The following is a 55,900-nucleotide window of genomic DNA, read 5'->3' as shown; positions in this document are numbered from 1 at the left end:
CACCTCACGCATCGCCCCGGCCCACTCCCCCGTCGTCACGCCGGCCTTCGCGCACACGATCGAGGCCTCCATCAGGTTGGCGTCGGTCTTGGCCGCCTCACGCAGCCCGGCCAGCGCCGCCTCGACCGCGGTGTTGTCCCGCTCGGCGCGCCACCGCCGGACCGCCTCGATCGCGGCGGCCTCCACCTGCGGGTCGACGGTTTCGATCGCCCGCGTGCCCTCGGCCTGCAGCGGGCTGGGCTCGGTCGTCTCGAACCTGTTGACCCCGACGACGACATCCTCACCGGACTCGATCCGCCGCCGCCGCTCGGCCAGCGACGACACCAGCTCGCCCTTCATATAGCCCGACTCGATCGCCGCGACCGCGCCGCCCATCTCCTGGACCCGATCGATCTCGGCGCGGGCGGCGTCGATGAGCTCCGCGACCTTCGCCTCGACGACGCGTGAGCCCTCGAAGAGGTCCTCGTACTCGAGCAGGTCGGTCTCGTAGGCCAGCACCTGCTGCATCCGCAGCGCCCACTGCTGGTCCCAGGGCCGCGGCAGGCCCAGCGCCTCGTTCCATGCGGGTAGCTGAATGGCGCGGGCTCGAGCGTCACGGGACAACGTCACCGCGAGCATCTCCAGCACGATCCGCTGCACGTTGTTCTCCGGCTGGGCCTCGGTGAGCCCCAGCGAGTTGACCTGCACGCCGTAGCGCAACCGACGCTGCTTGGGATCGGTCACGCCGTAGCGCTCGGCCGTGATCTCGTCCCAGAGCCGCCCGAGGGCGCGCATCTTGCACATCTCCTCGACGAAGCGCAGGCCGGCGTTGACGAAGAAGGAGATCCGACCGACGACGTCGCCGAACTTCGCAGGCGGGACCTGCCCCGAATCACGCACCGAGTCGAGCACCGCGATCGCGGTGGACAGCGAGTAGGCCAGCTCCTGCGCGGGCGTGGCGCCCGCCTCCTGCAGGTGGTAGCTGCAGATGTTGATCGGGTTCCACCGCGGCATGTTCGTGACCGACCAGGCGATCATGTCGGTGATCAGCCGCATGCTCGGCCCGGGCGGGAAGACGTAGGTCCCGCGGGACAGGTACTCCTTGACGATGTCGTTCTGTGTGGTGCCGGCCAGCTTGGCCCGGTCGGCCCCGTGCTCGTCGGCAACGGCCACGTAGAGCGCGAGCAGCCACATCGCCGGCGCATTGATCGTCATCGAGGTGTTCGCCTCGGCCATCGGGATGCCGTCGAACAGCGCGCGCATGTCACCGAGATGCGCCACCGGGACCCCGACCTTGCCGACCTCACCCTTCGCGAGGTGATCGTCGGGGTCGTAACCGGTCTGGGTGGGCAGATCGAACGCCACCGACAGGCCGGTCTGTCCCTTGGCGAGGTTGCGCCGGTAGAGGGCGTTCGAGCGCTCCGCCGAGGAATGCCCGGCATAGGTCCGGATCACCCAGGGTCGGTCACGCTCACGGTCGGTCGGGTACGGCACCGGACACCTCCGCCATCAAGGATCGACTGATCGTACTGGCCGGTAGCCACGGCTGCCGCGACGATCGTGCGAGTGGAAAAGTACGCACCTTACTCGGGAAAGTATGCGACGGACCGATCCAGAAGGAAGCCCGGTCCGCGCCGATTGGCTCACAATTGTCCGATGGTCCCGCTCGGCCTGTACGAGTTCCTCGCCACCCTGGTCGGGATCGGCCTACTCGTCGTCGTGCTGCGCTGGGCATACGGCACGAGCGGGTCACTGCCCGACCCGCCCCACCACGATCCGGACGACCCCACCGGCCACGGCCTGCTTCAGGAGGTCTCCCGGGTGCCGACGGAGTCGGCGGCGCAGCTGCTGCGGTCCCGCCTGAACGGCGCTGGGATCCGTTCCACCATCGGCTTCGGCGGCACCGAGGAGGGCTACCGGCTGCTGGTATTCCCCGCCGATGTCGTCGACGCCAAGGTGGTGCTCAGCCGGGGCCCTCGGGAGTAGCCGGTTCCCCGGCTTCGGCCGGGCTCGACGGCGAGGCAGCCGGACATCAGGTACACATCCGCGGCTTCCTCCCGCAGGACACCTACCGGTCGGGCTCGGTGCTCAACCGCTCGATATCCGCGCCCAGCGCGCGCAGGTTCTCCACGAACCGTGGATAGCCACGGTCGATGTGCTCGATGTCCCAGATCTCGGTCTCGCCGTCGGCGCAGAGCCCGGCAAGGACCAGCCCCGCCCCGGCCCGAATGTCGCTGGCCCACACCGGCGCGCTGGAGAGCCGTTCGACGCCGCGGAGAACCGCGTGATGGCCGTCGGTCCGGGCGTCCGCGCCGAGACGCACCATCTCGTCGACGAACCGGAAGCGTGCCTCGAACACGTTCTCGGTGATCATGGAGGTGCCGTCGGCGACCGCCGAGAGGGCGATCGCCATCGGCTGCAGATCGGTGGCAAAGCCCGGGTAGGGCAGCGTGACGAAGTCGACGGCCCGCGGCCTGTTCTCCATCGCCACGGTGAACCCGTCGACCCGGATCTCGGTGTGGGCGCCGGCGCTGCGCAGCTTGTCCAGCACCAGATCGAGGTGGTGTGGGTCGACGCCGCGCACCTCGACCTCGCCTCGGGTCATGGCCGCGGCGAACGCCCAGGTGGCTCCGACGATGCGGTCACCGATGACGCGATGCTCGGTCGGCTGCAAGCCGGAGACGCCGTACACGGTCAACGTCGAGGAACCAGCGCCTTCGATCTTGGCCCCCATGCGCTGCAGCATCGTGCAGAGGTCGACGATCTCGGGCTCGCGCGCGGCGTTGTCGATGACGGTCACGCCGTCGGCGAGAACCGCGGCCATGAGGATGTTCTCGGTCGCCCCGACGCTGGGGAAGTCGAGCCAGATCTGCGCGCCGCGCAGATGCTCGGCCTGCGCGACCACCCGACCGTGCTCGATCTCGGTGGTCGCACCGAGTTTGCGCAGCCCGGAGGCGTGCATGTCCAACGGCCGGGAGCCGATGGCGTCCCCGCCGGGCAACGGCACCACCGCACGCCGGCAACGGGCGACGAGCGGCCCGAGGACGCAGACCGAGGCCCGCAGCTTGGACACCGGACGGTAGTCCGCCTGCGCGCTGAGCACGGCCGGAACGTCGATGGTGACGGTGCCGCCCTCGACCCGGACGTCGCAGCCGAGGCTCCGCAGCACGTCGGCCATCAGCGGAACGTCGAGGATCTCGGGGCAGTTGGTGATCGTCGTCGTCCCCTCCGCGAGCAACGCGGCCGCCATCAGCTTCAGCACGCTGTTCTTCGCCCCGACGACGTCGACCGAACCCACGAGCCGAACGCCACCGCGGACCGCGAAATGCTCCACCACAGAAGCCGACGGTATCGGGCCCGCCACCCGTCACTCCCCACCCCTCCCCGCGAGTCGCGGTATTTCCGAGCGCGAGTCGGGGTATTTCCGAGCGCGAGTCGCGGTGTGTCGCGAGTCTCGGCGTCTCTTGACCGCCGAGCGCCCGCGCTACCGTCATGCCATGGCCGTGCACCTGACCAGGATTTACACCAAGACCGGTGACGACGGGACGACCGCGCTCGGCGACTTCAGCCGGGTGCGCAAGACCGATCCGCGGCTCGCCGCCTACGCCGACACCGATGAAGCCAATGCCGCCGTCGGCGTCGCGGTCACCGTGGGGCAGCTCGCCGAGGCCATCCTCGTGCCGTTGCGGCAGGTGCAGAACGACCTGTTCGACGTCGGTGCCGACCTGTGCACGCCGATCGTCGAGAATCCGCAGTATCCACCGCTGCGCGTCACCGAGGGCTACGTGGAGCGTCTGGAGGGCTGGTGTGACCAGTTCAACGCCGACCTGCCCAAGCTGACGTCGTTCATCCTGCCCGGCGGCACGCCGGGCGCCGCCCATCTGCACGTCGCGCGCACGGTCACCCGGCGGGCGGAGCGCTCGGTGTGGACCCTGCTCGAGGTCGATCCCGAACACACCAACCCGCTGACCGCGAAGTACCTCAACCGGCTCTCGGACCTGCTGTTCATCCTCGGCCGGGTCGCCAACCCCGACGGCGACGTCCTGTGGCAGCCGGGCGGGTCCACGTAGCCGGAGGGAACCGGACGGCGGGCTCGCGAACGGGCGTTGCCGTTCCTGCCGGCCCCGACTCGGTCGCGGAAATACCCCGACTCGCGGGGAAGGGTCAGGAGGCTTGGCGGTAGCCGGTGGTGCGGCCCGGGGGGCTGGCCTCCAACCAGGACAGGAAGCCGGTGAGCACCCCGGGTGTCATCGCGAGGTCCATCTCCTCGCCGTCGGTACGGCAGCGCAGCACCGTCGACGACGGGGGAATCGCGTAGTGCTCCTCAGCCGTGGGGGCCCGCCGATCGACGATCTCCAGTCCGGTGCGGTCGATGCGCACCGTCGGACCGAGGCGGAAGCTGGTGAGCCGGTACCAGGCGAACTCGTCGCCACGGTAGCGGCCCACCCCGAAGTGCCAGCCGGCGAGGCTGTCACGGGAAACAGCGGGGCGGCGGCGCAGACACACGTCCACACCGCCGCCCCGCATGAGCCGGACCCGCCGGATGGCGAGCCAACACAGCAGCAGACAGGCGAGCAGCAGCAGGATCTCGACGATGATCGCGAGGGATCCCACTGCGCGCTCCCGCTAAGCCGAAGCCGCTTCGGCAGCCCTCAGCCGCGTCTCGGCCCTCGCCCGGGCCGCCGCGCCCTCGGGCGCGGACGTGTCGGCCTTGTCCAGCGCCGCACGCGCCCGCGCCACATCGATCTCGTCGGCGAACTCGGCGTACTCGGCCAGAATCGTCACCTGGTCAGGGGTGATCGAAATGAACCCGCCGTGTACCGCCATGGTGATCGATCTGGCGTCGATCGTGTCGATGCGCACCACACCGGCGTGCTCGAGCTGCGCGAGCAGCGGCTCGTGGCCGGGCAGTACACCCACCTCGCCCTCGGTGGTGCGGGCGAAGACGAAGTTCGCCTCGCCCGACCAGAGGCGCCGCTCGACCGCGACGACCTCGACCGTTATCTCCGCCATGATGCCCAGAATCCCGTCAACTCAGCCCAGCAGCTTCTTACGGTTCTTCTCGAGGTCGTCGAGGCCACCGCAGAGGAAGAACGCCTGCTCGGGGACGTCGTCGAACTCACCCTTGGCGATCTTGTCAAAGGCCTCGAGCGTCTCCTTGAGCGGGACCGTCGAACCCGGCTGACCGGTGAACTGCTCGGCGACCAGCAGGTTCTGCGACAGGAACCGCTCGATGCGGCGGGCCCGGCCGACGAGCTGCTTGTCCTCCTCGGACAGCTCGTCGATACCGAGGATCGCGATGATGTCCTGCAGGTCGGCGTAGCGCTGCAGAATCCGCTTGACCTCGTTCGCGACCCGGAAGTGCTCGTCGCCGATGTACTGCGGGTCGAGGATGCGCGAGGTGGAGCTCAGCGGGTCCACGGCCGGGTAGATCCCCTTCTGGGAGATCGGCCGGGAGAGCTCGGTGGTCGCGTCCAGGTGCGCGAACGTGGTGGCAGGCGCCGGGTCGGTGTAGTCGTCCGCGGGCACGTAGATCGCCTGCATCGAGGTGATCGACCGGCCCCGGGTCGAGGTGATCCGCTCCTGCAGCTCGCCCATCTCGTCGGCCAGCGTGGGCTGGTAACCCACCGCGGACGGCATCCGGCCCAGCAGCGTGGAGACCTCGGAGCCGGCCTGGGTGAACCGGAAGATGTTGTCGATGAACAGCAGCACGTCCTGGTTCTGCTCGTCCCGGAAGTACTCCGCCATCGTCAGCGCGGACAGCGCGACCCGCATACGGGTGCCCGGCGGCTCGTCCATCTGACCGAACACCAGGGCGGTGTCGTTGATGACGCCGGACTCGGTCATCTCCGTGATGAGGTCGTTGCCCTCACGGGTGCGCTCACCGACACCGGCGAACACCGACGTACCACCGAAGTTCTTGGCGACACGGGTGATCATCTCCTGGATGAGCACCGTCTTACCCACACCCGCACCACCGAACAGGCCGATCTTGCCACCCTGCACGTACGGGGTGAGCAGGTCGATGACCTTGATGCCGGTCTCCAGCATCTCGGTCTTGCCCTCGAGCTGGTCGAAGCTGGGCGCCGTGCGGTGGATGCCCCACAGCTCGCCGGTGAACTTCAGGTCGGGCTGGTCGAGGCAGTTCCCGAGGGCGTTGAACACGTGCCCCTTGACCTGGTCGCCCACCGGCACCGAGATCGGACGGCCGAGATCGGTGACCGACTGGCCACGCACGAGGCCGTCGGTCGGCTGCATCGAGATCGCCCGCACCAGGTTGTCCCCCAGGTGCAGGGCGACCTCCAGGGTCAGCGTCCTGGCCAGGTCGGCGAAGGTCACCTCGACCGTGAGCGCGTTGTACAGCTCGGGAACCTGGTCGCGCGGGAACTCGACGTCGACGACCGGGCCGGTGACCCGAACGACCCGGCCCGTCCCCGTCTGGGTATCAGTGTTGTCTACGGCGGCGGCCATCTAGTTCTCACTTCCTGCGCTCACGAGAGCGTCGGCGCCACCGACGATCTCACTGATCTCCTGGGTGATCTGGGCCTGGCGGGCCTGGTTGGCCTCGAGAGTCAGGGTACGAATCAGTTCGTTCGCGTTGTCCGTCGCGGCCTTCATGGCCCGCTGCCGGTTCGCCGACTCCGACGCCGCCGACTCGAGCAGCGCCGCGAACAGGCGGGCTCCGATGTACTTGGGCAGCAGCGCGTCGAACAACACATCAGCGCTGGGCTCGAAATCGTACAGCGGTCGCGGCGCGATGTGCCCCGCCCGCTGCTCGGCCTCCGAGACGCCCGACGCGCCGCCGGTGGCGGTCTCCGAGGCGATTCCGCCTCCCTCGGTCTCGGCGTACTCGACCTCCATGGGCGCCATCCGCCGCGCCTGCGGCGTCTGCGTGACCATGTTCTTGAACTGCGTGTACACCAGGTGCAGCTCGTCGACGCCCTCGACACCATCGGGACCGGCCGAGCCGTCCGCGTCGTCCTGCCCCGCCATGAAGGCGGTGACGAGCGTGCGTGCGGCAACCGCCGCATCGGCGTAGGTGGGCTGCTCGGAGAACCCGGTCCAGGACGCCGCCACCGGGCGGCGCCGGAACCGGTAGTAGGCCACACCCTTGCGCCCGATCACGTAGAGCACGGGCTGCTTGCCCTGCTCACGCAGCAGTTGCTGGAGCTGCTCGGCCTCCTTGAGCACGTTGGCGTTGTAGCCTCCGCACTGACCACGGTCGCTGGTGACGACCAGCACCGCGGCCCGCTTGGCGTTCTCCCGCTCGACCAGCAATGGGTGGTCGAGGGCCGCGTGAGTCGCCAGCTCGGTGAGGACTCGGGTCATCTCCTCGGCGTAGGGCTTGGCTTCCTGCACCCGTGCCCGCGCCTTCGCGATCCGCGAGGTCGCGATGAGCTCCATCGCCCTCGTGATCTTCTTGATGGACTGCGTCGACCGGATCCGCCGCCGCAGCACCCGGATCTGTGCCGCCATCGGTTGTTATCCGTTCAGCTCGCGGTCGGGGCAGGCTTGTGGACCTTGACGGTCTCCTGCTCGACCTCGTCGGAGTCCAGCGCCTCGGCCTGAGCTTCCTTCGGCACCACGGAGCTGCCGTCGGACGCCGTGAACTGGCGCTTGAAGTCACCCGCCACACCCTGCAGCCGCTCGACGAGCTCGTCGGAGAGCTTCCCGGTGTCGCGGATCTCACCGAGGATACCCTCGTGGTTGCGGCGCACGTGGTCGAGGAACTCCTGCTCGAAGCGGCGGATGTCGGCCACCGGGACCGTGTCGAGTTGGCCCGCGGTGCCCAGCCAGATCGACACGACCTGCTCCTGCACCGGCACCGGCGAGTACTGCGGCTGCTTGAGCAGCTCGACCAGACGCTCGCCGCGGCCCAGTGCGGCGGCCGACGCGGCGTCCAGGTCGGAGCCGAACGCGGCGAACGCCTCCAGCTCGCGGTACTGCGACAGGTCCAGCCGCAGCGATCCGGAGACCTGCTTCATGGCCTTGATCTGCGCGGATCCACCGACCCGCGACACCGAGATTCCGACGTTGATCGCCGGCCGGACGCCCTGGTTGAACAGGTCGGACTCGAGGAAGACCTGGCCGTCGGTGATGGAGATGACGTTGGTCGGGATGTAGGCCGACACGTCGTTGGCCTTGGTCTCGATGATCGGCAGCCCGGTCATCGATCCCCCGCCCAGGTCGTCGGAGAGCTTGGCGCAGCGCTCCAGCAGCCGGGAGTGCAGGTAGAACACGTCACCGGGGTAGGCCTCGCGGCCCGGCGGGCGGCGCAGCAGCAGCGAGATCGCACGGTAGGCCTCGGCCTGCTTGGACAGGTCGTCGAAGACGATCAGGACGTGGTTGCCCTGGTACATCCAGTGCTGCCCGATGGCCGAGCCGGTGTAGGGGGCGAGCCACTTGAAGCCGGCCGGGTCGGAGGCGGGGGCGGCGACGATGGTGGTGTACTCCAACGCGCCCGCGTCCTCCAGCGACTGCCGGACGCCGGCGATCGTGGAGCCCTTCTGGCCGACCGCGACGTAGATGCAGCGGACCTGCTTCTTCGGGTCGCCGCTCTCCCAGTTCTGCTTCTGGTTGATGATCGTGTCGACGCAGACCGCGGTCTTACCGGTCTTGCGGTCACCGATGACCAGCTGGCGCTGGCCGCGGCCGATCGGCGTCATCGCGTCGATGGCCTTGATACCGGTCTGCAGCGGCTCGGAGACGCTCTGGCGCTGCATCACCGTGGCGGCCTGCAGCTCCAGCACCCGCCGGGTCTCGGCCTTGATCTCGCCGAGGCCGTCGATCGGGGCGCCCAGCGGGTCGATGACCCGGCCGAGGAAGGCATCCCCGACGGGCACCGAGAGGACCTCGCCGGTCCTGCGGACCTGCTGGCCCTCCTCGATGCCGCCGTACTGGCCGAGGATGACCGCACCGATCTCGCGCTGGTCCAGGTTCAGCGCGACGCCCTGGACGCCGCCCTCGAACTCCAGCAGCTCGTTGGTCATCGTCGAAGGCAGGCCCTCGACGTGGGCGATGCCGTCACCGGTGTCGGAGACGGTGCCCACCTCCTCGCGGGAGGTCTCGGTCTCCAGCGACGAGACGTAGCTGGAGATCGCACTCCGGATCTCCTCCGGGGAGATCGTCAGCTCTGTCATGGCGATCGTCGTTCCTTCTTCTCGATCAGTCAGTTACGTCTCGTCGCGGAGCCCAGGTCAGCTCGGCAGCGTACGGCGGGCCGCGGCCAGTCGTCCGGCCACACTTCCGTCGATGACCTCGCCGCCCACGGTGACCACAAGACCACCCAGCAGGCCCTCGTCGAGCTCGATCTGCAGCGAGATCGGCCGCCCGTAGAGCCGGGTGAGCGAGGCGGTCAGGCGCTGCTCCTGGTCCGGCGCCAGCCGGGCCGACGCGCGCACCCGGGCGATCGAACGCTCCCGGCGGGCCGCCGCGAGCTCGGCGAGCTCCTCGGCCGCGAGGTCGAGGTGCCTGCCGCGCGGTGTCAGTACCGTCTGGCGCAGCAGGGCCGCGGTGACCACGGAGGCTTTCCCGGCGAGCAGGCGCTCGAGCAGCGCCGCCCGGCCCTGGGCGGGCGCCCCCTCGTCGGCCAGCAGCGCAGTCAGCTCGGGCTCCCGGTTGAGGATGCGGCCGAAGCGGAACAGCTCATCCTCGACATCGTCGAGGCCGCCGACCTTCTCCGCGACCGCGAGGACGGCCTGGCGGGCCAGCAGTTCGAGCGCCTCCACCAGGTCGATCGACCGGGACCAGCGGACCGCCGCGGCGGCCGTGACCAGATCGAGCGCCTGCGGACAGATCCGCTCGCCCAGCAGGTCGCGCACCAGGCCGGTGCGGGCCCACTCCGGCGCCCCGGGGTCGGAGAGGTTGCGGCGCAACGACCGCTGGGCGACCAGCAGCCGGGTCACGGCGAACAGGTCCTCACCGAGTCGGTCGAGGTCCGCCGCGCCCGCGTGGTCGGTGTAGGCGTCCAGCCGAGCCCGAAGACCGGCCAGCGACTCCCGGCTGGTCGCCTGGAGCACGAGGGCCATCAGCCTGCCCCGCCCGCCGCCGGGGTCGTCTCCCGGCGCTCGGCGAGCTCATCGAGCTCGGCAAGGAAGGCATCGATGGTCTCGGCCCGGCGGGTCTCGGCGGACAGCTCGCGACCGACCAGGCGCTCGGCGAGCTGGACGGCGATGCCGCCGATCTCGGCGCGGAGCTGGCGGGCGACCTGCTCACGAGCCGCGGCGATCTGCTCGGCGCCGCGCTGACGGATGCGCTCGGCCTCCTCCTCCGCCTGGGCCCGTAGCTCGGCCTTGATCAGCTGGCCCTCGGCGCGGGCGTCGTCGCGGATCCGAGCCGCCTCGGCTCGCAGACCGGCCAGCTGGTCCTCGTACTGCTGGCGCAGCGCGTAGGCCTCTTCCTGAGCCTCCTCGGCCCGCTTGATGCCACCCTCGATCTTGTCGACGCGCTCGGCATAGACCTTTTCGAACTGCGGGAAGACGGTGCGCTTGAGCACCCAGAGCAGCAGCAGGAACGCGATCAGCCCGACAACGATCTCGATGGGATGCGGCGCGAGCGGGCTCGGTGTCTCCGCGGCCAGAAGTGTGGTCGTCATATGTGTGTGCTCCTCCGCCTCGGACCGGCGTCCGGCGTGATCAACCCCCCAGCGCGAACGCGAGCACCAGGCCCAGAATGGCCAGCGCCTCGGACAGCGCGAAGCCGATGAACGCGATGCCCTGCAACTGGCCGCGGGCCTCCGGCTGACGGGCCACGCCATTGATGAAGGCGGCGAACACGATGCCCACACCGATACCGGGGCCGATGGCCGACAGGCCGTAGCCGATGACGTTGAGGTTGCCGCTGATGTTCACGGTGTTGCTTTTCCTTTCGATCCGGTCCGCGGCGCCCGCGGCTCCGAGAGGTCTGAAGTGGTCGGGCTACTAATGGTGGTCAACGAGCGACGCACCGATGTACGACGCCGTGAGCATGACGAAGATGTAGGCCTGCACCACCTGGACGAAGGCCTCGAAGAAGGTGAAGACGATGCCCATCCCGAAGGCGAAGGGGGCCATCACCTTCAGGGTGATCGAGTCGGCGACGAACAGCATGTACTCGCCACCGAGGATGAACAACAGCAGCAGCAGGTGCCCGGCAAACATGTTGCCGAAGAGCCGCAGCGAAAGCGTCACCGGACGCAGCAGGATGTTCGAGATGAACTCGATCGGCGTGAGGATGATCCGCACCCACCACGGAACGTCCGGCGGCCACGTCGAGAGCCGCATGTACCCGACGAATCCGTGATGCTTGATCCCGACGAAGTTGTAGATCAGCCACACCAGGCCGGCGAGCGCATAGGGAACGCCGGGGTGGGAGAACGTCGGGAACTGAAGCAGCGGAACGATCCCGAACAGGTTGTTCACCAGGAGGAACGCGAACAGCGTGGTCAGGAAGGGGACGTACCTGAGGTACTCCGGCCCGATCATGTCCCGGGCGATCGAGTTGCGGACGATCCCGTGGAAGGACTCGCCGAGAAACTGTGCCTTGCCCGGCACCAGAGCCGGCTTGCGCACCGTGAAGCGGAACGCCACGAAAATGATGATCGCGGCGAGCACAAGCAGCAGGACCGGCTTCGTGACCTGGCCAAAAACGGGCGGCAGGTTGAAGTCCGCGACACCCGGGGGCTCGAACCCCGGTGCGGGGGCGGTGGCCGTCGTGGTCACCTAGTGCTCCTTCCGGTTCCGCCGACCGGCGGAAACCGGACCGACAGAATCGCGATGATCAAGACTTGACGTACCTGAGGTAGATCAGGTACAGCGAGGCAACCCCGCCGGCCAGTAGCCCGACCACGGTGAAGACCCGCATGTCCAGCAGCTTGTCCAGCCCCCAGCCGATTCCCCCGAAAAGCAGAAATCCGGACAGGAGATGGGACAGAGCAGTCCAAGCCTCACCGGGCGGAGGTGGCGGCTGCCCCCCACCGCCACGCGGCTGGTCCGGCTCCATCAGGGGGGACGATAGCAGGCACGTTAATCGGCACTTACCTGGGAGGACCTCGAACGACGTCCGCGTGGGCCAGAACCGGGGTCGTTCGAGGCACTGCGACCGGCCAACGTCCCTCTATCGCGTGTAGAAGGCCGGAAATCGAGTGAGCCAGATCGCAGAGAGATCGTCATCACGGTATTTTTCCGACGACCACCGTCACCATCCGGCACCGCCCCTGGCAACGGTCACAGATCGACTGCGGGGACCTTAGCGCGAACGAATCCGATCACTTCACCGGCAATCCAGGCGGCCGTCACCGCCAGTAGGGTGAACGCGAACGTCCGGCTGTCGAACAACGTCGTCCCGCGAAAGATCAGCAGGAATACCAGCAGCAGGACGAACTTCCCGGCGAACGCCGTCAGCGCGCCGATCATCACCCCCGCCGGGGTGGCCGCGGCCGTGCGGCGCATGACCACGATGCCGACCGCGCCGATGGCCAGCCCGATCACCGCCCCGATGACGGATCCGACCGCGCCGCCCGATCCGCGCAGCACCGCCGCCACCACGATCGCCACCACGCTGACCACGCCCCCGAGCAGCACGGCGTAGCGCTGCATGAAACCGGCCAGTCGCAGCACGGTCTTGACGTGCGGCGCCCGGTCGGGCGGGGTCTGCACAGGACCTCCGTCAGTGCTCATCTCGGCCTCATTTCTGGGGCATCCTCGCCCTCGGGATGGCGGACGCGAGCACGGCCACGACGAGCCCCGCCCCGACCGCCCACAACACGACGAACGGATCGTCGATCAGCGCCAGCGCCACCGCACCGAAGGCCAGCACGCCCGCCCACAGATAGATCAGCAACACCGCACGCCGGTGACTGTGCCCGATCTCGAGCAGTCGATGGTGCAGATGCATCTTGTCGGGCGAGAACGGACTCGTCCCCGCCCTGGTTCTCCGGACGACGGCCATCAGCAGGTCCAGCAGCGGCACGAACGCGACTGCCGCCAGCACGATCAACGGCGCGAACAGCGCCAGGATATCCGTTGCGTCGGTGGTGACGCTGATCGGAATCCGGCCCGACGCGCCCGTCGTGGCCGCCGCGAGCAGCAACCCGATCAGCATCGAGCCGGAGTCGCCCATGAAGATCCGCGCAGGGTTGAAGTTGTGCGGCAGAAAGCCGAGGCAGGCACCGGCCAGCACGGCCGCGAGCAGGGCGGGCGAGTACGCCCACGGGTCGTTCCCGTTCTGGCGCACCAGGCCGATCGCGAACAGCCCGGTGGCCGTAGCGGCGATCAGCCCGATCCCGGCGGCGAGCCCGTCGAGACCGTCGACGAAGTTCATCGCGTTGACCAGGGCCACGGTGAGCACGACGGTCAGCAGCACGCCCTGGAGCTGGCCGAGGGTGAGCAGCGAGCCGGAGATCCCGGTGCCGCCGCCGCCCCACGGCACCCAGATGACCGCCCACTGCACCCCGAACAACACGAGCACCCCGGCCGCCGTGACCTGCCCGGCCAGCTTGGTGAGGGCGTCGAGCTCGAAGCGGTCGTCGAGCGCACCGACTGTCACCACCAGCAGGGCGGCCAGCACCACGCCGAGCACGTCGTCGGAGTAGGCGAACGCCAGCCGCAGGGCGGGTAGCTGCAGCGCGAGCCCGATCCCCGCGAGCACCCCGCCGAGCATGGCCAGCCCACCCCAGCGCGGGGTGGGCATCACGTGCACGTCGCGCCCTCGCGGCCAGGCGACCGCGCCCAGCTTGACCGCGAGCACCCGGACGAGGCCGGTCAGCAGGAACGTCACCACCGCGGCCGTCAACCCGGTGAGCAGGTACTCCCGGATCGGTAGCCCCAGCCCGACGGACGCCTGGATCGGCACCGCGGCGGCACTCCCCGGCCGGTCAGCCGCGCGGGTAGGCCGGTGCGCGGGCGACGAGCGCGGACACCGCCGCGGCGACCTCGCGCAGCTCGGCGTCCCCGGCCGGCGTGCCCAGCTCGGCCTTGACGGCCCGGGAGAGCAGGGACCCGATCTCGGCCATGTCCGACTCGACCATGCCCTGGGTGGTGACGCTCGGCGAGCCGATGCGGATTCCGGAGGGCTTCATCGGCGGGGCCGGGTCGTAGGGGATCGAGTTCTTGTTCAGGGTGATCCGCGCGGCATCGCACCGGGCCTCGGCCTCGCTGCCGGTGACGCCGATCGGGCGCAGGTCGATCAGCGCGAGGTGGGTGTCGGTGCCGCCGGACACCGCGCGCATACCCTCGGCCTCCAGGCTCTTGGCCAGCGCCTGCGCATTGGCGATGACCTGGTTGGCGTACGCCTGGTACTCCGGCTGCGCCGCCTCCCGCAACGCGACGGCCTTGGCCGCGACGGCATGCATGAGCGGCCCACCCTGGGAGAACGGGAAGACCGCCTTGTCGATGGCCTTGGCGTGCTCCGCTCGGCACAGCACCATGCCGCCGCGCGGACCACGCAGCACCTTGTGGGTGGTCGCGGTGACCACGTCGGCATACGGCACGGGCGACGGGATGGCCTTGCCGGCGACCAGGCCGATGAAATGCGCCGCGTCGACCATGAGCTTCGCGCCGACCTCGTCGGCGATCTCGCGGAACGCCGCGAAGTCGATCAGCCGCGGGTACGCGGTCGCGCCGGTGATAATGATCTTCGGACGGTGCCGCCGAGCCAGGTCGCGGACCTGGTCGTAGTCGATGAGCTCGGAGTCCTCGCGGACCGTGTAGGACACCGGGTTGAACCACTGACCGGAGAAGTTGACCTTGCTGCCGTGGGTGAGATGCCCGCCCTGCTTGAGGTCCATCGCCAGTACGGTGTCGCCGGGCTTGGCGAACGCCGCGTACGCGGCGAGGTTGGCCGACGCGCCCGAGTGGGGCTGGAGGTTCGCGTGCTCGGCGCCGAAGAGCTCCTTGGCGCGCGCGATGCCGATGTCCTCGGCCCGGTCGACCACCTGGCAACCGCCGTAGTAGCGCCGGGCCGGGTAACCCTCGGCGTACTTGTTCGACAGCGTGGAGCCGAGTGCGGCGAGCACCGCGGGGCTGGTCAGGTTCTCGCTGGCGATGAGCTGCAGACCGGTGCGAAGGCGGTCGAGCTCATCGAGCACCACTCCGGCGATCTCGGGATCCTGCCGCTGGAGTGCGGCGAAATCCGGACCCCAGAAGGTTTGCTCACTGCGACGTTCGATGGTTCGCTCGCTCCGCTCGCTCACGGCGTTCACGGTACCCCGCTGGTCAGGACGTTCAGGCCGCGGCCCGCTGTCGGCGCTGCCAGAACTCGACGTGCGCGGCGAGCCCCTCCTCGAAGGGCGTCGGGGCCAGACCGAATGCCTCCTGGGCTGCGGCCGAGTCGAGCACGAACGGCCGGGTGAACTGGTGACGGACCTCCTCGAATTCCCGGATGAACGGCACCGCGAGCCCCATCGCGCGCAGCGCCCAGTGCGGCAGGACGAGGATCTCCCCGGCCGGCACCCCGGCCAGGCGCGCGGCCTGTGCCGCGATCGTGCGCAGCGGCACCGGCCGGTCGGTCGGGACGTGCCAGGCCCGGCCCCAGGCCCGCTCGTCGGCCGCGAGGGCGACCAGGGTGCGCGCGACGTCCGGGACGTAGGTCCATGAATGCGGCGCGTCGAGATCGCCCTGGATGATCCACGGACGCTTGCCGGCGAGCAGGCGCGGCATGAAGTACTCCCCCAGATGGCTGGTGCCGACGGGGCCGGGGCCGAAGAAGTCCGAGGCGCGGGCCTCGGTGACGCGCGCGCGGCCCGCCTCGTGCGCGGCCAGCATGTCCGCCCACATCCGGTTGCGGATGCGCCCCTTGAGCCCGGTCGCCGCGAGCGGGGTGTCCTCGGTCATCGGCGCGTCCACCGGGCCGTAGCCGTAGAGGTTGTTCAGGGTGACGAGCACCGCACCGGTGCGCTCCGCGGCGCCGAGCAGGGCGGCCGCGACCGGCGGCCAGTCGGTGGCCCAGCGGTGGTAGGGCGGGTTGGCGCAGTTGTAGAGCGTCTGCGCGCCGCGGGTGAGCGCGGTGAGGCGCTCGGCATCGGCCGCGTCGGTCGCGACCTTCTCGACGCCCTCGGGGCCGGACCCGCTGCGGGTGATCACCCGGACGTCGCACCCCTGGTCGCGCAGCAGACGGGCGGTGGCGGTGCCGACCGCACCGGCGCCGACGATGACGTGAAGCGACATGAGCAGTCATCCAATCCGTGATCAATGCTCTCGGTTCGCCTCACTGTCCACCAGAGCGCTCGCCGAGTCAAGAGCACTGCTCTCTATTCGCCCTGCTGCTCTAGACTGGCCGCATGACCGCAACCGGGGTGCGGGCCCGCGTCCGGGCCGAACTGACCCGCGAGATCGCCGAGGCGGCCCGCCGCCAGCTCGCCACCGAGGGCTCGGCCGCGCTGTCGCTGCGCGCGGTGGCCCGGGAGCTGGGAATGGCCTCCTCGGCCGTCTACCGCTACTTCCCGAGCCGCGACGAGCTGCTCACCAGGCTGGTCCTCGATGCCTACGACGCGCTGGGCACCGCGGTCGAGCAGGCCGAGGCCGCGGTGCCGCGGGCGGATCTGCGGGCCCGGTTCCGGGCGGCCTGCCGGGCCGTGCGGACCTGGGCGTTGGCGCATCCGCACGAGTACGCACTGGTCTACGGCTCGCCGGTGCCCGGCTACACCGCCCCGCAGACCACGATCGGACCGGCGTCGCGGGTCGGCGAGGTGCTGTGCCGGATCCTGGCCGACGGCCTCGCCGGCGACGTCCTCGAGCCGGGCGGACCACAGCGGACACTGGAACCGGGGATCGCCGAGCGGATGGGCCTGCCCGAGGGCGCCACCCTGAACACCCACGCGATCATGGTGTGGACCTCGCTGTTCGGGCTGGTGAGCTTCGAGCTGTTCGGGCACACCCGCGGCGTCGTCGCACGGCACGAGGCGTTCTTCGACTCCGCCGTCGAGCAGTGGGCCGACCTGGTCGGCGTCCCCTGAGCGGGCCGATCCCGCGCTATCCGGCGACGATCTCGCGACCGAGGACCTCGGAGATCTCCGCCGACGACACCGCCCCCGCACGCAGGATCCGCGGCTCGTCCGCGGTGAGATCGACGATCGTCGACGCCACGGACGCACCCGAGGGGCCGCCGTCGAGGTACACCGCGACCTGGTCGCCGAACTGGGTGGTCGCCTCGGCCGCGTCGGCGGCGGGCGGGGCGCCGGACTTGTTCGCGCTCGACACCGCCATCGGCCCGACGTCGCGCAGCAGCTCAAGAGCCACCGGATGCAGCGGCATCCGCAGCATCACCGTCCCCTTGGTCAGGCCGAGGTCCCAGTTCAGCGACGGCGCGTGCGGCAGGACCAGCGACAGCCCACCGGGCCAGAACGCCTCGATCAACGTCCGTGCCGCGGCGGGGACGCCGAGGACGAGCCCGTCGATCGTCGACCACGACCCGACGAGCACCGGAACCGGCATGTCCGGACCGCGGTTCTTCGCGGCGAGCAGCGAACGCACCGCGGCGGCCGAGAACGCATCGCAGCCCAACCCGTAGACCGTGTCGGTCGGCAGCACGACGAGCTGACCGGCGCGTACGGCGCGGGCGGCCGCCGCGAGACCGTCGGCCCGGGCGTCCGGATCGGCACAGTCGAAGGTGGAACTCACGGCCCCGAGCCTACGACCAGAGCGGACCTATCCCTGTGGCGGGCGCCGCCGCGCGGTGGCGAACCGCGGGCGACCGGCGAGGTCGGTGTGCTCCTCGACGTCGGTGAGCACCCTGCGCCTGCCGAGCAGCTCCGGGACGGCCGTGCCATGGCTGTCGTCGTGCTCGATCCCGAGCCAGCCGCCGTACCGCAGCAACCCGGCAGCCGTCCCGATGACCGCGCGGATGATCTCCAGACCGTCGGGGCCGCCGAACACCGCACCCGGCGGATCCCAGTCGGCGACCTCCGGGGGCAGGGGGGTGCCGTCGGGCACGTACGGGGGGTTGCAGACCACCAGGTCGACCCGTGCCTCGAGCTCGACGAGCAGATCGGGCCAGCGGACGTCGGCCGCATACAGCGTGACCGGTGTCCCGCCCGCCTCGACGTGCGCGGAGATGTTGACCTGCGCCCAGCTCAGCGCTCGCGGATCGGCCTCCACGGCGTGCACCTGCGCCTTCGGGTGGCTCGCCGCGATGGCCAGCGCCAGCGCCCCGGAACCGGTGCACAGGTCCACGACCAGCGGCTGCTCGATCTCGGCGATCCGGGCCAGCCCCCATTCCAGCAGCAGCTCGGTCTCCGGGCGTGGGGTGAACACGCCGGGCCCGACCGCCACCGTCACCGGACCGAGCACCGCGCTGCCCAGCAGATGCTGCAGCGGTTCACGGGCGGCCCGGCGCGTCACCAGCCTGCGGTAGTCCTCGACGACGTCCCGGTCGACCAGCGGCACCATCATCAGCCGACCCCGATCCACGCCGAGGACGTGCGCGGCGAGCAGCTCGGCGTCGACCCGCGGGCTCTCGACCCCGGCCTGGGTCAGCATCCGCTCGGCCTCGAGCACGGCCAGCCGCAGCGGCTGGCGGGTCATCGGCCCGGCCCGCCCGCCACCGCCTCCGCGCGGTCCGCGGCGGCCAGCGCGGCGAGCACATCGTCGAGATCACCGTCCAGGACGGCCGAGAGGTTGTGCGCCTTGTACCCGACGCGGTGGTCGGAGATCCGGTTCTCCGGGAAGTTGTAGGTGCGGATCCGCTCGGACCGGTCGACGGTGCGGACCTGCGAGCGGCGCTGGTCCGACGCCTTGGCCGCGGCCTCCTCCTCCGCCAGAGCCTGCAGCCGTGCCCGCAGCACCTCCATCGCCCGAGCCCGGTTCTGCAGCTGGGAACGTTCGTTCTGGCAGCTCACGACGATGCCGGTGGGCAGATGGGTGATCCGGACCGCGGAGTCGGTGGTGTTGACGCTCTGTCCGCCGTGCCCTGAGGAGCGGAACACGTCGATCCGCAGGTCGTTCTCGTCGATCGGGTCGGCGGCCTCGTCCGAACCGGTGTCCGGATAGACCAGCACGCCGGCCGCCGAGGTGTGAATGCGGCCCTGCGACTCCGTGACCGGGACCCGCTGCACCCGGTGCACCCCGCCCTCGTACTTCAGCGCCGACCACACACCGTCCGCGGTCGGGGTGCGGGAGCGGACCAGCAAGGTGACGTTCTTGTAGCCGCCCAGATCGGATTCGACGGCGTCGAGCACCTCCGTCGTCCAGCCACGGCGCTCGGCGTACCGCAGGTACATCCGCACCAGGTCCCCGGCGAACAGGGCCGACTCCTCGCCGCCCTCCCCCGATTTGACCTCCATGACGATGTCATCGCCGTCGTGCGGGTCGCGCGGGACGAGCAGCTCCGCCAGCTTCCGCTCGAGCACCTCGATCCGGGCGGCCAGCTCATCGGCCTCGGCGGCGAAGGCAGGGTCCTCATCGGAGAGCTCCCGCGCGGCGGCGTGGTCCGCGCGGGCGGCTGCCAACTCCCGGGCGGCGGCGACGACGGGGCCGATCTGCGCGTAGCGGCGGCCCAGCTTGCGGGACCTCGCCGGGTCGGCGTGAACGGCCGGGTCGGAGAGCGCGCGCTCCAACTCCGTGTGCTCGGCCAGCAGCGCGTCGAGCGACTGCGGGGCGGTCGACGCGGTCACGGGCTTCTCCATTCCGACGACGGGTCCAGACACGACGACGGCGCCCACCGAATGCAGTGGGCGCCGTCGGTGACGCTACTTGCCGGCGCGCGCGCCGCGCTTGCCGTAGCGCGCCTCGAACCGCGCCACGCGGCCGCCGGAGTCCAGGATCTTCTGCTTGCCGGTGTAGAAGGGGTGACAGGCGGAGCAGACCTCGACGGTGATCGCGCCGCTGGTCCGGGTGCTGCGCGTCGTGAACTGGTTGCCGCAACCACAGGTGACCTGGGTCTCGACGTATTCGGGGTGGATACCGGCCTTCATCTGCGTTCCTCTCCAGACGGTCGCCGGGTCCCTCGGGCGGCTCGGGGAGCACGGCACCAAGAGTGAACCGGAACCAGGGTTGACGGTGTATTGAACCATCGAGGATGGCCCGGTGTTCCCGGCGGCCCCGGGCCGCCGGGAACGGTGTCAGTCGTTGTCCGCGCCCGGGGTCGACTTCGCCACCTGCATCAGGAACTCGATGTTGGTCCGCGTCTTGCGCAGCTGGGTGAGCAGCAGGTCGATCGCCTGCTGGTCGTCCAGGGCCGCGAGCAGCCTGCGCAGCTTGACGGTCACCGCGAGCTCGTCCGGCGAGAGCAGCAGTTCCTCCTTGCGGGTGCCGGAGGCGTCGACGTCGATCGCCGGGAACACCCGCTTGTCGGCGATCTTGCGGTCGAGCTTGAGCTCGGCGTTGCCGGTGCCCTTGAACTCCTCGAAGATGACGGTGTCCATGGTGGACCCGGTCTCGACCAGCGCCGTGGCGAAGATCGTCAACGAGCCGCCGTCCTCGATGTTGCGCGCGGCGCCGAGGAACCGCTTCGGCGGGTAGAGCGCCGTGGAGTCGACACCACCGGAGAGAATGCGGCCCGACGCGGGAGCGGCCAGGTTGTAGGCCCGCCCGAGGCGCGTGATCGAGTCGAGCAGCACGACGACGTCGTGGCCCATCTCGACCAGTCGCTTCGCCCGCTCGATGGCCAGCTCCGCGACGGTCGTGTGGTCCGACGGCGGCCGGTCGAACGTCGAGGCGATCACCTCACCCTTCACCGACCGCTGCATGTCGGTGACCTCCTCCGGCCGCTCGTCCACCAGGACGACCATGAGGTGGCATTCCGGGTTGTTCGTCGTGATCGCGTTGGCGATCGACTGCAGCACCATCGTCTTACCGGCCTTGGGCGGCGAGACGATCAGCGCGCGCTGCCCCTTACCCACGGGCATGACCAGGTCGATGACCCGGGTGGTCAGCTTGCTCGGCTCGGTCTCCAGGCGCAGCCGCTCGTTCGGGTACAGCGGGGTGAGCTTGGTGAACTCCGGCCGCTGCCGCGCGGTCTCCGGATCGCGCCCGTTGACCGTGTCGACCCGCACGAGGGGGTTGAACTTCTGCCGCTGCTGCTCGCCCTCACGGGGCTGACGGACCGCGCCGGTGATCGCGTCGCCGCGCCGCAGCCCGTACTTGCGGACCATCGACAAGGACACGTACACGTCGTTCGGGCCCGAAAGGTATCCGGTCGTGCGGACGAACGCGTAGTTGTCCAGGATGTCCACGATGCCCGCCACCGGCAGCAACACGTCGTCATCGCGCACCTCGGTGTCGACGTTGTTGGCCCCGCCGCTGCGGTCGCGGCCGCGTCGGCGGTCCCGGAACCGGCGGCCGCGCCGGCCACGGGTGTCACCGTCGTCGTCACCGTCGTCCTCGCCGCGACTGTTGCGGTCGTTGCGGTCGTTGCGGCCCCGGCCCGCGTCGCGGTTGCCGTTCTCCCGCTCGGCGCGCTGGTCGGAGTGGGAGTCGCGGCCGTCGTTGTCACCGCGTCGGCGGCCGTTCTGCCGTGCGGCGGGCTCGGCGCCGTTCGCGTCGGCCGAGTCCGGGCGCGCCGACTGGCCTGCCCCGGATTCCCCGGTCTCCGCAACGCTCTGCTCGACGCTCTCGGCGCCGCGCCGACGGGTCTGCCGGACCCGGCGTCCGCCGTTCTGGAGGTGCGTCGCGGACTCCTCGGCCTCGGTCACCGGCGGCTCGGTCACCGGCGGCTCGGTCACCGGCGGCTCGGCCGCGGGACCGGGCACGGTGGCCTCAGCTACCGGTTGGACAATGGCAGGTCGCGGCTCCGGGGCCCCGGCGGGACGACTGGCCGCGCGGCGGCGCCGGGTCGGTGTCGCGGCGACCTCCGCGGTGGCCTGCCCGGCTTCGGACCCCTGAGCGGACGCCGCGGGCTCCTCCTTGGCCGGGTCCGGCGCCGTGGTGTCGGGGCTCGCGGCCGGCCGCCCGTCGACGGTTCCGGGCAGCATCGGCTGCTCCGAGGTCGAGCGCCGCGAGCGCGACCGCGTGGCCGTGCCCCCGCCACCCTGATGTTCCCTGATGGCGGCGATCAGGTCGCTCCGCCGCATTCCTGCGGTACCAGGGATGTTCAGCTCACCAGCAAGCTGACGCAGTTCCGCCAGAACCATTCCGGACAGACCGCCGCGCCGTTTGGCAGGGGTCCCGTTCGTCGGGTCCGAAGGTGTCTCAGCAGACGCAGCGGCAGTCTCGGTGCTGACGAGATCAGTCTCGCTCACGAAGATCCTTCCTGACCGACCCGGGCCCATCTACCCAGGTCAGCGGATTCACAAACCGCCCGGACGGTGCGCCGGACGAGAGTCGGCAACGGGCCGCGTGGTCGGCGACCGTCCCGACAACAGAGACGACGACCATTGCGACGGTCGCGGGGAAGAGGCCGCTCGGACCGGAACCAGGTCCCGTTCGTCCACTCCTGGGACGGGGGTGCAGATTCTGGCTCGAGGGGCCACGCGGATGACGCGCGGATCGCCGTGCGCTGCCGAGGGTAGACGGTCGCACCTCGTCGCGGCAACAACCCCCACCCAGATCGTCGAACGGCGTGTCGCGACTCGCTCACCGTCAGCTCAACCGATCTCGACCCGCGCCCCCGTCGCGTCCACTCGCAACGGACGCACCCCGAAACCACTCACGTCCACGTCCTCGGGCAGGGTCTCGTCGCTGGTCAGCGCCAACACCGTCGGTCCCGCCCCGGAGATCGTCGCCGGCACGCCGTGCGCCCGCAACGCATCCACGAGCTCCGCCGAGCGCGGATAGGCCGGGCGCCGGTAGCTCTGATGCAGCCGGTCCTCCGTCGCGGCCAGCAACAGTTCCGGCCGCTGGGTGAACGCGAGGACCGCCAGGGCGGTGCGACTGCCGGTGAAGGCCGCATCGACCAGTGGGACCTGCTCCGGGAGCAGACCGCGTGTCGCCTTGGTCGACGACTCGGTCTCGGCGACGAACGCCACCGGGCGAATTCCCGGGTGCGTGTCGAGTCGAACAGCGTGGAACCGGACCGGGATATTCCCGTCGTCGCAGCGGGACTCCCAGGCGATGACGAACCCGCCGAGCAGGCTCGCCGCGGCGTTGTCGGCGTGCCCCTCCATACCGGCCGTGATCTGCAGCAACGCGTCGCGTTCGAGCTCTGGGTCGCGCCCGGCCAGCACCGCGGCGGCCACCGCACCCGCGACGGCGGCGGCGGCCGAGCTGCCCAGCCCGCGCGAATGCGGGATGGCGTTGTGGCAGCGGAGCCGGAGCCCGGCCGGCGCGTCACCGAGGACCTTCCAGGTCCGACGCATCGTCGAGACCACAAGGTGTGATTCATCACAGGGGACCCGGCCCGCACCCTCGCCCCTGACCTCGACGCGCAGGCCGCTCGGCGCGGCGCACACCTCGATCTCGTCATAGAGCGACAGCGCCAGCCCGAGCGAGTCGAACCCGGCCCCCAGGTTGGCCGACGAGGCGGGAACCCGGACGCGGACCTCGGTCGGCCTACCCATCAGGACAGCTCGAGCGCGGCCGCGACGGCACCGGGGTCGATCGGCACGACCGTGGGCTCCGCGGCGGCGCCGAGGCCGGCGGTGCCGGACAGGGCGGTGTCGGGGTCCTTGAGCCCGTGCCCCGTCACGGTGCACACGACGAGCGAACCGCGCGGCAGCGTCCCGTCGGCGCTCGACTGCAGCAGCCCGGCCACACTCGCGGCGGACGCGGGCTCGACGAACACCGCCTCCCTGGTCGAGAGCAGCCGGTAGGCGGCCAGGATCCGCTCGTCGGTGACGGCGGCGAACAGTCCGCCCGACTCGTCGCGCGCCGCGACCGCGGTCGCCCACGACGCCGGAACACCGATCCGGATCGCCGTCGCGATCGTCTCCGGGTTGCGCACCGGTTCCCCGGCCACCAATGGCGCCGCACCCGCAGCCTGAAAACCGAACATCCGTGGCAACCCCGCGATCAGACGGTCGTCAGCATAGCCCCGGTATCCGCGCCAGTAGGCAGTGATGTTGCCCGCGTTGCCCACCGGCAGGCAGTGCACATCGGGGGCCCGGCCGAGCTCGTCGCAGATCTCGTACGCGGCGCTGGCCTGTCCCGCGATCCGGGTCGGGTTCACCGAGTTGACCAGCTCGATGACCGGGTAGTCGGCCGCGGTCTTGCGGGCGAGCTCGAGACAGTCGTCGAAGTTGCCCTCGATCTGCAGGATCCGCGCCCCGTGCGCGACCGCCTGGGCGAGCTTGCCCAGCGCGATCTTGCCCTGGGGCACGAGAACGGCGCAGGCCAGCCCGGCGCGGGCGGCGTAGGCGGCGGCCGAGGCCGAGGTGTTGCCGGTCGAGGCGCACAGCACACCCTGCTTTCCTCTGGCCAGTGCCGCGGTGATCGCCATGGTCATCCCACGGTCCTTGAACGAGCCCGTGGGATTGGCCCCGTCGACCTTGAGGTAGACCTCGCAGCCGGTCAGCTCGGACAGGTGCGGCGCGGGCAACAGCGGTGTCCCGCCCTCGCCGAGGGTGACGACCCGCCAGCCGGGCTCGACCGGCATGCGGTCGCGGTAGGCCTCGACCACTCCGGGCCAGCGGGCCGCGGTGAGCGGGGTCGGCGTGCTCATCCCGTCACCCCGAGCGCGCTCACCGTGCGACCGAGGTCCTCGACGCGCAGCACGCTCTCCACGCCGTAGACCACGTCGAGGTCGCTGAGCGCGGCCACCGTGGAGGCCAGCGCCGCATCGGGTGCCGCGTGCGTGACGACGACGAGACGCGCCCCGCCGTTGCCCTCGACCGCACCGCCCCCGGTCTGACGTACCGCGGCGATGCTGACCCGGTGCCGGGCGAACTCCCCGGCGATCGCGGCAAGCACGCCGGCGCGATCGGCGACCTCGAGGCTGACGTGGTAGCGCGTCGGCACCGTGCCGATCTCCCGGATCGGCAGGCTTGCGTAGCTCGAGTCCCGGGGCCCACGCCCGCCGATGACCCGGTTGCGCGCCACCGCGACCAGGTCGCCGAGCACCGCGCTGGCCGTCGGGGCGCCGCCTGCGCCCTGCCCGTAGAACATGAGCTGCCCGGCGGCCTCGGCCTCGACGAACACGGCGTTGAACGCGCCGTCGACCGCGGCCAGCGGATGGCTGGCCGGGATCAGCGCCGGGTAGACGCGCGCGGACACCGACTCGGGCTCGCCGTCCTCGGCGGCGGGGATCCGCTCGCAGATCGCCAGCAGCTTGATCGTGCAGCCCAGCACGTCGGCGGCGGCGATGTCGGCGGCGGTGACCGCCCGGATGCCCTCGCAGTGCACGTCGGCGGCGGTGACCCGGGTGTGGAAGGCCAGTGAGGCCAGGATCGCCGCCTTGGATGCGGCGTCGTAGCCGTCGACGTCGGCGCTCGGGTCGGCCTCGGCGTACCCGAGTCTCGTCGCCTGCTCCAGGGCCTCGGCATAGCTCGCGCCCGAGGCCGTCATCCCGGACAGGATGAAGTTCGTCGTGCCGTTGACGATCCCCGCGACCCGGGTGATCCGGTCCCCCGCCAGCGACTCGCGCAGCGGGCGCAGCAACGGGATCGCCCCGGCGACCGATGCCTCGTAGTACAGGTCGGCGCCGGAGGCGTCGGCGGCCTCGGCCAGCGCGGCGCCCTCCTCGGCCAGCAGCGCCTTGTTCGCCGTGATGGCCGACTTGCCCGCCTTGAGCGCCTCCAGCAGCAGGGTGCGGGCGGGTTCGATCCCGCCGATCACCTCGACCACCACGTCGACGTCGTCACGCGTGACCAGCGCGTGCGCATCGGTGGTGACCAGCTCCGGTGGCAGCTCCGGATGCCGGTGCGGACGGCGCACCGCGACGCCGGCCAGCTCGACCGGGGCTCCGACACGTGCCGCGAGATCATCGGCCTGCTCCGCCAGCAGCCGGACAACCTCGCTGCCGACCGTGCCGCAGCCGAGAAGCGCCACCCGGACGGGTGCGCCCTGACCCCTGTCAGTCACTGCATCTCCCTGCTGTCCCTGCCGGTGTGCTCCCGGCCCAGATCATGCTCGTTCACCCGCCGGGGCCCCGCCCCAGGCCTCACCGGGATCCCTCCAGCCGCAGCTGGTCCTCGATCGTCTCCCGGCGTAGCAGCACCCGCGCCCGCCCGTCCCGCACGGCGACCACGGCCGGGCGCGGCAGCCGGTTGTAGGAGCTGGCCATCGAGTAGCAGTAGGCGCCGGTGGCGGCGACGGCGAGCAGGTCACCGGGAGCCAGATCCGCAGGCAGCCAACAGTCCCGTACGACGATATCGCCGGACTCGCAGTGCTTGCCCACCACCCGGGACAGCGCGGCCTGCCCAGCGGCCTCAGAACAGGCCCGGGACACCCGGCGGCAGTCGTACACCGCGTCGTAGAGCGCGGTGCGGATGTTGTCGCTCATCCCGCCGTCGATGCTCACGTACCGGCGCCGGGCCGCGCCGCCCAGCGGCACGTCCTTGATCGTGCCGACCTCGTACAGGGTCACCGTGCCCGGCCCGGCGATGGCCCGGCCCGGTTCGACCGCGATCTGCGGGGTGCGCAACCCCGCGGCGTGGCATTCGCGTTTGACGATCTCCCGCAGCTGCTCGGCCAGCTCGCCGATCGACAGCGGCTCCTCGTCGGCGCGGTAGGCGATGCCGATGCCACCGCCGAGATCGAGGGTCCGCAGGCCGGCGAGCTGCTCGTCGCCGTGCTCGTGGTGCAGCACGGCGAGCAGCCGCACGACGCGGTGCGCGGCCACCTCGAAACCCTCGGTGTCGAAGATCTGGCTGCCGATGTGGCTGTGCAGCCCGACCAGCTCCAGCCCGTCGGACGCGAGCACCCGGCGCACCGCCTCGGCCGCGTCACTGCCCGCGCCGGGTTCCGGGCCGCTCACCGAGAAACCGAACTTCTGGTCCTCGTGCGCGGTCGCGATGAACTCGTGGGTATGCGCCTCGACGCCGACGGTCACCCGCGTCATCACCGGGACGACGACACCGCGGTCGCGGGCGATCGCGTCCAGCCGGTCGATCTCGTGGAACGAGTCGAGCACGATCCGCCCGACCCCGGCCTCGACGGCCTCGACCAGCTCGGCCACCGACTTGTTGTTGCCGTGCACCGTGATCCGCTCCGGCGGGAATCCCGCCCGCAGCGCCACCGCAAGCTCCCCGCCGCTGGCCACGTCCATGCCGAGGCCCTCGTCGGCGACCCAGCGCGCCACCTCCGTGCACAGAAACGCCTTCGCCGCGTAGTGCACGGCCCCGGCGCCGAACGCGGCGGCGAACTCCGCGGCGCGGGAGCGGAAGTCGTCCTCGTCGACGACGAACAGCGGCGTGCCGTAGGTCCGCGCCAGCTCGCGAACGTCGACGCCCGCGAGGCTCACCGCACCGTCGGCGCCGCGTGCAGCGCCCCGCGGCCACACCGAGGGCGCCAGCTCGTCGAGCTCCGCGGCGCTCGACGGGTGCGGACCCGCGGTCTCGTGCGGGGGCAGGATGCCGGCGTGCAGCGGTCCGGCGGGATGGGCGATCACATCCGCTCCGGTGCGGTCACCCCGAGCAGGGCAAGCCCGTTGGCCAGCACCTGCCGCGCGGCCACCGACAGCGCCAGCCGCGCGCGGTGCAGGTCGGTCGTCTCCTCGTCGCCCATCGGCAGCACCCGGCAGGTGTCGTAGAACCGGTGGTAGGCGCTGGCCAGCGACTCCAGGTAGCGCGCGATCCGGTGCGGCTCACGCAGCTCCGCGGCGGCGCGGACGACCTCGCCGAACTCGCCGATGGTGCGGATGAGCTCACCCTCGCGGGGGTGCTCGAGCAGCCCGTAGGCCTCGCCCGGCTCGACGCCCAGGTCCGCGGCGTTCCGGGCCAGCGAGGCCAGCCGGGCGTGCGCGTACTGCACGTAGAAGACCGGGTTGTCGTTGCTGCGCTTGACCAGCAGGTCGAGGTCGATGTCGAGGGTGGAGTCGACCGAGGAGCGGATCAGCGCGTACCGCGCGGCGTCGACACCGACGGCCTCGACCAGGTCGTCCATGCTCACCGCGGTGCCGGCGCGCTTGCTCATCCGCACCGGCTCGCCGTGCCGGAACAGGTTCACCATCTGCCCGATCAGCACCTCGACGGTGTTCGGGTCATCCCCGTAGGCCGCCGCGGCGGCGCGCAGGCGCGCGATGTAGCCGTGGTGGTCGGCGCCGAGCATGTAGATACACAGATCGAAGCCGCGGGCCCGCTTGTCGAGGTAGTAGGCGAGGTCGCCGGCGATATAGGCCGGGGTGCCGTCGCTCTTGATGACGACGCGGTCCTTGTCGTCGCCCTGGTCGGTGGAGCGCAGCCACCACGCCCCGTCCTTCTGGTACAGGTTGCCGGAGTCCTTCAGGCGCTCGACGGCGGCGTCGACCGCCCCGGAGTCGTGCAGCGACTTCTCGTGGAACCACACATCGAAATCGGTGCCGAACGCGTGCAGCGCGCGCTTGATCTCGTCGAACATGAGGTGGACGCCGACCCGGCGGAACGTCTCGTCCCGCTCGGCGACGGGCAGGTCCAGGGCGCCGGGCTCGGCCGCGACGACCCGCGCCGCGATCTCGGCGATATAGGCGCCGCCATAGCCGTTCTCCGGGGTCGGCTTCCCGCTCGCCGCGGCCACCAGGGACTCCACGAACCGGTCGATCTGCCCGCCGGCGTCGTTGAAGTAGTACTCGCGGGTGACCTTCGCGCCGCGCGCGGCCAGCACCCGGCCCAACGCGTCGCCCACCGCCGCCCAGCGGGTGTGCCCCAGATGCAACGGGCCGGTCGGGTTCGCGGAGACGAACTCGAGGTTGACCGCACGGCCGGCGAAGTCGTCGCCGGTGCCGTACGTCGCACCCGCGGCAAGCACCGCACCGACCAGAGCGCCCTGCGCGTCGGCGGCCAGCCGCAGGTTGAGGAAGCCGGGCCCGGCCACCTCGGCCGACGCGATCCCGGGCCGGGTGGCGAGGTCCTCGGCCAGCCAGCCGGCGAGTTCGCGCGGGTTCACCCCCGCCTTCTTCGCCGTCCGCATCGCCACATTGGTGGCGTAGTCGCCGTGCTCGGGGTTGCGGGGGCGTTCGACGCCGACGTCGGAGGGCAGCGCCGAGACGTCCAGGCCGCGGGTGGCGAGTACATCCTGCGCGGCGGCACGGACGAGGTCGGCGAGTGCGTCGGGAGTCACTGGAGAGAGTCTAGGAGGTGCTGCTCAGGCGCCTCTCAGGCGCCGCTCCTACACTGCCCGCCGGCGGCGTCGCGCAGCTCACGGGAAGAGGTCGGTTCGGTAGATGGGCAGTGGTCGGAACAGGAAGTCGGCCCGCAACGCACGAGCGGTGGTCGCGACCCAGCGGTCCATCCCCTGGGCGATGATCGCGGCCGTGCTCGTCGTGGTGCTGTTCGCGGGGGCCGTCTTCGGCTACGCCTACCTGCGCCACCGGGAGAACACCGACCGGGCCGAGGCACTCGCCCCGTTCACCCCGACCGCGCAGAACCGGGACCCGTCCACCGGCATCCCGGGCGTCCAGGTCGTCGACTATCCCGGTCAGCTGCACGTCCTGCCGACCGAGCGAGTGGCCTACACGCACAGCCCGCCGTTCGGCGGCGCCCATGACGGCTTCTGGGCCGCCTGCAACGGTGTCGTGTATCCCACCCCGGTGCGGCAGGAGAACCTGGTGCATTCCCTCGAGCACGGCGCGATCTGGATCGCCTACAACCCCGACCAGGTGACCGGGGCGGACCTCACGGCGCTCACGGACCGGGTCGAGGGCCAGCCCTACACGGTGATGTCCCCCTACCCCGGGCTGGACCAGCCGATCTCGGTGCAGTCCTGGGGGCACCAGCTCAAGCTCGCCGACGCCGGCGACATCCGGATCGACCAGTTCATCACCGCGCTGCGGCGCAACCAGTTCGTCTACCCCGAGGTCGGGGCGAGCTGCCAGGCGCTGGGCCCGGGCCAGTTCGACCAGGACAATCCGCCCGCGTTCCAGCCGACACCGCCGGTGGGCGAGGTCAACGGCACCACGATCAAGAGCGAGACCGAGAGCAGCGGGGCCGCCGTTCCCGACGGCCACGCGCCCGGCGGTTCGTGATGACCGAGGCCGGGTCCACGGTGGAACACCCGCCCGACGGGCCGCCCCTTGACGGAGCCGGCGGGTCCGGCGAGCACGGGGGCGAGCCGCGCTGGACCCGGCCGCTCGTGGCCATCGCCGCCGCGTTCGGGCTGCTGCTGCTCGGCGCGGCGGCCGGGCTGCTGATCACACTGCCGGGATCGGGTTCGCAGTCGGTGCCCGGCCCCGTCGACATCGGGTTCGCGCAGGACATGACCGTGCACCACCAGCAGGCCGTGGAGATGGCCTCCTGGGAACGCGACCACACGACAGACCCGGCGTTGCAACAGCTCGCCTACGACATCGAATCGACCCAGACCGAGCAGATCGGCCGGATGCAGGGCTGGCTCGGTCTCTGGGGCACGAGCGCGTTCCCTGTCGGCGGGCACATGGCGTGGATGGGTGAGGGCTCCGGCCACGACCACGGCGGTGCGGCCGCACCCACCGCCGTCGCCACGATGCCGGGCATGGCCAGCACCGAGGATCTCCGGGCCATGCGCGCCGCCACCGGCAACGAGCTGGACGTGCTCTTCCTGCAGCTCATGCTGCGTCATCACGAGGGCGGTGTGCCGATGCTGCAGTACGCGGCCGAACGCGCGCAGGTGCCCGAGGTGCGCAACCTGGCCGCGCAGATGCTGCGCGCGCAGACCTCCGAGTCGGAGTACCTGACGCACCTGCTGACCGAGCGCGGGGGGCAGCCGCTGCCGTTGCAGGGCGTGCGCTAGGCTTTCCGCGTCGCACGGCCCCCGTAGCTCAGGGGATAGAGCACCGCCCTCCGGAGGCGGGAGCGCAGGTTCGAATCCTGCCGGGGGCACCACATCTGACCTGCGAGAACGCAGGACACGGTGGGCGACCGGACGCGTCGTGGCCAGCTCACCGGCCACCTCCACCAGCGGGGTCTCGACCACGGGGCTATCGCCCGTGCCGGCCGGATCCCGCACGGTCGGTAGGCGCCCGGTTCGGTCCGGCCGTCGGCCAGCAGCCCTGCCGGGGACTTGCCGTCGCGACCCAGGTACATGTGCATCTCGGCGGCCGGGCGTTGCGGGGGTGGCCCCCGCCGAGGACGAGAACGTCCCGTCGCCTCGTACATCCGTTCTCCCTCACCATCGACCTCTTAAGAAAACGATAATCGATTTCTATACGATAGGGAGATGACCGCTCCTGCCCCGGACAACTCCGCAGCCGACACCTTCTACGCGCGGACCGCCGAGTACGTCGCGGTCCTGCTCGAATCCGCCTGGGAATCGCTCGGGCCGACGCTGGCCGCGGCGCTGGACGGGCTCGATCCGGCTGCGGGCCCGGTGGTCGACGTGGGCGCGGGCAGTGGCCTGGGCACCCGGGTGATCGCCCGGGCCCTGCCCGCGACGGAGATCTTCGCGGTGGAACCCGACCGGGCCCTGCGCACCGCCCTGCTCGCAACCATCGCCGCCGATTCCGACCTGCGCGCCCGGGTCACCGTGCTCGACACCGACCTGCTGTCCGCCGACCTGCCCGACCGGGTCGGCGGCCTGGTCGCCATGAACGTCCTAGGGCACTTCCCGCCCACCGAACGCACCAGGCTGTGGGCGCTGCTCGCCGAACGACTCGCCCCGCAGGGCCGCGCCGTGCTCGACCTGTATCCGCCGCATCGACCCGAGGCCGTCCCCGCGACCCCGATGGCCGACATCGTCCTCGGACGGCGGCACTACAGCGGCGTCGCGGCCGCCGAACCGGGCGGCGCCGACGCGATCATCTGGGAGATGAGCTACCGCGTCGAACAGGACGGCCGGCCCGTCGCCTCCCTCAGCGCCCACGAACGCTGGTACGTGCTCAGCCCCGGACAACTCGCCGACGAGCTCGGCGCACACGGTCTGCGCCTGCGCACCCACGGTGCGACCGACACGATGTTCGTCATCGACCGGGGGCCGGCGTCCCGGCGGTGACCGGGCCGGCGATCGGCGAGTTCGACCTGACGGCTCTCCGAATCATGATCATCCAGCCGTGATGTCGAATTCGGTGCATGGCAGCCGAGTCCCGCAGGCGACGGCTCAGTGCACCTCGAAGATGCGGATCAGGTTGCCCGCGGGATCGCGGAAGGCACAGTCACGAACACCCCACGGCTGGTCGGTCGGCTCCTGGACGACCTCGGCGTCGCCGGCCTGCAGCCGCGCGAAGGTGCCGTCGAGGTCCTTGGTGGCCAGGTTGATGCCGGCGTAGGTGCCCTTGGCCATCATCTCGGCGATGGTGCGGCGCTCGTCGTCGGTGACGCCCGGATCGGCGGCGGGCGGATGCAGGACGATGGACGTGCCGGGCTGGCCGGCCGGGCCGACCGTGATCCAGTGCAGCCCGCCGTACTCGACGTCGTTGCGGACCTCGAAGCCGAGGGTGTCGCGGTAGAAGCCCATGGCCGCGTCCGGGTCGTCGTGCGGGAGGAAGGCCTGGTAAATGGTGAGGTCCATGACCGTCACGCTAGGTGCGGTGCGGCGGCTCGCGCTTCTCGATTCCTGATCGGTCTGGTCACCTGCTTGACCACGCACGGCGGCATCCCCGCCGTCGTGCGCGCCGCCTGGCGCCGATAGACGCTGGGCGGTACACCGACCAGCTCGGTGAAACGACTGCTGAAGGTGCCCAGGGACGAGCAACCCACCGCGAAACAGACCTCGGTGACGCTGAGATCCCCACGACGCAGCAGCGCCATCGCCCGCTCGATACGCCGCGTCATCAGGTAGCTGTACGGCGACTCGCCGTAGGCGCGCCGGAACTCGCGGGACAGGTGCCCGGCCGACATGTGTACGCCCCGGGCGAGCGCCTCGACATCCAGCGGCTGTGCGTACTCCCGGTCGATCCGATCGCGGACGCGGCGCAGCCGTGCAAGATCGCGTAGGCGCTGCCCCGCGGCGGGACTGCTGGTCACCTACGAGATCGTGCCACGTCGAGCCGGATGTGCGCCGTGCCGGGGCGGACCGGGTTCAGGGCCTGGCTTTCTCTCCCGACGGCGTGACCGCGAACCACGACCGGCACCCACCTGTGCGTGCACTCGCCGGCGCAGCGGGACGTCGGCGGGTTGTTGGTGTCGGCGTCGCAGCGATCGAGGACCCGACCGTTCCCGTCCAGAACGACGGTGCCCAGCGTCGCCGTCCGGGTCGCCCACAGCTTCGTGCCACCGCCGCCGGGTGGTGCTGCGAGCCCTGGGGCGACGGCCGTTCGGCAGGGGCTTGCGGTCGTCGGCTACCCGCGGGCCAGGCGGGCGTAGACGTCGCCGGAGCGGCCCAGCGGGCGGAACCGCTCCAGCAGCCGCACCAGGCCGGGCGCGTCGAGCCAGCGGTCGCTCGCGAACCGCATGGTCTCGATGGGCGAGTAGTTGTAGCGGTACCCACCCGTCGCTGGATCGCGTCGGCCGAGCCGTTCGACGAGGTCCAGCGCGGCGAGGGCGGCATCGTGCTCCGGCGGCAGGTACTCGAACGACAGCGCGCGCAGGGGCCGGCTGAGCCCGGCCAGCACGTCGGTCTCGAAGCCCTCGACGTCGATCTTGCAAAAGGCCGGCTCGCCGTGGACCGCGATGAGCGCGTCGAGGGTCGTCACCTCCACCTCGACCGACCGGTCCCAGCGCACCCGCGCGAACCGGCGGTCCGCCGCCACCGACTCGATCCACTCCGGGGACATCGACGAGACCGTCGGCGTCGCGGTGGAGATGCCCAGCCTGGCCCGCCCGGGCATCGCCCCGGCGGCCACCGGAACGATGGTGACGTCTCGGTCGTGGCCGAAGAACAGGCGCAGCACGCGCAGACAGTCGGGCTGCGGCTCGACGGCGACCACCCGGACCCCCAGCCGTCGCCAGGCACGCACCCGGCTCCCCACGTGGGCGCCGATGTCGAAGCCGATGTCCCCGGGCCCGAGGAACTCGCGGTAGAACCGCACCATCCGCCGGTGCCTGCCCGGCACACCGTGGTACATGGCCAGGGATCGTCCGATCCCCCATACCCGGCCGCGCATGCCCGACCCTAGCGCCTCGACGCCCGGCTACGTCGCCACCGTGTACCCGGACCACAGCCGCCGGTCGGACAGAACGGTGAACACATCCGGATCCCGGACGAGCGGCGGCCTGCCGCGCCCCGGGCGGGACGGTGTCCGGCGAGCCCTCAGCCCTCCCCGACGAACCCGAGCACGACCGGCGCCACCTGCGGTGCGCGGGTGAGCAGGAAGAGGTGCCCGCCCCCGTCGAAGAGCCGAAGCGTGGCGTCCGGAAGCAGCGCGGTGAGGATCTTCGCGTTGACAGCCGGCGCGATGGGGTCGTCCGTGCCGTGCAGCACCAGGGTCGGCTGCCGGATCCGGTGCAGCCACGCGGCGCTGGCGAAGCCGCGCAGCGCGAGGATCTGCCACAGATAGCCCTGCATCGAGGGTGCGTAGCGGAGGCGCACCGGCAGGTGCTTGCTCAGGAACCCCGGGTCGTCGGTGAGCTCAGGGCCGTACAGCACGGGTGCGATCCGCGTGAACTCCTCGATCGACCGGTAGCGCGCCGGCGTGAGCATCGCTGCGAGCACCCGCGGCCCGGCAGGCACCATGGCGGCACCCGCGCCGGTCGCGACCAGCACCAGGCGGCGCACCCGCTGCGGATGCCGCCAGGCGAGCATCTGGGCGAGCAGGCCGCCCCAGGACAGCCCGAGCACGTCGACCTCCTCGACGCCGAGCGCATCCAGCATCCGGACCACCATCCGGGCGAGTCCGCGCAGCGTCGGCGGGAGAACGGGCGTGCTCGACAGGCCGGTGCCCGGGGCATCGAAGATGATCGTCGGATGGTCGCCGAGGGCCTCGCACAGCGGCGAGAGCAGCTCTGCGGACGCGCCGATGCCGTTGCAGAGCAGCAGCGGTACGCGTCCGGGGGCGCCGGCGCGGACGAACACCCTGAGCCGCACGCCGTCGACGTCGAGATGGACGATGCGGTCGGGTGCGCCGCCGCCGGGATCGCCGGCGTCCTCACCCTCGAGGTCACGGTCGAGCTGCTGGGTCATCGGAACGCACCCACCTCCTTGATGTCCCGCTCGGCATCGGGCAGCTTCGCGTACAGCTGGCGGTGGCCGGCGCCGGGCGACGGATCCATGGTCGGATACGGCACGGTCGGCTACCCGACGAGGTGTGCGAAGGCGGTGCGCAGGTCTCGCTTGAGGATCTTGCCGCTGGCGTTCTTCGGCAGCTGGTCCACCACGACGAAGTACTTCGGTGTCTTGTAGCCGGCCAGCTGCTGCCGGCAGAACGCGGCGAGCTCGTCGGTGTCGACGCTCTGCCCCTCGCGCGGGACGACGGCAGCGACCACCGCCTCGATCCATTTCGGATGCTGGACGCCGAACACGGCGACCTCGGCGACGGCGGCGTGCTGGTAGATCGTCTCCTCGACCTCGCGGCTCGCGACGTTCTCCCCGCCGGTTTTGATCATGTCCTTCTTCCGGTCGACCACGGTGATGTAGCCCTCGGCGTCCATCACCCCGAGGTCGCCGCTGTGGAACCAGCCGCCACGGTAGGCCTCGGCGGTCTTCTCCGGGTCGGCCCAGTAGCCGAGGGTCGCGTGCGGGCTGCGGTGCACGATCTCGCCCTCGACGCCGGGCGGCACCGGGTTGTCGTCGGAGTCGACCAGCATCGTCTCCACGTTGAGCGCGGGCCTGCCCGCGGACCCGGCCTTTCGCACCTGGTCCTCGGGCTGCAGGATCAGCGCGACCGCCGACATCTCGGTCTGCCCGTAGTAGTTGAACAGGTCCATCCCCGGCAGGCGCTGCTGGAGCTCCTTGATCACCTCGACCGGCATGATCGACGCACCGTAGTAGCCCTTCCGCAACGAGGACAGGTCGCGGGTGTCGAAGTCGGGGTGGCGGAGCAGGCTGATCCACACCGTCGGCGGGCAGAACAGCTTCGTGACCCTCTCCCGCTCGACCGTCTCCAGCAGCGTCGCCGGGTCCGGGCCGTCCAGGATCACGTTGGTCGCGCCGACGTGGAGGCCGGGGACGAGGAAGCAGTGCTGCGCGGCGACGTGGAACAGCGGCAAGGCGTGGATCTCGATGTCGCTCTGCTGGTAGCGACCGTCGACGATGCAGCTGGTGTACTGGGCGACCAGGCTGCGGCTGGTCATCATCGCGCCCTTGGGCCGCGACTCGGTGCCGCTGGTGTACATCAGCTGCAGCACGTCGTCCTCGTCGATCGCGACGTCCGGCTCGGTGGCGTCGTCGTGCCCGGTCCACGCCGCGAACGGCTCCCAGCCTGCGGGCAGGTCCCGCCCGTCGCCGAGGATTCCGCGGACCTTCAGCGGGCCGGGTGGGTTCGCGGTCTCGATCGCCTCCTGGGCCACCGTGTGCAGGGTGTCCTCGACGATCATGCCGGTCGCCCCGGAGTGCTGCAGGATGTAGGCGACCTCGGCGGCACCCAGCATGAAGTTCACCGGCACCGTGACGGCCCCGAGCCGGGCCAGCGCGAAACACGTCACCACGTAGGCGTGGTTGTTGTGCGACAGCAGCGCGATCCGGTCCCCCTTGGCGACCCCGCGCTGCGCCAGGGCGTTCGCCGTGCGGTTGACGGTCTCGTTCAGCTCGGCGTAGGTCTGGCGCAGGTCCCGGTAGACGATCGCGGTCTTGTCCGGAACCCGGCGGGCCGAGCGGCGCAGCAGGTCACCGAGGGTGTGCCGGCGAGCGGTGGCGACGGTCGCGGTGAGGGTCTGGTCGAACGTGGTCATGGGCCAACTCCCGGACGACGGTGATCAGGCTGGGGGCAGGTCGCGGACATAGCGACCGGGGGCCGGCTCGAGAACGGGGTGGCCGCGGCTGCCCAGCGTGTCGGGTGCGCTGCGGTCCCCGCCCCCGTGCTCGAAGGCCCAGTCGGCCCACGCCTCCCACCAGCTTCCGGACCTGCGCACGGCGGCGGCCTGCCAGGCCAGCGGATCGGGGCCGGGAGCCGGGCCCGTCCAGTAGTGCGCCTTCGGGTTGCCGGGCGGGTTGACCAGGCTGGCGATGTGCCCGGAGTAGCTGAGCACGAAGGTGCTCTCCCCGCCCAGCAGCTGGGTGGTGCGGTAACAGCCGGTCCACGGGGTCAGATGGTCGGTGACCGCGCCGGTGGCGAAGATCGGCACGGTGATCCGCTCCAGGTCCAGCGGCGAGCCGAGCACGCTCAGCGCCCCCGGCCGGGCGAGGAGGTTGTCCCGGAAGATGTCGAGGAACTGGCCGTGCAGCGCGCCGGGAAGGTTGGTGCCGTCGGCGTTCCAGGCCAGCACGTCGAACGCGGGCGGCTGCTTACCCAGCAGGTAGTTGTTGACGAGGTAGTTGAAGACCAGGTCGTCCGGGCGCATCCAGGCGAACGCCGCCCCCATGTCCCGGCTGGTGATGATGCCCTTGCGCGCCGACCTGCGGCGGGCGACCTCGAGCACGCCCTTACCGGCGAACGCCGAGATCGGCGCCCGCTCGCCGAAGTCCAGCAGGGTGACGGCGTAGGACATGCTGTGCACGCGCTTGTCGCCGGTCGCGGCGAGATGGTTGAGCACGGTCGTGCTGATGATGCCGCCCGCGCAGAAGCCCATGAGGTTGACGTCGTCGGCGCCGGTGATCTCCCGCACGGAGTCGATCGCCTCACACACCCGGGCCGCGTAGGAGTCCAGGTTCCAGCTGCCCTGTTCGGCGGTCGGGTTGCGCCAGGACAGCAGGAAGACCGGGATCCCCCGGCTCACCGCGTACTCCGCGAAGCTGCGGCCGGGCGCGAGGTCGAGGAAGTAGTACCGGCCGATCGGCGGCGGGACGACCAGCAGCGGCCGGTTGAGCACCTTCGGCGTCGTCGGCGCGTACTGCAGCAGCTCGGCCAGCTCGTCCCGGGCGACCACGCCACCCGGGGTCACCGCCAGGTCGCGGCCGACGGTGAAGCCGCTGCGGTCGACCATCGACGGCATCCCGCCGTTGTGCCGCAGGTCGGACGCGAAGTTCCGCAGGCCGCGCAGCAGGCTCATCCCGCCGGTGTCGAAGGCGTGTTTGATCGCCGCCGGGTTGGTGGGCAGGAAGTTGGTCGGCGCCAGCGCGCTGGTCAGCACGTTGACGGTGAAGGTCGCCTGCTCGGCCCGCTTGGGATCCAAACCGGACCGGGCCGCCTCGGCGAGCAGGTTGCGCAGGGTCTCGGCGGCGGCGAGGTAGGACTGCTCGATGCGCCGGTAGGCGGGGTTCTGGTTCCACGCCGGATCCGTGAACCGCCGGTCACCCTTGGCCGGCTCCAGGGCGGAGCGGCCGACCGCGACCCGAGCCAGCTCGGCGGTGAGCCCGCCGAGCTCACGGGCGACGACGCCACCGCGGCCCAGTATCGCCGCAAGGCCACCCACCGCGCCGGCCAGCGTCGGCCGGGCCACCGCCTCGCCGCCGCCGACCACCTCCGCGGGTGTCGTCACCTCCGACGTCCGATCACGGGCAGCCATGGCCGATGCACCTCCTGCAACTCGGCCCTCCCGATCGTGAGCCTACGAAAACCTGAACGGAACCGGCCGCCACTCGTCCAGCGGCACCCGGATGCGACAACAGAGATCACCCGAGCGGCCGCAGCGGATCCCGGCGGCCCCCCGACCATCCTGCGATCTCCGTGCCGCGATCTCCATGGTTCGGAGCACAGCATCGGCGGCGATCGGGTGTCCGTGGCGACAGCGCGGGATCGCGGAAGATCGCATCTATGCTCGGTGCGTGAGCAGACGCGGTCTCGACCCGGACGTCGCGGCCCTGGCGAGGCGGCTGGCCCTGCGACTCGACCCGCTGGCCGACAAGCTCACCCGCCGGATCCGAGCAGAGATCGACTTCTATCGGGAGGGCGCCGTCATCGGGCCGGAGGAGCTGTGGCGGAACGTCCGGCACAACCTCGGCTACACCCTCACCCAGCTGACCTCGGCCGAGCCGGCGGACCTCACCCCGGCACGGGAGACCGGCCGGCTCCGGGCCGAGGCGGGCGTCCCGCTTCCGGAGATCCTGCGCGCCTACCGGATCACCTTCGCCTTCCTGTGGACGGAACTGCTCGCCGAGGCGCGCGGCGGCGGCCCGCGCGTGATGCAGGCCATGCTCGACACGGCGACGGAGGTCTGGTCGCTCGCCGACGACTACTCCTCGGCGATGGTGGACACCTACCGCGCGACCATGGCCGACCGCATGGTGGCCGCGGACCGGCACCGATCCGCGCTGGTCGAGGCGTTGACCACCGGCGCGATCACCGACCACGGCACCGCGTGGGAAGTCGCGAAGCAGCTGGATCTCCCCTTCGAGGGGCTCTTCGTGGTCGTCGTCGCAGAGAACACCGCGCTCGGGACCGAGCCGCTGCCGGGCGCCGAGCGGACGTTGCGACGACACGGGGCGGCATCGGCATGGCGGCTCCAGCCGGACTACGCCGTCGGCGTGGTGTCCCACGGACACCGCTGCACCCTGGCGAGGATCCTCGACGCACTCGACGACCTTGCGACGGCGCGGGTGGGCGTGAGCCCGGAGTACCGCAGCCTGGACACGACCGCGCGCGCGATGCGGTTCGCCCAGGTCTCGATGGAGACGCTGGCCGAAGGCAGCAGAGGCGTTCGCCAGGTCGACGACAGCCCGCTCGGCGAGCTGGTCGCCAGCAGTCTCGACACGACGAGACGGGTCGTCCAGCGCGTGCTCGGCGAGATCCTGCTGCTCGCCCCTGAGGAGCGCTCCAGGCTGCTGTCCACGGCGCAGGCCTGGTTGGACGCGGAGGGGTCGGCCACCGCAGCCGCGCGGATCCTCTACTGCCATCCGAACACCGTGCGGCTGCGGATGCGCCGGCTCGAGGAACACCTCGGCAGCAACCTGAACAACCCGTTCACCGTCGCCGAGCTGGCCACCGCGATGCAGGCGTTGCGGACCTTCCCCGCTCTCGCGGACGGGGTCGCGCCGCCCCCGTGAGCTGGTGGTCGACCCCGGGCAACCGGCGGGAGCGCAGGTTCGACTCCTGCTACTCGTCATCGATCCGGCGACTGAACACCGCGAGACGTTGCCGTCGTGTGCGGGTCGTGGTGCGGTGGTGCTCGCGGCTCGGGTAGCCGCCATGGATCGTGGACCCCGAGATCGGACGGGGTGGTCTGGCTGGCGGGGACCGGCGATGTGGTGATCAGCCGGCGGAGCGTGCTCCGGTGGGGGGCCGTCGGCGTGGCGGGGCTGCTCACGGGTGGGGCGCTACCCGGCTGCACGGGGCACCGGCGCGCGGACCCCTTCACGCTCGGCGTGGCCTCCGGCGAGCCGAACGCCTCCGGCGTCGTGCTGTGGACCCGGCTCGCGCCGGACCCGCTGGCCGAGGACGGGTTCGGCGGGATGGGCCCGGCCCCGGTCGAGGTCGAGTGGGAGCTGGCCGGTGACGAGTCGTTCCGCCGGGTGTACCGGCGGGGGGTCGAGACGGCCGTCCGCGAGTCGGCGCACAGCGTGCACGTCGAGCTCGACGAGCTGGCGCCGGGGCGGGAGTACTTCTACCGGTTCCGTACCGGGCCGTACCTGTCCGCCCCTGGCCGGACCCGCACCGCCCCCGAGCCCGGCGCGCCGGCCGGTCCGCTCACGATCTGCGTCGCGTCCTGCGCCCAGTACGAGCACGGATACTTCACCGCCTACCGGCACCTCGCGCACGAGCAACCGGACCTCGTGCTGCATCTCGGCGACTACCAGTACGAATACGCCGCAGACGAGTACGTGGCGCCGGGCGGCAACGTCCGCTGTCATGCCGGACCGCAGACGCTCACCCTGAGCAACTATCGGCAGCGGTACGCCCAGTACAAGACCGATCCGGATCTGCAGGCCGCGCACGCCGCTGCCCCGTGGTTGGTGGTCTGGGACGACCACGAGGTGGCCAACAACTGGGCCGGGGAGATCCCCGAGCCGCCGCGGCCCGGTTTCCCGGCCCGGCGCGCCGCCGCGTTCCAGGCGTACTACGAGAACATGCCGCTACGGCGGCGGTCGGCGCCCCGCGGGAGCGACCTGCGCCTGTACCGGCGAATCGGCTGGGGGGACCTGGCCAGCTTCTTCATGCTCGACACCCGCCAGTACCGCGATGATCAACCCTGCGGCGGCAGAGCCGGTTCCGACTGCCCCGAGCGCGCCGACCCGGACCGGACCATCCTGGGTCGCGCACAGGAGGCATGGCTGCTCAACGGGCTGCGCGGCTCGCGCACCCGCTGGAACCTCCTGGGCCAGCAGGTGTTGTTCGCCCGGCTCGATCTACGACCGGGTGCCGAGCGCCGCTTCAGCGCGGATGCCTGGGACGGCTACCTCGCCGCCCGCGAGCGGATCATCGCGGCGCTGCGAGACTCACCCGAGCGCAACACCATGATCCTCACCGGCGACCTGCACCGGCACTGCGCGGCGGAGATCACGGAGCACGTCGACGACCCGGCGTCGGCGACCGTCGCCACCGAACTCGTGACGACCTCGATCACCTCGGAAGGCGACGGTTCGCAGACCGAACCGACGACCGCCGCGATCCTGGCCGACAACCCACATATCCGCTTCTACGACAACCGCCGTGGTTATGTGCGTACCGATGTCCGACACGGCGAGATTCGGGGGTACTTCCGGGTCATTCCCTACGTCTCCCGGCCCGGCGCACCGGTGGCAACCCAGGCCTCGTTCGTGGTGGAGAACGGCCGGCCCGCTTTGCATCGCGTGTGAGGCGCGACCGGCCCGGCCGAATGTCGCCGAATCTCGCCGAATGTCTCAGCCCGTCTCAAGCAGCTTCAGACCCTCGCGTTCCGCGACCGATGCGGCCTCCGTGCGGGAGGCGACCTGCAGCTTGCGGAGAATGCGTTCGACGTAGTGCGCGACGGTCCGTTCGCTCAGCCGCATCCGGCGGGCGATCTGGGCGTTCGACAGGCCCAGTCCGAGCTGCCCGAGAACCTGCAACTCCCTCGGGCTGAGGCCGTGCGGCAGCTCAGCGGGGCAGGCGGCCACCAGCGTCCCGCCGCGGACCGCGCGAAGGAGCACGTGATGCCAGTTCCCGCCCCGGTCCATCCAGCGGAACCCACCGTCCGCACCTCCGACCTGTGGCCGAACCCGCTCGATCAACTCCCCGTATCCGACCTGTGCCGCGGCCCCCGTGAGCGGGCGGACGCTCCCATCCGGCCGGATCAGCACGACATGCTCCGCTCCCGGCAACACGTCGTCCCCGCCGGGCAACGCAGTCCGTTCGTGGAGCGCCGCGATGATCATGCGAGATCGATGCAACACCTGCATCGCCTCCGGCGACGGGAACTGACGCGCCTCCGTGCTCAGGTGAAAGTCGCCCAGATACGTCCCGGTCCGGGAGAGCAGCCGCAGCGAGACACCGCCGCGGAAGCCTTGGGGGATCAGCAGCTCACGTGCCGTCTTCGACCGCGCATAGTCGAAGTCCAGGTCCCACCAACAGCGCAGCGGACGACCCGAGTCCCGCCGAAGGCACCGATATCCCTCGTCGCGCTCGGCGAACTCTTCGCTGACGAGATGCTCGACGATCTCGTCGGAGTACCCGCGGACCGCGACGACCCGGGCCCGACCGCATTCCTCGTCCCATCGGGTGAGGATCGCGGCGCTGGCCTGGGCCACCGCACCGAACAGGTCCATGACCCGCTCGTACGGATCAACGCCGGCCCGCGCGTCCGCGACGATCTCCGCGAGCTGGAACGCGGCGTCCTCGGGGGTCCACCGTTGCACCGCCATACACCGTCACCTCCGCGTCCGGTGATCGGCCGAGTATCGGCCGATCACCGGACGCGGAACAAGCTGACCGAGAAGACGGGGTGCGGGCGATCACCGGGGCCGCCCGACGTGTCCGAGGGGCGGCTCGACGCGGGGCGACCATGCCGATCGCCGCACGGCCGGTGGGCCGCCGGTGGCGCGCCGTTCAGGATCGGTACGGCGCCCGGGCGCCGGCATCGGTCGTCCACACTGTTGTGGTGTTCACGGTTCTGGGCGTCCCGGCGCACCCGCTCCTCGTCCACGCTGTGGTCGTCCTGATTCCGCTGGCGGCGCTCGGCGCGGTCGTGCTCGCGATGCGGCCGGCCTGGACGCGCGCGTACGGGCCGCTGGTCGCGGCGGCAGCGCTGGTCGGGGCGGTGACCGCGACGCTGGCGAAGTTCGCGGGCGACCAGCTCCAGGCCGCGATCGAGATCACCCCGTCGTTCGTGCCCGTGATCGAGCAGCACACCCGATTCGGGTTGTTCGCGGTGGGAGCGTCCTGGGTCTTCGCGGTGCTCGCGATCGGTGCGGAGCTACTCGACCGCCGCACCCGCGGCTCGGCACCGCGGATCGCCAGGGTGACCTCGGCGGTCTCGGGTCTCGTGGCGATCACCGCGACGACGCTCGCCGGCCATTCCGGCGCCCAGGCGGTATGGGGCTCCGTCCCGGCATAGCCCGCTCCGGGCCAGGGTTCGCCTCGACCAGCCCCACGACCGCGCCGCTGCTGCGAACGCGACGACACAGCGGTCACCGGATCGAGCAGCATTGTCGGCGCGTTCGCGCACCCAGGACGCCTAGCCGACGTCCCAGGCGGTGAGGATGTCGTCCGCGGTGAGATGCACGGACCGGTTGCGCAGCACGATCCCCTCCGCCACCCGGGCGATCCCGAGATCACCCACAGCCTCCCGCCCGGCGCCGATGATCCTCGGCGCGGTCCCGACGATGACGCGGTCGACCAGCCCGGCGCCGAGCAACGAGGTGATCACCCGGGCGCCGCCCTCGACGAGCAGGCTGCGCACCCCGCACTCACGCAGCGCCCGCAGCCCGGCGTCCAGATCCACCCCACCCGGCCCGGACGGCAGCACCACGACTCCCGCGCCGGTCTCCCGGATCCGCTTCCGGTCGTCGTCGGTGGAGCGGTCCGTGGTGAGCACGAGGGTCACCGGGTCCCCGTCGAGCAGCAGCGCGCTCGACGGGGTCCGCAACGTGGAGTCGAGGACGACCCGCGCCGGCGACGTGCCAGGGACGAGCCGAACGGTCAACCGGGGATCGTCGCGCAGCACCGTTCCGACCCCGACCATCACCGCGTCGCAGGCCGCCCGCAGCGCGTGCGAGACGGCGCGTTCCTCCTCACCGCTGATCCACTTCGAGTCGCCGCAGGTGGTCGCGATCCGCCCGTCGAGGGTCTGGGCGTACTTCAGCGCGACATAGGGACGGCCAGGCGGCGGATCGACCTCGCCGAGCAGGCGGACGGCATCGGGCGGTGGGGACGAAGCGGGCTCCAGCGCCTCCCCGGCCGTGTCGAGGTGCCCGAGCCGTTGTTCCTTGGTGTGCAGGTAGCCGATGTTGCGCAGGTGCGCGGCGGTCCGCAACGGCTCCACCGCCTCCACCCTGATCCCGGCCTCGCGCAGCACGCGCGCCTTGTCCGGGTTGTTCGTCAGCAGGCGCACCGAGCCGACGCCCAGAACGCGCAGCACCGCGGCCGCGTCGTCGTAGCTGCGTCCATCGACCGGTAGACCGAGCCGCAGGTTGGCCTCGACGGTATCGGCGCCGTCGTCCTGCTCGACGTACGCACGCAGCTTGTTGACCAGCCCCACGCCCCGCCCCTCGTGCCCGATGACGTAGAGCAGCAGGCCGCGTCGTTCGGCCGCGATCCGGCGCAGTGCGAGCCGAAGCTGCGCCCCGCAGTCGCAGCGCACCGAACCGAGGGCGTCGCCGGTCAGGCACTCCGAGTGCAACCGGGTCAGCGGCGCGCCCCCGCCTGCCAGCTCGCCCTTGACCAGCGCGAGGTACACCAGTCCGGGGCGCACCTCGAACGCGGTGGCCCGGAACACCCCGAACTGCGTGGGCAGCACCACGCGAACCAGCTCACGCACGCCGTTCACCCAGGCCCCCCTTCCGAGCCTCGGGTGGACTCGCCGCCGAGTAAACCCAGGTCCGGCAACCGCGGGCAAGCCTCGTTGAAGGCCAGCAGACGCGGCGCCGAGCCACTGGTGTCGATCCGGCACACCGCAGCATCGGCCAGGAACATCCGCCACCCCACCTCGTCGCCGACCCCCAGGGCCCAGGTGACCGCGGCTTTGATCGGGGAGACGTGGCTGACCACCACCACGTCGCCGCGTGCCGCATCGGCGACCAGCTCGGCGCAGGCCTCGCGCACCCGGGCACACACCGCCGCGAGGGATTCACCGCCCGCGGGGACGAAGTCCGGATCCTGCCGCCACCGCTGCCACGACCGCTCGTCCAACGCCGACGCGGGCCTGCCGTCCAGATCGCCGTAGTCCAGCTCGATCCACCGTTCATCCACCTCGACACCCTCGGCGTCCGTGACGTCCGAAGCGGCGCCTTTCAGCACGGCGGCGGTGTGCCGGGCGCGCGTCAGCGGGCTGGACACGATGCGCGCCGCCGGCGGAAGCGCCGCGGCCAGGGCACGCGCCTGACGCAGGCCCGTGGCGTTCAGCGGCGGGTCAGCGCGGCCGAGCAGCAACCCGCGGGCGTTGGCCTCGGTCTGCCCGTGCCGGACAAGGATCAACACACCCGCCACGCTAGTCCGCGGCCGGTCGGGCCACCCAGCTCAACCAGTAGGTTCCGGTTGGCCCGAACGCCGCAGCAGCAGCCCGACACCCGGGAGGCAGGCGATCAGGCTGAGCACTCCGTAGACCACGGCGGCGGTGAGCCCTTGCGCCGCACCGAACCCGACCGCCCCGAACGCCACCGTGCTGACGGCCTCCCGGGGCCCCCAGCCGCCGATGTTGATCGGCAGCCCCATCGCGAGCAGCGCCAGTATCAGCAGCGGGAGCAGTTCGCCGAGTGTGGCCTGGGACCCAGCGGCCCGCGCGGCGACGACGAAGAGCGCCAGGTATCCGGCCAGCGCGGCCACGGACAGCAGCACCACCCCCGGCCAGGTGCCGCGGGACAGAACGGTGCGAGCGTCCGCCAGACTCGTTCCCAGCGACCTGCGGATTCTCGCCGGGACCGGACCGGGCATCAGCCAGATCCCGATCCCGCAGGCGGCGAGGACGGCGAGGGTCACGGCGGCGACGGCGTGACCGGGGAGCAGATCGCCCGCCGCGGCGTCGAGCAGGGTCGGCTGGGCGAGCAGGACACCCACCGCCACGACGAGCAGCACCACAGTGCCGGCGACCCGTTCGAGGACGACCGCGCGGACGCCGCGTCCGACGTCTCCGACCTGCTGACCGTGACGCACCGCGCGGTGCACGTCGCCGAGCACTCCCGCGGGCAGTACCGAGTTGAGGAACAGGGCCCGGTAGCAGTCCGCCACCGCTGCTGTCAGCGGGAGTGGCAGCCCGAGACCGCGAGCCACGAGACACCACCGCCACGCATTGAACACCGTGGTCAGCAGGCCGATGCCGAGCGCGGCGAGGACCGACCAGGTCTCGATCGCCCGCAGCCCGTCGATGAAGGCGTCGGTGCCGAACCGCGCGACCAGCGCAGCCAGAATGCCGACGCCGACGAGCACTCGCAGGTAGGGCCAGAACCTGCGCATCACAAGCCGTCCGCCGGGACCGCGAGCACGTCGACGTGGCCGACCTCGACCCGCAGTACACCGGCTGCGCCGGCATCGAGCCTGCGCCGCAGGTAGGCACCGGCGTACCGCTCGAGGTCCGGTTGCTGTGCGCAGGCGGCGCCGATCCAGCCACGCAGCCACTCCTCCGCCAGTGCGGCCTGATCGGCGCCGAGCCGCCACGGGCTGAGCCCGGTCGTCACCGTCGCGCCGCGGCGGGAGAACGCGTCGACGGCCACGGCGCAGGCGTCCGGTCCGAGCAGCCGCCTGCCGTCGGTACACCGCCGCTGGTGCGCATCGAAGGCGGCCGCGAACGCCTCGTCCAGCGGATCGAAGGGAGCGATCTCGACGCGCCCGACGACCGTCAGCGTCAGCAGTGCGGCGCATCCCGCCTCGACACACGCGGCGGCGAGCCCGTCCACCTCCTCGACGGTGAGCAGGTCCAGCAGCGCGGACGCCGTCACCAGCGAGGTCCCGGCGAGATCCGCGGCGCACAGGTCGACGACATCCCCCGCCCAGGTCCGTACGGTGACCGGGGCGCCGTCGGCGGCCGCGTCCGGCATGCTCGCGCTCGCGTGGTCGAGGAGCCGTGGATCGCGGTCGTGCAACACCCAGTGCTGCGGGCCGGGCAGCAGACCGGCGAGCCAGCGGCCCATCGAACCGGTGCCGCAGCCGAGGTCACTGATCGACCACGGTGCGCTCAGCTGGGTACGCAGAAGGTCGACGAGACCGGACGCCCTGGCCGCGGCGTCGGCGGCCTCTCGCAGCATCAGCCAGTCCGGCGCGCACACGGGCGATCCGGGCGTGCTCAGCCGGGCGTCCCACGGCGCCGGGCAGCGGCGTCGTGCAGGCGTTCCAATACACACGCCAACCTCCGTGACGTCGTCTCCCACGCGTCCAGGGTGCCGCCCCGCTTCCGGGCCGCCCGACGCAGCCCCTCCCGCAGCGCCGCATCGCCGGACCAGCGGCGAAGGGCCGCGGCGAGCGCGGCGGCGTCGTCCGGGGGCACCAGGATCCCGGGCACCCGGCCGGCCGGATCACGGCCCAGGGTCTCCGGCACGCCGCCGACCTCCGCCGCGAGCACCGGGATCCCCCGGGCCAGCGCCTCGGTCACCACCATCCCGTACGCCTCGACGCGCGACGGCAGCACGAGCAGGTCAGCCGCGGCGTACAGCGCGTCCAGCCGGGCGCCCGTCCGGGGGCCGGTCAGCCGGATCCGCCCGCCGAGCCGGTGGCGCTCGATCGCGCTGCGGACCGCGTCCGCGTGCGCGGGATCGCGGTGCATCGGACCGACGAGGTCACAGCTGAAGGACACCTCCGGCTCGCCGGTCAGGGCGGCGAGGGCCTCGACGAGCAGGTCCTGGCCCTTGGTCCGGGTGACCGATCCCACGCACAGCAAACGGGAGGCGCCATCGGTACCGGGGGCGAGCGGCGCGGGGTCGGTTCCCGGCGTGGCGACATGCACCCGGGCGAGCCCGTGCCGCGTGACGATCCGGCGCGCCACCCATGGGCTGGTCGCCACGACCGCCCGCGCGGCGTGCAGGGTCTCCCGTTCGAGCGCGGTCAACTCCGCGGCGGGCCCGGGCCCCAGCCCCGCCTCGTCACCGAGCGGCAGGTGCACCAGGACGACCAGACGCAGCCGGCCCGCCCGCGGGACGAGGACGTCGGGGACGCCACAGGCCACCAGCCCGTCGAGGAGCACGATGGCGCCGTCGGGCACGGCGTGCAGGGCGCGGGCCAGCACCGCGCGGGCGGCAGGGCCGGGCCGCGGCCAGGTCCCGGCGACGGCGATCTCGCGCACCGACCAGCCGGTGGCCGACAGGGAGTCGCAGATGCGGCGGTCGTACACGTTGCCGCCGCTCGGCGCGGCCGCATCGTCGATGTCGGCTGGAACGACGACATGCACCGACCGCGGCCCCACGGGCGTCACAGCGATCGTTCGTAGCTCGCCCAGGCGACGTGCGACTCGTGCAGCGTGACCGTGATCCCGGTCAGGTCACGGGCCCCCTCGCCCAGCGCGCCCGCCTTCACCTTCCCGGCGAGCCGGTCGGCGATGACCTTGGCGAGGAACTCGGTGGAGGTGTTCACGCCGGCGAAGTCGGGTTCGTCGTCGAGGTTGCGGTAGTTCAGGTCGGCCAGCACCGCGCCGAGCTCGCTCGTGGCCAGCCCGATGTCGACGACGATGCCGTCGGCGTCGAGATCCGGGCGGCGGAACGTCGCATCCACCACGTACGTCGCGCCGTGCAGCCGCTGCGCCGGACCGAAGACCGCTCCCCGGAAACTGTGCGCGATCATGACGTGGTCGCGGACCGTGATGCTGAACAAGACCGACCTCCCGGATTCCTATCCCTGCCCGTAGCGGACTCGCACGCACAGCGCCGGGGCCTGCCCGGCGGCGAGCCGGGGCAGGAGCCGGGGCAGGTCCTCGAAGCGGCTCTCCTCGGTGATCAGCGCGTCGAACACCGGGTCGGCCAACAGCCGCAGCGCCAGCGCCATCCGTTCGGTGGCGCTGCGCCGCGCTCGCCGGGCCGGGGCGAGCCCGCCGACCTGGCTGCTGCGGATGGCCAGCCGGCGCGAGTGGAAGTTCTCGCCCAGCGGGGCGCTGACCGGCCGATCGCCGTACCAGCTCAGCTCGATGACCGCACCCTCGTAGCCGAGCAGCCCGAGGGAGTGGGCCAGCCCGGCCTCCGTGGCGCTGGCGTGCACAACCAGGTCACACTCTCCCGCGGCCTGCTCGGGTGTGGCGAATCCCACGCCCAGCGCCTCGGCGACGACGGCGCGCGCGGGCTCGACGTCGACCAGTTCGACCCTGACCCCCGGGAAGCGGGCGAGCACCGCGGCGACGCTGCAGCCGACCATTCCCGCGCCCACGACGGCGATCCGGTCGCCGACCAGCGGGGCCGCGTCCCACAGCGCGTTCACCGCCGTCTCGACCGTCCCGGCGAGCACCGCCCGCGCCGGCGGCACGTCATCGGGTACCGGCGTCACCGCGGTGGCCGGCACCACATAGCGGGTCTGATGGGGATAGAGGCAGAAGACGGTGCGCCCCAGCAACGCGGGCGGCCCGTGCTCGACGACGCCGACATTGAGGTAGCCGTACTTGACCGGCCCGGGGAACTCACCGTCCTGGAAGGGGGCCCGCATCGCCGCGAACTGGCTCTCCGGCACGCCGCCGGAGAAGACGAGGGTCTCGGTGCCGCGGCTCACCCCCGAGTAGAGCGTGCGAACCGCCACCTCGCCGGGGCCGGGTTCGGGCACGGCGACGGGACGAATCTCGCCCACTCCCGGAGCGCGCAGCCAGAAGGCACGCGCAGAATGGTCCACGTCATCCCTCCGGGTCGTGGTGAGCCGCCCCCGCGTCGGAACCTACTGAGAACGTGAATGTGGAATGTCGATGACGACTGTATCCCGGTGGCGGGCCGACCAGCAGCAGCTCGTCGCGGCAGCCGTGCAGGTCGCGCTGCTCGCGGCCCTGTCGATCACGATCGGCCTGGGCCCGGTGGGCTGGCTGGCCGGTGTCGCCTACCTGCTGGGCCTGTGGTCCCTGCTGGCCGCGGCCGCGCGGCGGGCCCGGGTGACCACGTTCGGACCGGCCGACCTGGTCACCTTGGGGAGGGCGGCGCTCGTCGGGGCCGTCACCGCACTCGTCGCCGACGGGCTCTGGACCGGTGAGCCTCGGGTCGTACCCCTCGTGGGCATCGCCGCGGTGGCGGCGGCCCTCGATGCGGTCGACGGCCAGGTCGCCCGACGCAGCGGGACGGTGTCCGAGTTGGGCGCCCGGTTCGACATGGAGGTCGACTCGTTCCTCGTCCTCGTGCTGAGCGTTCACGTCGCCGCGCTCGTGGGCCCGTGGGCGCTCGTCATCGGCGCGATGCGCTACATCTTCGTCGCGGCGGGCCGGGTGGCGCCGTGGCTGCGGTCGACGCTGCCGCCGCGATACTCCGCCAAGGCGGTGGCGGCGACGACGAGCAGCGTCCTCGTGGTGACCGCCGCCGACATCCTGCCGCGATCGGTGGCGATCGCGGTCGTGGCGACGGTACTGGCGCTGCTGGTCTGGTCGTTCGGTCAGAGCGTGGCGTGGCTGTGGCGTCGAGCCCACCGCCCTGGGCGCACCGGATCGCCGCCGCAGTAACGGGTCACCGCCGACCGCTCGCCACGACGTCGGCCAGCACCGAATGCGGCGTCGGCCGCCGCGCCTGCGCGGGGCTGTCGTAGACCACCAGCAGCCGCGCCCCCGACGGGTCGCCGGGTGCGAGCAGCGCGATGCCCTCGGCGTGGTCCACGCCGTCGCCGTGCGGCAGCGCGGTCTCGACCGTGATCTCGTCGCCGCGCACCACCCGCCCGGTCTCGGCGGTCGCCCCGCCGTGCCAGCGATGCACGCGCACCGGCCCGGACAGCGCCATCGACGGGCCGGCCAGCACCAGCAGGTCATCGCCGTCCGGGCACAGGTCGCGCACGCCGAGCCCGCCGAGGTCGAGGACGTGTTTGCGGTAGCGGGTGCCGTCGTCGAACGCGCCAAGGGCCAGCCGGGCGGGGTCGGCCGGGTCGGGCACCGGCAGCAGCTCGAGCAGCACGGCCCAGCCGCGCAGCACCGGCCCGCGCAGCCCGACGTAGAGCCGCTCCCCGTGCACGGCCAGCCCCTCGACGTCCAGCCCGTTGTCCTTGGACGGGATCTCCACGAACGGACCGAGGTGCTCGTCGTCGCGCAGCAGGTCGGCGAGGTTCTCCGCCCCGCGCGCACCGATGATCGCCGAGCGGCGCCCGTCCGCGGCCACCCGCACCGGCGCGGGGCGCCCGTCCGCGCCCTTCTCGACGGCCAGCCGCGCGATGACATACCGGTTCGCCTGCCGCTTGATCTTGGCCAGGCGTCTGATCGCCTTGTCCTCGCTGTGCTGGGCCTTGATCTTCCGACGGGCGACGCTGTGCGAGCCGACCGCCCAGAGCCAGCCGCCGGATCGGGCGATGCCCTCGATATCGGCCTCCTCCTCGGGCGGCCCGGGCAGATCGACATAGTCCGCCAGGGGGAAGCTGCGCTGCTGCCCGGCCCGCGTCGGCGCGGACGGCGAGTCGAGCACCAGTCGTTCGATCGTCGCCGTCTCGTCCCCGGCCAGCCACAGGTGCTCACCCTCGGTGCGTACCGCCGAAAGGTTCACGTGGTTGCCGGTGCGCACCGCCTCTCCGCTGAAGACCAACTCGACCCGGCCCGCGATGTCCACGCCTCATCCTCGCGCGCCGGAGCGGGTTCATTACGCTCGCGCCGTGCTCCCGGCCGCGTTGCGGGGGCGGGCTGTCACCCGGCGGTGCCGGTTGTCATCATGGGCGTTTGCATGCCGGCGGACCGGCGCGAGCGACCGCCTGCTCGACACGGACCGCGTGCGCAGCAGTGACCAGCCACCGGTGTCGCACAGAGGGATGGTCGGGTTGTCGCTCTTCACGCGCTCACGTCGCCCGTCGGAGCCGCAGCCGGCGACCCCCGACGACCGGGCGGCCCACGTCCGCACGCGCCGGATCGCCGCGCGGGTGCTCACCGGGCTGGCCTGCCTGCTCGTGTTCCTCGCCCTCGTCGCCCCGAACCAGCTCGCCGACCTGACCCCCGGCGCGTTCCTGCGCATCCCGGTGGAGGGGCTCGTCGGGGTCGCGCTGGTGCTCGTCCTGCCGGGGCGGGCGCGGCGCGTGGTAGCGGTGCTCGCCGGGGTGAGCCTCGGCCTGCTGACCATCCTGAAGATCGTCGACGTCGGCTTTTTCGCGGTGCTCGGCCGGCCGTTCGACCTGCTGTTCGACTGGCCCCTGCTGCACGCCGCGACGGACTTCCTCACCGGCTCGATCGGATGGGCCGGCGCGATCGGCGCCGTGGTCGCCGCCGCGGCGCTCGCCGCCGCCGTGCTCGTCCTCGTGACACTGGCGGTGCGGCGGCTGACCCGTCTGGTGGTCCGGCGAAAGGCCGCCGCGACCCGCGCGGTCGCGGCGCTCACCGCCGTCTGGGTCGGCTGCGCGCTGCTGGGCGCGCAGATCGTGCCGAACGTGCCGGTCGCCGCGCACAGCGCGGCGGCCTTCGCCTCGGACCGGGTGCTCCAGGTGAGCGCAAGCCTGCGGGACCAGCGGACGTTCGCGGCGGAGCTCGCCACCGACGCCTTCCGCGACACCCCCGGCGACCGGTTGCTGACCGGCCTGCGCGGCAAGGACGTCGCCCTCGTCTTCGTCGAGACCTACGGGCGCGTCGCGATCGAGGACCCGGAGTTCGGGCCGCAGGTCGGCGCGGTGCTCGAGGCCGGGACCCGGCGGCTGGCCGCGGCCGGGTTCTCCTCTCGCAGCGCGTTCCTCACCTCCTCGACGGCCGGTGGCGGCAGCTGGCTGGCCCATTCGACGCTCCTGTCGGGCCTGTGGATCGACAACCAGCGGCGCTACCACGACCTCGAGGCGAGCGACCGCCTGACGCTGACCCGCGCCTTCGGGCGGGCGGGCTGGCGGACAGTCGGGATCATGCCGGGCGTCACCTCGCCATGGCCGCAGGCCGCCTTCTACGGTTACGACCAGGTCTACGACTCCACGCACCTCGGATACCACGGCCCGAGGTTCAGCTGGGCCACCATGCCCGACCAGTACACGCTCGCGGCCTTCGAACGACTGGAGCGCGACAGGTCCGGCCGTGCCCCGGTGATGGCGGAGATTCCCCTGGTCTCCAGCCACGCGCCATGGTCACCGATCCCCCGGCTCGTCGACTGGAACGACGTCGGCGACGGCTCGGTGTTCGACTCCATGGCCGCGGAGGGTGCTCCGCCGGAGGCCATCCTGACGCGGGACCCGGACCGGGTGCGCACCGACTTCCGGCGTTCCATCGAGTACTCGCTTTCCAGCCTCATCTCGTATGTCGAGACCTACGGCGACGACGACCTCGTGCTCATCGTCCTCGGCGATCACCAGCCCGCCCCGGTCGTCACCGGGGAGAACGCGGGCCGGGACGTCCCGATCACGGTCGTCGCCCGCGATCCGGCCGTGCTCGACCGGATCTCCGGATGGGGTTGGCAGGAGGGCCTCAAACCCGGCCCGCAGGCCCCGGTCTGGCGGATGGACAGCTTCCGCGACCGGTTCCTGGGCGCCTTCGGGCCATAGCCGAACCGGCGGGACGCGCTGGTCCGGGGGCGCCGCGGGTCGATCACGTGCGCTGCCCTGGCCGAAACCGGACAGCCTCGACCCACCCGACGAGCACGGCCACCCGTCACCTGTTCGACTCTTGTGTTCATGCTCCGGCCACGGTTTGGGTGGCCGGGGCGGCTGGTTTGCGCAGCAGTCCCGCCCACCGGTGAGGGGACGATCATGGCCGCGACCGAGCGCGACCCGGTTCGTCATCTCCCGGATGTCGCTGTTTCTGACCGCCGTACTCGTCGCGGTCGCCGCCACGCTGATCGAGCGGGTGGTGGTGCGCCTGGCGCGTACGGTCTGGGCCGACGGCGCGGCGGCCTGAGCGGGCTCGCCGAGTCGTCGGCGCGCACGTCGGTGATCCGAACCTCGTGGCGAACCGGGCGTAGCGTCGGAGGCGGTCGAGGAGCAGCCCGACGAGAGGCCCGCGATGACCGAGACACCGACGATACCGGTGCACCTGCGGCGGATCGGGTTCGATCCGATCGACGAGCTGGGCCGGTTGCGGGAGAACGAGGGCGTGACCCGGGTGGTGACCTCGTTCGGGATACCGGCCTACCTCGTGACCCGGTACGAGGACGTGCGCGAGGTGCTGTCAGACCCCGTTCGGTTCAGCAACGCGCACGCGCGGCACCCGTTGCCGAACGGGGCTCAACCGTCCGAGGAGGAGATCACGCAGCGGCGAGCCGGTCAGCTGCTGGCGTTCGATCCTCCGGAGCACACCCGGCTGCGGCGGATGCTGACCCCGGAGTTCACGGTGCGCCGGATCCGCCGGTTGGTGCCGCGGATCTCCGCGATCGTCGACAGCCACCTCGATGACCTCCAGCGGGCCGGTGCGCCGGCCGATCTGGTGTCGGGTTTCGCCCTGCCCATCCCATCGCTGGTCATCTGCGAGCTGCTCGGGGTGCCCTACGCCGATCGCGCGGAGTTCCAGCAGCGCACGCGCCGCCAGCTCGACATCTCGGTGCCGATCAAGGAGCGCATGGCGCTGCACCGGGAGAGCCGGGAGTTCATGCGGGTGCAGGTCGCTCGCGCGCAGGCCGCGCCCGGTGAGGACATGCTCGGCATGCTGGTGCGCGAGCACGGCGAGGAGCTCACCACCGACGAGCTGATCGGGATCGCCGGGCTGCTGCTGGTCGCCGGGCACGAGACGACGGCGAACATGCTCGGGCTGGGCACCCTCGCCTTGCTGCGCCACCCCGAGCAGCTGGCCATGGTGCGCGACGATCCGGACCTGGTGGAACCGGCGGTCGAGGAACTGCTGCGGTGGTTGAGCATCGTGCCGTCCGGGATCCCGCGCACCACGACCACCTCGGTCACCCTCGCCGGGCATGTCATCCCCGCCGGTGAGCTCGTGGTGTGCTCGCTGCCGGCGGCCAACCGCGACCCGGCGCTGGTCGCGGCTCCCGAGCGCCTCGACATCGCCCGCGGCACACCGGGCCACGTCGCATTCGGGCACGGCGTGCATCACTGCCTGGGAGCGCCCCTGGCCCGAATGGAGATGACGATCGCGTTCCCGGCGCTGTTGCGGCGCTTCCCGGGTCTGAGCCTGGCGGTACCGTTCGAGGAGATCGGTTTCCGCGCTCACCACGTCGTCTTCGGTGTGCATTCGCTCCCGGTGACCTGGTGAGGAAGGGGACGACCGGATGCGAGTCGCGGCGGACCGCAGCGTGTGCATCGGGTCCGGGTTGTGTCTGCTCACCGCACCCGCCGTGTTCGACCAGGATGACGAGGGGATCGTGGTCCTGCTGACCGAGGATGTCGGTCAGCGGGATGCCGACGCGGCGCGCCGGGCGGTCGCGCACTGCCCCTCGGGAGCGCTGCGCCTGGTGGACGGCGGTTAGTCCGGTGGCGGCAGGATGCCGCGCTGGTAGGCGCGGACGAGCCGACGTGGCACGAGGTGCCTGCGCCCTGCGATGACCACGGTCACCAGTTCGGGCGGGGTGGCCTTCCACTGGGCGCGGCGGCTTCGCGTGTTGCTCCGCGACATGCGGCGCTTGGGGACCGCCATCAGTGCTCCTGTCCGTAGCGGCGGAACTGCTTCACGGTGGGTCCTCCTTGAGGTTGTCGCCGGCGGGCACCGCTAGTGTAAATGAAAATGATAGTCGATACAGAGTGGATGGTGATCCCGACATGGGCCGACCGACGCACTGGCGGGTCGAGGTAGGCGGGCAGCGGTGATGGCGGGCCGCGACCGGACCAGGCGGACATCCAAGCGACGGACGAACCCGCTCGCCGCACGCGGAATCGACACCGTGGACTGGAAGGACACCGCGCTGCTGCGCACCTTCATCTCCGACCGGGGCAAGATCCGTGCCCGCCGGGTGACCGGACTGACCCCGCGCCAGCAGCGCGAGGTGGCCATCGCGATCCGCAACGCGCGGGAGATGGCACTGCTGCCCTA

The 55,900-nt window shown here is 71.5% G+C and carries 57 protein-coding genes and 1 tRNA gene (1 of these 58 only partly in view); 15 read left to right on the top strand and 43 right to left on the bottom strand.

Annotated features, from left to right (window positions below):
• Window positions 1-1,473, bottom strand: the 5' portion of a protein-coding gene (locus tag ACFQE5_RS20530; protein ID WP_379587346.1) for a protein meaA. It extends 522 nt beyond the left edge of the window; only the first 1,473 of its 1,995 coding nucleotides appear in the window; the start codon lies at window positions 1,471-1,473; its stop codon lies off the left edge, out of view.
• 162 nt (window positions 1,474-1,635) lie between these two features.
• Here ACFQE5_RS20530 and ACFQE5_RS20525 point away from each other — a divergent pair, with 162 nt between their 5' ends.
• On the top strand, window positions 1,636-1,965 hold the full coding sequence (locus ACFQE5_RS20525; RefSeq protein ID WP_379587345.1) for a hypothetical protein: 330 nt from the start codon (window positions 1,636-1,638) through the stop codon (window positions 1,963-1,965).
• 82 nt (window positions 1,966-2,047) lie between these two features.
• On the opposite strand, the gene murA is transcribed toward ACFQE5_RS20525, so the two are convergent.
• A complete protein-coding gene (gene murA, locus ACFQE5_RS20520) occupies window positions 2,048-3,316 on the bottom strand; it encodes a UDP-N-acetylglucosamine 1-carboxyvinyltransferase (RefSeq protein ID WP_379587344.1) in 1,269 nt (422 codons plus the stop codon).
• A 160-nt stretch (window positions 3,317-3,476) separates the two neighbouring features.
• On the opposite strand from murA, the gene ACFQE5_RS20515 reads away from it, so the two are divergent.
• A complete protein-coding gene (locus tag ACFQE5_RS20515) occupies window positions 3,477-4,049 on the top strand; it encodes a cob(I)yrinic acid a,c-diamide adenosyltransferase (RefSeq protein WP_379587343.1) in 573 nt (190 codons plus the stop codon).
• A gap of 94 nt (window positions 4,050-4,143) precedes the next feature.
• Here the strand turns inward: ACFQE5_RS20515 and ACFQE5_RS20510 are convergent, their stop codons facing one another.
• From ACFQE5_RS20510 to ACFQE5_RS20445, 14 genes are all read right to left on the bottom strand, one after another.
• Window positions 4,144-4,593 carry a DUF2550 domain-containing protein gene (locus tag ACFQE5_RS20510; RefSeq protein WP_379587342.1) on the bottom strand — a complete coding sequence of 150 codons (450 nt, stop codon included), beginning with the start codon at window positions 4,591-4,593 and terminating at the stop codon, window positions 4,144-4,146.
• Window positions 4,594-4,605: 12 nt separating this feature from the next.
• A complete protein-coding gene (locus ACFQE5_RS20505; RefSeq protein ID WP_379587341.1) occupies window positions 4,606-4,992 on the bottom strand; it encodes a F0F1 ATP synthase subunit epsilon in 387 nt (128 codons plus the stop codon).
• Window positions 4,993-5,013: 21 nt separating this feature from the next.
• Complete coding sequence (atpD, locus tag ACFQE5_RS20500; protein WP_379587340.1) at window positions 5,014-6,450, bottom strand: F0F1 ATP synthase subunit beta; 1,437 nt, start codon at window positions 6,448-6,450, stop codon at window positions 5,014-5,016.
• Window positions 6,451-7,455, bottom strand: coding sequence for a F0F1 ATP synthase subunit gamma (locus tag ACFQE5_RS20495; protein WP_379587339.1), 1,005 nt, complete (start codon window positions 7,453-7,455; stop codon window positions 6,451-6,453).
• A 14-nt stretch (window positions 7,456-7,469) separates the two neighbouring features.
• Window positions 7,470-9,119 (bottom strand): F0F1 ATP synthase subunit alpha, encoded by a 1,650-nt coding sequence (atpA, locus tag ACFQE5_RS20490; protein ID WP_379587338.1) that lies wholly within the window; start codon window positions 9,117-9,119, stop codon window positions 7,470-7,472.
• 57 nt (window positions 9,120-9,176) lie between these two features.
• On the bottom strand, window positions 9,177-10,007 hold the full coding sequence (locus ACFQE5_RS20485) for a F0F1 ATP synthase subunit delta (RefSeq protein ID WP_379587337.1): 831 nt from the start codon (window positions 10,005-10,007) through the stop codon (window positions 9,177-9,179).
• The gene (locus tag ACFQE5_RS20480) at window positions 10,007-10,573 is read right to left on the bottom strand and encodes a F0F1 ATP synthase subunit B (protein WP_379587336.1); all 567 of its coding nucleotides are present in this window, start codon (window positions 10,571-10,573) and stop codon (window positions 10,007-10,009) included. The genes ACFQE5_RS20485 and ACFQE5_RS20480 overlap by 1 nt, the downstream gene beginning before the upstream one ends.
• A 40-nt stretch (window positions 10,574-10,613) precedes the next feature.
• Window positions 10,614-10,829 (bottom strand): ATP synthase F0 subunit C, encoded by a 216-nt coding sequence (gene atpE / locus ACFQE5_RS20475; RefSeq protein WP_379587335.1) that lies wholly within the window; start codon window positions 10,827-10,829, stop codon window positions 10,614-10,616.
• 69 nt (window positions 10,830-10,898) lie between these two features.
• Window positions 10,899-11,678: a F0F1 ATP synthase subunit A gene (atpB, locus tag ACFQE5_RS20470; RefSeq protein WP_379587334.1), complete on the bottom strand. Its 780-nt coding sequence runs from the start codon at window positions 11,676-11,678 to the stop codon at window positions 10,899-10,901.
• 58 nt (window positions 11,679-11,736) lie between these two features.
• A complete protein-coding gene (locus tag ACFQE5_RS20465) occupies window positions 11,737-11,958 on the bottom strand; it encodes an AtpZ/AtpI family protein (protein WP_379587333.1) in 222 nt (73 codons plus the stop codon).
• 224 nt (window positions 11,959-12,182) lie between these two features.
• A complete protein-coding gene (locus ACFQE5_RS20460) occupies window positions 12,183-12,635 on the bottom strand; it encodes a hypothetical protein (protein ID WP_379587332.1) in 453 nt (150 codons plus the stop codon).
• A gap of 7 nt (window positions 12,636-12,642) precedes the next feature.
• Window positions 12,643-13,803 (bottom strand): glycosyltransferase family 4 protein, encoded by a 1,161-nt coding sequence (locus tag ACFQE5_RS20455; RefSeq protein ID WP_379588054.1) that lies wholly within the window; start codon window positions 13,801-13,803, stop codon window positions 12,643-12,645.
• 28 nt (window positions 13,804-13,831) lie between these two features.
• Complete coding sequence (locus tag ACFQE5_RS20450; protein WP_379587331.1) at window positions 13,832-15,148, bottom strand: serine hydroxymethyltransferase; 1,317 nt, start codon at window positions 15,146-15,148, stop codon at window positions 13,832-13,834.
• 31 nt (window positions 15,149-15,179) lie between these two features.
• Window positions 15,180-16,121: an NAD-dependent epimerase/dehydratase family protein gene (locus ACFQE5_RS20445; protein ID WP_379587329.1), complete on the bottom strand. Its 942-nt coding sequence runs from the start codon at window positions 16,119-16,121 to the stop codon at window positions 15,180-15,182.
• Between the two features lie 113 nt (window positions 16,122-16,234).
• Between ACFQE5_RS20445 and ACFQE5_RS20440 the strand changes: the two genes are divergently transcribed.
• The gene (locus ACFQE5_RS20440; RefSeq protein ID WP_379587328.1) at window positions 16,235-16,909 is read left to right on the top strand and encodes a TetR/AcrR family transcriptional regulator; all 675 of its coding nucleotides are present in this window, start codon (window positions 16,235-16,237) and stop codon (window positions 16,907-16,909) included.
• Between the two features lie 16 nt (window positions 16,910-16,925).
• On the opposite strand, the gene ACFQE5_RS20435 is transcribed toward ACFQE5_RS20440, so the two are convergent.
• The 10 genes from ACFQE5_RS20435 to argS all read right to left on the bottom strand — a co-directional run bounded on the left by ACFQE5_RS20435 (window position 16,926) and on the right by argS (window position 29,018).
• A complete protein-coding gene (locus ACFQE5_RS20435; protein WP_379587327.1) occupies window positions 16,926-17,573 on the bottom strand; it encodes an L-threonylcarbamoyladenylate synthase in 648 nt (215 codons plus the stop codon).
• Window positions 17,574-17,600: 27 nt separating this feature from the next.
• Window positions 17,601-18,476, bottom strand: a complete 876-nt coding sequence (prmC, locus tag ACFQE5_RS20430) for a peptide chain release factor N(5)-glutamine methyltransferase (RefSeq protein ID WP_379587325.1) — start codon at window positions 18,474-18,476, stop codon at window positions 17,601-17,603.
• Complete coding sequence (prfA, locus tag ACFQE5_RS20425; RefSeq protein WP_379587324.1) at window positions 18,473-19,564, bottom strand: peptide chain release factor 1; 1,092 nt, start codon at window positions 19,562-19,564, stop codon at window positions 18,473-18,475. Before prfA ends, prmC begins: the two co-directional genes overlap by 4 nt.
• Window positions 19,565-19,639: 75 nt before the next feature.
• A complete protein-coding gene (gene rpmE / locus ACFQE5_RS20420; RefSeq protein ID WP_379587322.1) occupies window positions 19,640-19,864 on the bottom strand; it encodes a 50S ribosomal protein L31 in 225 nt (74 codons plus the stop codon).
• Window positions 19,865-20,011: 147 nt separating this feature from the next.
• Window positions 20,012-22,159, bottom strand: a complete 2,148-nt coding sequence (gene rho / locus ACFQE5_RS20415; RefSeq protein ID WP_449301283.1) for a transcription termination factor Rho — start codon at window positions 22,157-22,159, stop codon at window positions 20,012-20,014.
• Between the two features lie 315 nt (window positions 22,160-22,474).
• Window positions 22,475-23,386, bottom strand: coding sequence for a homoserine kinase (gene thrB / locus ACFQE5_RS20410; RefSeq protein ID WP_379587319.1), 912 nt, complete (start codon window positions 23,384-23,386; stop codon window positions 22,475-22,477).
• On the bottom strand, window positions 23,386-24,486 hold the full coding sequence (thrC, locus tag ACFQE5_RS20405) for a threonine synthase (RefSeq protein WP_379587318.1): 1,101 nt from the start codon (window positions 24,484-24,486) through the stop codon (window positions 23,386-23,388). Before thrC ends, thrB begins: the two co-directional genes overlap by 1 nt.
• On the bottom strand, window positions 24,483-25,844 hold the full coding sequence (locus ACFQE5_RS20400) for a homoserine dehydrogenase (protein WP_379587316.1): 1,362 nt from the start codon (window positions 25,842-25,844) through the stop codon (window positions 24,483-24,485). The genes thrC and ACFQE5_RS20400 overlap by 4 nt, the downstream gene beginning before the upstream one ends.
• A 79-nt stretch (window positions 25,845-25,923) precedes the next feature.
• Window positions 25,924-27,369, bottom strand: coding sequence for a diaminopimelate decarboxylase (lysA, locus tag ACFQE5_RS20395; RefSeq protein ID WP_379588053.1), 1,446 nt, complete (start codon window positions 27,367-27,369; stop codon window positions 25,924-25,926).
• Window positions 27,369-29,018, bottom strand: a complete 1,650-nt coding sequence (gene argS / locus ACFQE5_RS20390; RefSeq protein ID WP_379587315.1) for an arginine--tRNA ligase — start codon at window positions 29,016-29,018, stop codon at window positions 27,369-27,371. Before argS ends, lysA begins: the two co-directional genes overlap by 1 nt.
• A gap of 103 nt (window positions 29,019-29,121) precedes the next feature.
• Here argS and ACFQE5_RS20385 point away from each other — a divergent pair, with 103 nt between their 5' ends.
• The 4 genes from ACFQE5_RS20385 (at window position 29,122) to ACFQE5_RS20370 (ending at window position 31,862) form a co-directional block, all read left to right on the top strand.
• Window positions 29,122-29,922 (top strand): DUF3105 domain-containing protein, encoded by an 801-nt coding sequence (locus tag ACFQE5_RS20385; protein WP_379587313.1) that lies wholly within the window; start codon window positions 29,122-29,124, stop codon window positions 29,920-29,922.
• The gene (locus ACFQE5_RS20380; RefSeq protein ID WP_379587312.1) at window positions 29,922-30,665 is read left to right on the top strand and encodes a DUF305 domain-containing protein; all 744 of its coding nucleotides are present in this window, start codon (window positions 29,922-29,924) and stop codon (window positions 30,663-30,665) included. The genes ACFQE5_RS20385 and ACFQE5_RS20380 overlap by 1 nt, the downstream gene beginning before the upstream one ends.
• A 17-nt stretch (window positions 30,666-30,682) precedes the next feature.
• Window positions 30,683-30,757, top strand: a tRNA-Arg gene (locus ACFQE5_RS20375).
• 334 nt (window positions 30,758-31,091) lie between these two features.
• Window positions 31,092-31,862: a class I SAM-dependent methyltransferase gene (locus tag ACFQE5_RS20370; RefSeq protein WP_379587310.1), complete on the top strand. Its 771-nt coding sequence runs from the start codon at window positions 31,092-31,094 to the stop codon at window positions 31,860-31,862.
• 105 nt (window positions 31,863-31,967) lie between these two features.
• Here ACFQE5_RS20370 and ACFQE5_RS20365 read toward each other — a convergent pair whose 3' ends face one another.
• The 7 genes from ACFQE5_RS20365 to ACFQE5_RS20335 all read right to left on the bottom strand — a co-directional run bounded on the left by ACFQE5_RS20365 (window position 31,968) and on the right by ACFQE5_RS20335 (window position 38,347).
• Window positions 31,968-32,378 (bottom strand): VOC family protein, encoded by a 411-nt coding sequence (locus tag ACFQE5_RS20365; protein ID WP_379587253.1) that lies wholly within the window; start codon window positions 32,376-32,378, stop codon window positions 31,968-31,970.
• A 5-nt stretch (window positions 32,379-32,383) separates the two neighbouring features.
• A complete protein-coding gene (locus ACFQE5_RS20360) occupies window positions 32,384-32,833 on the bottom strand; it encodes a helix-turn-helix transcriptional regulator (RefSeq protein WP_379587308.1) in 450 nt (149 codons plus the stop codon).
• Window positions 32,830-33,072: a hypothetical protein gene (locus ACFQE5_RS20355; protein WP_379588051.1), complete on the bottom strand. Its 243-nt coding sequence runs from the start codon at window positions 33,070-33,072 to the stop codon at window positions 32,830-32,832. Before ACFQE5_RS20355 ends, ACFQE5_RS20360 begins: the two co-directional genes overlap by 4 nt.
• A gap of 75 nt (window positions 33,073-33,147) precedes the next feature.
• Window positions 33,148-33,873, bottom strand: a complete 726-nt coding sequence (locus tag ACFQE5_RS20350) for an FkbM family methyltransferase (protein ID WP_379587306.1) — start codon at window positions 33,871-33,873, stop codon at window positions 33,148-33,150.
• A gap of 185 nt (window positions 33,874-34,058) precedes the next feature.
• Window positions 34,059-34,928, bottom strand: a complete 870-nt coding sequence (locus ACFQE5_RS20345; protein ID WP_379587304.1) for an alpha/beta fold hydrolase — start codon at window positions 34,926-34,928, stop codon at window positions 34,059-34,061.
• A gap of 110 nt (window positions 34,929-35,038) precedes the next feature.
• The gene (locus ACFQE5_RS20340) at window positions 35,039-36,634 is read right to left on the bottom strand and encodes an acyl-CoA synthetase (RefSeq protein WP_379587302.1); all 1,596 of its coding nucleotides are present in this window, start codon (window positions 36,632-36,634) and stop codon (window positions 35,039-35,041) included.
• A 24-nt stretch (window positions 36,635-36,658) separates the two neighbouring features.
• Window positions 36,659-38,347, bottom strand: a complete 1,689-nt coding sequence (locus ACFQE5_RS20335) for a PHA/PHB synthase family protein (protein WP_379587301.1) — start codon at window positions 38,345-38,347, stop codon at window positions 36,659-36,661.
• Window positions 38,348-38,606: 259 nt separating this feature from the next.
• On the opposite strand from ACFQE5_RS20335, the gene ACFQE5_RS20330 reads away from it, so the two are divergent.
• Window positions 38,607-39,824 carry a PucR family transcriptional regulator gene (locus ACFQE5_RS20330; RefSeq protein WP_379587299.1) on the top strand — a complete coding sequence of 406 codons (1,218 nt, stop codon included), beginning with the start codon at window positions 38,607-38,609 and terminating at the stop codon, window positions 39,822-39,824.
• 171 nt (window positions 39,825-39,995) lie between these two features.
• Window positions 39,996-41,573 carry an alkaline phosphatase D family protein gene (locus ACFQE5_RS20325; protein WP_379587298.1) on the top strand — a complete coding sequence of 526 codons (1,578 nt, stop codon included), beginning with the start codon at window positions 39,996-39,998 and terminating at the stop codon, window positions 41,571-41,573.
• A gap of 45 nt (window positions 41,574-41,618) precedes the next feature.
• Here ACFQE5_RS20325 and ACFQE5_RS20320 read toward each other — a convergent pair whose 3' ends face one another.
• The gene (locus ACFQE5_RS20320) at window positions 41,619-42,596 is read right to left on the bottom strand and encodes a helix-turn-helix transcriptional regulator (protein ID WP_379587297.1); all 978 of its coding nucleotides are present in this window, start codon (window positions 42,594-42,596) and stop codon (window positions 41,619-41,621) included.
• 236 nt (window positions 42,597-42,832) lie between these two features.
• On the opposite strand from ACFQE5_RS20320, the gene ACFQE5_RS20315 reads away from it, so the two are divergent.
• Complete coding sequence (locus ACFQE5_RS20315; RefSeq protein WP_379587296.1) at window positions 42,833-43,288, top strand: DUF2231 domain-containing protein; 456 nt, start codon at window positions 42,833-42,835, stop codon at window positions 43,286-43,288.
• Between the two features lie 120 nt (window positions 43,289-43,408).
• Here ACFQE5_RS20315 and ribA read toward each other — a convergent pair whose 3' ends face one another.
• From ribA to ACFQE5_RS20280, 7 genes are read right to left on the bottom strand one after another with little or no spacing between them, the layout of a single operon-like run.
• Window positions 43,409-44,710 (bottom strand): GTP cyclohydrolase II RibA, encoded by a 1,302-nt coding sequence (gene ribA, locus ACFQE5_RS20310; protein WP_379587295.1) that lies wholly within the window; start codon window positions 44,708-44,710, stop codon window positions 43,409-43,411.
• Window positions 44,711-44,715: 5 nt separating this feature from the next.
• Complete coding sequence (locus ACFQE5_RS20305; RefSeq protein ID WP_379587294.1) at window positions 44,716-45,369, bottom strand: histidine phosphatase family protein; 654 nt, start codon at window positions 45,367-45,369, stop codon at window positions 44,716-44,718.
• Between the two features lie 39 nt (window positions 45,370-45,408).
• On the bottom strand, window positions 45,409-46,341 hold the full coding sequence (locus ACFQE5_RS20300) for a lysylphosphatidylglycerol synthase transmembrane domain-containing protein (protein ID WP_379587293.1): 933 nt from the start codon (window positions 46,339-46,341) through the stop codon (window positions 45,409-45,411).
• Window positions 46,341-47,129 carry a class I SAM-dependent methyltransferase gene (locus ACFQE5_RS20295; protein ID WP_379588049.1) on the bottom strand — a complete coding sequence of 263 codons (789 nt, stop codon included), beginning with the start codon at window positions 47,127-47,129 and terminating at the stop codon, window positions 46,341-46,343. Before ACFQE5_RS20295 ends, ACFQE5_RS20300 begins: the two co-directional genes overlap by 1 nt.
• Before the next feature lie 38 nt (window positions 47,130-47,167).
• A complete protein-coding gene (locus ACFQE5_RS20290; protein WP_379587292.1) occupies window positions 47,168-48,289 on the bottom strand; it encodes a glycosyltransferase family 4 protein in 1,122 nt (373 codons plus the stop codon).
• Window positions 48,286-48,684, bottom strand: a complete 399-nt coding sequence (locus tag ACFQE5_RS20285; RefSeq protein ID WP_379587291.1) for a 6-pyruvoyl trahydropterin synthase family protein — start codon at window positions 48,682-48,684, stop codon at window positions 48,286-48,288. The genes ACFQE5_RS20290 and ACFQE5_RS20285 overlap by 4 nt, the downstream gene beginning before the upstream one ends.
• A gap of 18 nt (window positions 48,685-48,702) precedes the next feature.
• Window positions 48,703-49,683, bottom strand: a complete 981-nt coding sequence (locus tag ACFQE5_RS20280) for a zinc-dependent alcohol dehydrogenase (protein ID WP_379587289.1) — start codon at window positions 49,681-49,683, stop codon at window positions 48,703-48,705.
• 70 nt (window positions 49,684-49,753) lie between these two features.
• Between ACFQE5_RS20280 and ACFQE5_RS20275 the strand changes: the two genes are divergently transcribed.
• On the top strand, window positions 49,754-50,491 hold the full coding sequence (locus ACFQE5_RS20275) for a CDP-alcohol phosphatidyltransferase family protein (RefSeq protein ID WP_379587286.1): 738 nt from the start codon (window positions 49,754-49,756) through the stop codon (window positions 50,489-50,491).
• Between the two features lie 4 nt (window positions 50,492-50,495).
• Here ACFQE5_RS20275 and ACFQE5_RS20270 read toward each other — a convergent pair whose 3' ends face one another.
• Window positions 50,496-51,575 carry a DUF3616 domain-containing protein gene (locus ACFQE5_RS20270; protein WP_379587283.1) on the bottom strand — a complete coding sequence of 360 codons (1,080 nt, stop codon included), beginning with the start codon at window positions 51,573-51,575 and terminating at the stop codon, window positions 50,496-50,498.
• A gap of 196 nt (window positions 51,576-51,771) precedes the next feature.
• Here ACFQE5_RS20270 and ACFQE5_RS20265 point away from each other — a divergent pair, with 196 nt between their 5' ends.
• The 3 genes from ACFQE5_RS20265 to ACFQE5_RS20255 all read left to right on the top strand — a co-directional run bounded on the left by ACFQE5_RS20265 (window position 51,772) and on the right by ACFQE5_RS20255 (window position 55,340).
• A complete protein-coding gene (locus ACFQE5_RS20265) occupies window positions 51,772-53,469 on the top strand; it encodes a sulfatase (protein WP_379588047.1) in 1,698 nt (565 codons plus the stop codon).
• Window positions 53,470-53,926: 457 nt separating this feature from the next.
• Entirely contained in the window at window positions 53,927-55,126 is a 1,200-nt protein-coding gene (locus ACFQE5_RS20260) for a cytochrome P450 (RefSeq protein WP_379587281.1), read from the top strand.
• A 16-nt stretch (window positions 55,127-55,142) separates the two neighbouring features.
• Window positions 55,143-55,340 carry a ferredoxin gene (locus tag ACFQE5_RS20255; RefSeq protein ID WP_379587280.1) on the top strand — a complete coding sequence of 66 codons (198 nt, stop codon included), beginning with the start codon at window positions 55,143-55,145 and terminating at the stop codon, window positions 55,338-55,340.
• Here ACFQE5_RS20255 and rpmF read toward each other — a convergent pair.
• On the bottom strand, window positions 55,337-55,507 hold the full coding sequence (rpmF, locus tag ACFQE5_RS20250) for a 50S ribosomal protein L32 (protein WP_379587279.1): 171 nt from the start codon (window positions 55,505-55,507) through the stop codon (window positions 55,337-55,339). The genes ACFQE5_RS20255 and rpmF overlap by 4 nt on opposite strands.
• A 169-nt stretch (window positions 55,508-55,676) precedes the next feature.
• Between rpmF and rpsR the strand changes: the two genes are divergently transcribed.
• Window positions 55,677-55,900 (top strand): 30S ribosomal protein S18 (gene rpsR, locus ACFQE5_RS20245; RefSeq protein WP_379587278.1); only part of this gene is annotated, 224 nt, incomplete at its 3' end.

It is taken from the genome of Pseudonocardia hispaniensis, assembly GCF_042658695.1.
Taxonomy (GTDB): Bacteria; Actinomycetota; Actinomycetes; order Mycobacteriales; family Pseudonocardiaceae; genus Pseudonocardia; species Pseudonocardia hispaniensis.
The sequence above is the reverse complement of the archived record's forward strand: the minus strand, read 5'-3'. Positions and strand labels throughout refer to the sequence as shown.

Excerpts from the sequence above, each read along its gene's own strand:
- ACFQE5_RS20260 (WP_379587281.1), top strand. The coding sequence starts at position 53,927 with ATGACCGAGACACCGACGATACCGGTGCACCTGCGGCGGATCGGGTTC.
- atpA (WP_379587338.1), bottom strand. The coding sequence starts at position 9,119 with ATGACAGAGCTGACGATCTCCCCGGAGGAGATCCGGAGTGCGATCTCC.
- ACFQE5_RS20385 (WP_379587313.1), top strand. The coding sequence starts at position 29,122 with ATGGGCAGTGGTCGGAACAGGAAGTCGGCCCGCAACGCACGAGCGGTG.
- ACFQE5_RS20480 (WP_379587336.1), bottom strand. The coding sequence starts at position 10,573 with ATGACGACCACACTTCTGGCCGCGGAGACACCGAGCCCGCTCGCGCCG.
- ACFQE5_RS20320 (WP_379587297.1), bottom strand. The coding sequence starts at position 42,596 with ATGGCGGTGCAACGGTGGACCCCCGAGGACGCCGCGTTCCAGCTCGCG.
- ACFQE5_RS20525 (WP_379587345.1), top strand. The coding sequence starts at position 1,636 with ATGGTCCCGCTCGGCCTGTACGAGTTCCTCGCCACCCTGGTCGGGATC.
- ACFQE5_RS20365 (WP_379587253.1), bottom strand. The coding sequence starts at position 32,378 with ATGGACCTCACCATTTACCAGGCCTTCCTCCCGCACGACGACCCGGAC.
- ACFQE5_RS20465 (WP_379587333.1), bottom strand. The coding sequence starts at position 11,958 with ATGGAGCCGGACCAGCCGCGTGGCGGTGGGGGGCAGCCGCCACCTCCG.
- ACFQE5_RS20275 (WP_379587286.1), top strand. The coding sequence starts at position 49,754 with ATGACGACTGTATCCCGGTGGCGGGCCGACCAGCAGCAGCTCGTCGCG.
- ACFQE5_RS20380 (WP_379587312.1), top strand. The coding sequence starts at position 29,922 with ATGACCGAGGCCGGGTCCACGGTGGAACACCCGCCCGACGGGCCGCCC.
- ACFQE5_RS20440 (WP_379587328.1), top strand. The coding sequence starts at position 16,235 with ATGACCGCAACCGGGGTGCGGGCCCGCGTCCGGGCCGAACTGACCCGC.
- thrB (WP_379587319.1), bottom strand. The coding sequence starts at position 23,386 with ATGGGTAGGCCGACCGAGGTCCGCGTCCGGGTTCCCGCCTCGTCGGCC.
- ACFQE5_RS20300 (WP_379587293.1), bottom strand. The coding sequence starts at position 46,341 with ATGCGCAGGTTCTGGCCCTACCTGCGAGTGCTCGTCGGCGTCGGCATT.
- ACFQE5_RS20340 (WP_379587302.1), bottom strand. The coding sequence starts at position 36,634 with ATGACCACGTTCGACCAGACCCTCACCGCGACCGTCGCCACCGCTCGC.
- ACFQE5_RS20445 (WP_379587329.1), bottom strand. The coding sequence starts at position 16,121 with ATGTCGCTTCACGTCATCGTCGGCGCCGGTGCGGTCGGCACCGCCACC.
- rpmF (WP_379587279.1), bottom strand. The coding sequence starts at position 55,507 with ATGGCGGTCCCCAAGCGCCGCATGTCGCGGAGCAACACGCGAAGCCGC.
- ACFQE5_RS20295 (WP_379588049.1), bottom strand. The coding sequence starts at position 47,129 with ATGCTGCGAGAGGCCGCCGACGCCGCGGCCAGGGCGTCCGGTCTCGTC.
- ACFQE5_RS20495 (WP_379587339.1), bottom strand. The coding sequence starts at position 7,455 with ATGGCGGCACAGATCCGGGTGCTGCGGCGGCGGATCCGGTCGACGCAG.
- rpmE (WP_379587322.1), bottom strand. The coding sequence starts at position 19,864 with ATGAAGGCCGGTATCCACCCCGAATACGTCGAGACCCAGGTCACCTGT.
- rho (WP_449301283.1), bottom strand. The coding sequence starts at position 22,159 with ATGGGCCCGGGTCGGTCAGGAAGGATCTTCGTGAGCGAGACTGATCTC.
- ACFQE5_RS20265 (WP_379588047.1), top strand. The coding sequence starts at position 51,772 with ATGGTCGGGTTGTCGCTCTTCACGCGCTCACGTCGCCCGTCGGAGCCG.
- ACFQE5_RS20345 (WP_379587304.1), bottom strand. The coding sequence starts at position 34,928 with ATGACCCAGCAGCTCGACCGTGACCTCGAGGGTGAGGACGCCGGCGAT.
- atpD (WP_379587340.1), bottom strand. The coding sequence starts at position 6,450 with ATGGCCGCCGCCGTAGACAACACTGATACCCAGACGGGGACGGGCCGG.
- ACFQE5_RS20515 (WP_379587343.1), top strand. The coding sequence starts at position 3,477 with ATGGCCGTGCACCTGACCAGGATTTACACCAAGACCGGTGACGACGGG.
- ACFQE5_RS20505 (WP_379587341.1), bottom strand. The coding sequence starts at position 4,992 with ATGGCGGAGATAACGGTCGAGGTCGTCGCGGTCGAGCGGCGCCTCTGG.
- ACFQE5_RS20350 (WP_379587306.1), bottom strand. The coding sequence starts at position 33,873 with ATGTACCACGGTGTGCCGGGCAGGCACCGGCGGATGGTGCGGTTCTAC.
- ACFQE5_RS20485 (WP_379587337.1), bottom strand. The coding sequence starts at position 10,007 with ATGGCCCTCGTGCTCCAGGCGACCAGCCGGGAGTCGCTGGCCGGTCTT.
- thrC (WP_379587318.1), bottom strand. The coding sequence starts at position 24,486 with ATGAGCACGCCGACCCCGCTCACCGCGGCCCGCTGGCCCGGAGTGGTC.
- ACFQE5_RS20335 (WP_379587301.1), bottom strand. The coding sequence starts at position 38,347 with ATGGCTGCCCGTGATCGGACGTCGGAGGTGACGACACCCGCGGAGGTG.
- ACFQE5_RS20460 (WP_379587332.1), bottom strand. The coding sequence starts at position 12,635 with ATGAGCACTGACGGAGGTCCTGTGCAGACCCCGCCCGACCGGGCGCCG.
- ACFQE5_RS20255 (WP_379587280.1), top strand. The coding sequence starts at position 55,143 with ATGCGAGTCGCGGCGGACCGCAGCGTGTGCATCGGGTCCGGGTTGTGT.
- prmC (WP_379587325.1), bottom strand. The coding sequence starts at position 18,476 with ATGACCCGCCAGCCGCTGCGGCTGGCCGTGCTCGAGGCCGAGCGGATG.
- ACFQE5_RS20370 (WP_379587310.1), top strand. The coding sequence starts at position 31,092 with ATGACCGCTCCTGCCCCGGACAACTCCGCAGCCGACACCTTCTACGCG.